The following is a 55,496-nucleotide window of genomic DNA, read 5'->3' on the forward strand; positions in this document are numbered from 1 at the left end:
TTTGAGTATTAATAACTTATTTAATAATCGTCTCGTTTTAACGGGACACTAGTGATGTTTTATATTAAACGATGATGCAAAGATACTACTTTCTTTTGGAAATACAATTTTTATCTGCAACTTTTTAAACGAAAAAACAAACTTTCTTTAATATTCTGATTTAGAACTCACTATCCTTATGAAAGTTTTGAAACAAGTCACGACTCACATTTCACTACACACAAATACAGCATATCCCCCAATCCCAATTCTTAAGAAAGCGGTCAGACAACGCCTGACCGTTTTCTTTTTAGTTCACACTCTCTATCTTTTTGTGCGAACGTAGCTTGCTACTTCAACAAAACCTTTTTGCCATTAACTATATTTACCCCTTTCGTTACATGATTCAAACGATTTCCTTTTAAGTCATAAATCGTCTTATATTTCGTGTCCATAGTTACATTAGGAGCATCTATAGCAGTAGCTATTTCTAATAATTTTACGACTTTTCCGTTTGCATCGGTCTCATAAGACCAATATCTTCTTTTGTACTCAGAATCCAAACTAATCAATACCTTTCTTGCCCAATCCGTATCAGGTAGATTAACATATTCCACTGCATTACAGCTTTCGAACACATAAGTTGTAACATAATAATAATCGTCTGACAGAATATCGATCTCTCTCAGCTCTCGATTACCATAAAATGCATGCATCCCTATTTCTGACACACTATTTCCAAGTACCAAAGACTTCAGTTCTGTACAGCCAGCAAATGCTTGACTTCCTATAGTTGTCACACTGTTCGGAATAACCAATGATGTCATTTCCCATCCATTAAAAGCTTCATCCCCTATTTCTACCAAACCTTCAGGAAGCCTTAAATCATTCATTTTCCAGCAATACCTAAAGGCACTTTTCCCTATACTTGTCACTGTAGATGGTATATTAACTTTCTCCAACTTATAACCATACTCAAACAAGCCTGGAGATATTGCTGTTAGTTTTTCTGGAAGATGTGCTTCCTTTAAGTTATAGCAACGTGAGAATGCACTTTCACCAACAAATTCCACACTATTTGGAACATCTGCCTTTTCAAGCTTTTCACACAAAAAGAAAGCATAGTCATCTATAGAAAGAAGTTTGTCATGAAAAATTACTTCATTCAACTGATTGCTCTCAAAAGCGAACTCTCCTATTTTCTCGACCTTTTCAGGTATAGAATAGCTCTCCACCTGCTTCTTTGCAGGGAAATGTAACAGTTCTGTCTTATCCTTGTTGAACATTATGCCATCTTCTGAAGAATACACAGGATTATCAGGGCTAACCTCATAGGCACTCATACCTCCTTCTGTGAAAGCTTTCGCACTTAAATCGGTTAAAGATGCCGGAATATAAATGTTTGACAAAGACAGACTCTTCCAAAAAGCATACGAACCAACACTTTTTAATGTTGCTGGGAGTTTTACACTTCTCAAATAACGACAGTAATAGAATGCACCCATCTTTATATTCAAGACTCCATCCTCTATTGTCACACTTTGTAACTTATCATTTTTCCAAAATGCTTTTTCCCCGATAGACACTACCGTATACGACTTACCAGCTACAGTAATTGTAGACGGAATTGTCACATAAGAAGACGACCGATCATACCCTACAGCCTCGGCAGTTTTCTTTTCTTCATCTATAGAATAAGAAATACCATTTTGCACGACCTCATTTCCCCACAATAGAGTTGGGAAACACATCATTAACAATAATACTATCTGTTTCATGTTACATTTCATTTAAAAGTTCTTCTAATTGTTTCGCCGTACCAACAAAGGATGTTATATATTTGCCATTTTGAAAATCACAGTTTGTTATATGATATATATTCGCCGCCTTCCATTCTGTGATATGTTCAAAAGTACAATTTTCCAAGTTCACATCAATAGGCTCAGCTGTTTCTATACTTAAAGACCTAGTACAATTCCGTATTATCAAAGAACCGACATATCCACCTTTTTCACAATTAAACTGTAATCCACCACTAAAACCCACATTATCAAGAACCATAGATTGAATTTTTGCGCCAGTACTATATATCCCACCACTACCAGCAATTTCTGATACACCATGAACCCAAACACTACTTAGTACAGAATTTTCTATTACGACATTATCTATTTCACAATCTCCAAATGAAGTAGCTGTAATTTCTTGATTAGGGGTACAATCTTTCATTACAAAAGAGGTAGCTTTTGCACCATTCAGATAGAATCCATTCATTGGAAATGTACAATTAACTATTTTGATTTCACCAATATCAAGCATATTATAGTCACCCCATTTTCCTGGTTCCAAAGACACAGTTAAATTACCTTGAAGCGAACATATATTTGAACATTTTTCCACAATAACATCATCTCCATATTGCGGATTTTTTTTTGTTACATCTTTATCAATACAAACTGTAGTTCCATCTTCCTCCTCAAATTTACAGTTCTTTATATAAACACTTTGCAAATTACTTTTCTGAGCGTAAAACGTGACATATCTTGCAGAGACATTGACATTATCCATAGTAATCCACAAATTATTTGCTTTGCCATTTTCCAAAGAGAAACGACCACCCCAAGGAGCAATACTTCCACTTTCAATTTTAAACGATTGCAAAGTATTATTACTCAAATCTATATCGTCAATATTATCAATATTCTTCAATATAGCATCACCAACCAAATTATTATCATTCAGTTTTAGGGATAATTCTGAATTATACATATTCACCCCATACCAATAATCCAAAGGTTTAGTATTATCTAGCCATCCTCCATTTTGCTTCCAATTTGCTCCACCAGTTGACTCATAAAAAAGAGCAAGACCTTCTTTAAGAGAAGTTTCGTCCTTTTCTTTCTTCAATGTCGTAAATGACAAAGTATCGGCATATACGATTTCACCATCAAGTTCTGCTTTAGCCACATAAAGATATTCTGTTTCATCTTTCAAGCCAGAAAGAGTTTGCTCAAAGATACTACTTGGACTACCATTGACTGTTCCACAAGATACATAAGTAGCGTGACCTTGCATGAAATCATCTTTCGTGCCATAAACCAGCCCAATCTTAGGATTTTCAGTATTCTTGTCATAGCCAATGAGTCCACCCGAAATCTTGGCAGAAGATTCGGTCACATCAGTTGCCTCATAAGTACTTAATGTCAATGTCTTTTCCACACCAACAGAAGGATAAGCCTTCAGCTCATGCCCAAAAAGCTTGATGACAGGACTTAATTCATAATATTTTACCGTGCTCATATTTTCCAATGCTACAGAATAATCAGTGTATGAGGTTTTTTCATTCGCAAATTTTTTGCTATAATACTTAGAAGCTACTTTGTTTCCATTAGCATCAAATGCCCCAAAACCAACTTCAACAGGCATCAAGCAATCCCCTTTCACATCAGCCTTTGCAGTAATTGTAGAGAAATCACCATGCTCACGATAAGCATTAGGACTTGCTATTGTTGGAGCCAAACACTTGTCAAATAAAGATTCACCTATATGACCTTCCCATTCTATTTTACCATCAAAATTCAAATTAATAATAGGCAAATCTAACTGATATCCTATTGCTGCCCCCCAATAGAAGTTTGACCAAATTCCACTATTTCTCAAAGTCTCATAAGCCTCTGTATTCTTGATTCCTTCTTTCAGGAACTTACTGTTGACCTCAAGATCTCCTCCCACATGTATACCAACCTCGCCCCTTGCATAGAGCTTAGCGATGTCATTTTTACAAAATCCTATATCATTGACAGCAATACCCATTTCTGTATATACGCCGGCATTCAATTCACCCTTTATGCTACCACCAACATCAAAACTTGTCTCTTGAACTTTAAACGTAAGAGGCTGGTTCCTCAAATTTTCTCTTCTCTTGGTACTCATATTGAGTAGAAAAGCAGAAGATACCTTTTGATTAACAGTTGCATCTACACTTGCAGACAACGAAGCATCCACAAACACGCCAGGGTCTACAAATGCCACTAACAATGGACAATTAGGTATGCATGCTTGCCATCTTTTTTTCCCTGTAAACCTCCAAACTTTATCTACTTTTAAAGAACCATTCAAAGAAAAATTACTCGTTACATCGAAAGTTCCATTACTGGATACACAAACATAAGTACCTTCTTCTGGGGTTACGATCAAAGTTCCACGAAGGGAAACTTTTGGTGAGAGACTAATGGAAGCATCATTATCAACGCTAAAGGCATCATCATCGTCACTTTCTTCTGAAATAAATGGTAAAAGTTCATCCGTTAATGGATAAGTCAAATCTTTTGCCTCCCATATTGCCTCACCGTGACCATATATAGGATTTATCGCACGAGTTTGTACATTATCATTACTCGTACTATAATATCTCACAAAAATATCACTTAAACTCGCAAGGGTGCAATCGACCTTATAACCACTATTCTCTTTTACAACTTCGACAACCTCACCCGCAAAGCCTGCAGGGAACAAATCCGTTTGCCGCAAGTAAACCAATTTATCCTTTTTTCTCGGCAATAAGCCACTTGGAGTGTCTGTCCTAAAAATGATAGTTAGTGAATCATGTGATACTACATAATTCTCCAACCCATCCTCCAACTTTACCACCCCTGGCTGATAAATTGTCGATGGCGTTACAAAACTAACACTGTCAATATCTGCCAGTGCATAATTAAATACCGTGTCATTCATCCACACTTGCTGTGTGACGAAATCATCATGCTCTATACCGTCGAGGTCAACTTTTGATACAGTCATACTATCTACCATATCGGTATAAAACACTTGTATTCCTTTATCATGGAAATGAAAATAATATGCATTCTGAGCTTTTGACACGAAACAAGCCATCAGCATACAACTACATATTATCACTTTATAAAATATCTGTCTCATCATTTTGCAAACTTATAAGAAAACGAACCTATTTTAATCACATATACACCACTTGCGTAGCCATCAAGAGAGAACGACACCCTACCATCAACTCCAACTCGATGTGTATTAACCTCATAACCCTCAGCCTTATACACATGAACTTCTGAGTTTTCAGGAGCATTGGATATCATAATTTTTCCGTTATTTATAGAAACAAATAACTTATTTTGGGCTAATTTACCCACTATCCCAGTTGAAGTATTTACAAAATAATATTTTCGGACATTTGAAAATAAAAGACGCACATTCATCTGCTCATTTGTAGTAATGACAACTTCATTATCAGCAAAAGAAATTCTTGGTTCTTCATTCAACACATAGTTAACCTGTTGTCCATCCAACATTTCAAACACTAATGTTCGACTACTCTTATCATTTGCCAATGATGATAACGGTAGTAGTGATGAAAGCAAAAAGAGTGTAATGCTCCTAACTTTGTTCTTAGATTTTAGAATACTTATCATAATTATCACAAGCAACCACAGGCTTCTATTGGCCGATTTTTAGTTAAAGACTTACATATAAAAAAAGCGTGAAGCCTATCTGTCGCCCGTTCCACGTGTTGAGGCCTTCGCATTGCCCTATAAGTCGAAACGAGCAACGCTGAAAGCCCCACGCAAAAGTGAATATATAGTACACCATATTGCGCCATGCACTTTAGCACACAGCGTCAATTAGGATATATATAATACACCCCTGGGACGTCCTCGTTGCTTTGTTTTTGACTTATAGTTTGAAGTTGCGAAGTTCCAACACGTCAAACACAAAGCGTTCAGTACGCCTTTATGTATATGTATCAATCCCTTAGCCTCCACCCTTAGGGCTTCCAGCATGGATAAGACGCTGCAAATATAATAAAACCTATCGAAACCTCCAAACTTTTATCGAAAAAAGTGAAGAGAAAAATTGCTTTTTCGATATAAAATCGTATCTTTGCACATTGAACAGCTAAAATCAGTAGCATTATGAAAGAACCCGAAAAGAAATATAACGATGAAGACAACATGCTCGTCAACGACTTGCGCTCCATCGTCAGCAAGGCTCGCAGCAAAGCATTTGCTGCCGTCAATTATTCTCTGGTGGAAAGAAACTGGAGAATAGGGCAACGTATTGTGGAAGAAGAACAGAACGGAACATCACGTGCAGAATACGGAAAGCATGTGATAGAGGTCGCTTCGGCTGCTTTGACCAAGGAATTCGGAAAAGGATTCTCATATACGAATATTGCCAACTATAAAAGATTCTATCTGACATTCAGAGACTTACAAATTCTTCAGACAGTGTCTGAAGAATTCAAAAAGCAAAAACATCAGACACTGTCTGATGAATCTTCTTTGCTACCCCAAAAAGATCAGACACAGTCTACCCAATCCGAGTTACGCCTTCTTCCTTGGTCGCATTACGAGCGTCTTATACGAGTAGAAGATAAGAAGGCTCGTGAATGGTATGCAAAGGAGGCATTCGAGCAAGGTTGGAGTTTCAGAACCTTGAACCGCAATATCAACACCCTATATTATGAACGTCTTCTTATGTCAAAGAAGAAGCAGCCAGTCGTTAACGAGATGCAAGACAAGACAAAGGCTTATCAACAAGACAAACTCGAATACATCAAATCACCAGTTGTCTTGGAATTCCTTGGATTACCGGAAGACACATCCCTTGCAGAATCAAAACTAGAGACTGCCATCATCAATAACCTAGAGAAATTCTTGATGGAAATGGGAAAGGGATATGCGCTTGTGGCTCGCCAGCAACATATCCGAACCGAGGAGAATGACTACTATATCGACTTGGTATTTTACAATTACCTCATCAAATCTTTTATCTTGGTCGACTTGAAGGTAAATCGCATCACTTACCAGGATGTAGGACAGATGGATATGTATCTTCAGATGTACGACAAGATGAAAAAAGGACCAGACGACAACCCTACAATCGGCATCATCCTTTGTACCGAGACCGATTCGGATGTGGCACGATACTCTACCCTCGCCAAAAACGACCAGATGTTCGCTGCAAAATACAAGCTTTACCTGCCAGACAAGGAAGACTTGAGAAGAGAAATCGAACGACAGAAGGAACTGTATCTAATGACTCATCCTGAAGAAAACGATAAAGAGTAATTCTTCTGGCAGTATCAAAATAATTAAAAGGAACCATTACAAAAAGGTCAGGCGCTGTCTGACCTTTTTTAATATCATTTTCCGTATAACTATCCATTTATCTATAAAATCATTACTTTTTCTTGCATAAAGTTTGCAATTCCCAATATTTATGCTTACCTTTGCCGTTGTTAAGAGGAAACTCATAACACATTACCAAACATCTTATCATCAAATAAGAAAGGAAATAGCAAATGGAACTGAAAGAGACATTCCAAAGAGTGAAGGCAGCTAGCAAGACTTTGGGCTTGCTCAGCGACGAACAACGTAATGAAATCCTGCAGGCGGTGGCTGATGCTATCATCGCAGAGACTCCTGCGCTCCTTGCAGCAAACGCAGAAGACTTGGCGAAGATGGACAAAACGAACCCGCTCTACGACCGATTGCAACTCACCGAGCAGCGACTTCAGGATATCGCTTCGGATATGCGACACGTCAGTACCCTACCCTCACCACTCGGAAGAGTTCTCAAAGACAAAACACTCGAAAATGGTTTGCACCTGCAGCGGGTTGCCGTTCCATTCGGAGTCATCGGCATGATTTACGAGGCACGTCCTAACGTGACCTACGATGTTTTTTCTCTCTGTTTCAAGAGCGGAAATGCTTGCGTACTGAAAGGCGGAAAGGATGCAAATGCCTCAAACTCAGCGGGTGTCGAACTTATCCACAGGGTGTTGATAACTTTTGGTATTGATCCGAATGTTGTTACACTACTCCCTGCTACCCATGAAGCTACCGGCGAAATGCTGAATGCCGTGGGCTATATTGACCTCTGCATTCCCCGTGGAGGAAAGAAGCTTATCAACTTCGTCCGTGATACTGCCAAAGTGCCGGTTATCGAAACCGGAGCCGGCGTGGTACATTGTTACTTCGACAAGGATGGCGACCTGGAGATGGGCAAGCGCATCATCACCAATGCCAAGTGCCGAAGAGTGAGCGTATGCAATGCGCTCGACTGTCTGCTGATTCACGAAAACAGATTAAGCGACCTCCCTGCCCTCTGTGAAGGACTCGCCGAGAAACAGACCAAGATTCATGCTGATGCCAAAGCTTACGAAGCTTTAAAGGGACACTATCCTGACACCTTATTATATAAGGCAGAGGAAAGCGAAGCGAAGATGGAGGAGGCAGGTTTGCTGACTACGGATTGCAAATCCGCAGACTCAACAGAAGCAGATGCCAACATGAAGAGCATCTGGAACACCGAATGGCTCAGCATGCAGATGGGTATCAAGACCGTGGCTTCGGAAGATGAGGCGCTCGACCATATCGCTACCTACGGAAGCGGACACAGCGAGAGCATCGTTTCCAACAACGAAGCAGCCCAGAAGAAGTTCCAGGCATTGGTAGATGCAGCCTGCGTTTATGTAAACGCCCCTACCAGCTTTACCGATGGCGCACAGTTCGGATTGGGCGCAGAGATTGGCATCAGTACCCAGAAGCTTGGAGCCCGCGGACCTATGGCACTCGAAGAGATTACCACCTACAAGTGGTTGATTACAGGAAATGGACAGACGAGGAAGTGAAGAGTGAAGAACGAAGAGTGAAGAAACAACGTTCGGCGGCCGAAGGGAAAGCCAATTCAATAGCTTTACAGGACCCGCTCCGTACCTGCTCCGTACCCTCTCCGTACCAAGTCTTAGTTTCTGCCATGTTTGCAAGGTTTGCATGCAAATTTTGCAAACATCAAGATTCAAGAAGAAAGATTCAAGAGCAATATATATCAGAAATAACAAATAAAAAACGAAATAACAATGAAGACATTCTTTAATGTTGAAGACCTTGGCGACTTGAAAGCAGCACTCGCCGAGGCACAGGAAGTGAAAGCAAACCGTTTCGGTTATCAGGAGTTGGGCAAGAACAAAACCTTGCTGATGATATTCTTCAATAACAGTCTCCGTACCCGACTGAGTACCCAGAAGGCTGCGATGAACCTGGGCATGAATGTGATCGTGCTCGACGTGAACGCAGGTGCCTGGAAACTGGAGACAGAGCGTGGCGTTATCATGGATGGCGACAAGAGCGAACACCTGCTGGAGGCAATCCCAGTGATGGGTAGCTTCTGCGACCTTATCGGTGTGCGTAGCTTTGCCGGTTTGAAAGATCGTGACTACGATTATGCCGAGACCATCGTGAACCAGTTTGTGAAGTACAGCGGTCGCCCTGTCTTCGCTATGGAGACAGCTACCGTTCACCCACTCCAGGCATTCGCCGACCTCATCACCATTGAGGAGCATAAGAAGGTGGCTCGTCCTAAGGTAGTCTTGACCTGGGCTCCTCATTGCCGTGCCCTGCCACAGGCTGTGCCAAACTCATTCGCCCAGTGGATGAACGCAGCCGATGTTGATTTCGTGGTTACTCACCCAGAGGGCTATGAGCTTGATCCTAAGTTCGTAGGTAATGCCAAGGTGGAGTACGACCAGAAGAAGGCTCTGGAAGGTGCAGACTTCGTTTATGCCAAGAACTGGAGCTGTCCGGGTGTGAAAGACCCAGCACAGTATGGTGAGATTCTGAGCAAGGATATGAGCTGGACCATCGACGAGGAGCACATGAGCTGGACCAATGACGGCTGCTTTATGCACTGCCTGCCTGTTCGCCGCGGACTGATTGTTACCGATGATGTCATCGAGAGCAAGAACAGTCTGGTGATTCCAGAGGCAGCCAACCGTGAGATTTCAGCCGAGGTTGTCATCAAGCGTATGCTCGAATCACTCTAAAGCAGGATATAAGAAAGAGATTGAGGGTGTGTCATAAGTTCATGACGCACCCTCTTTTTCGCTCTACTCAACATAATCCTATCCTCATTTCTCGGTATTTTAATCTTTTCATCCGATTTATATTCTTTTATCTCAGATATTATCCGTACCTTTGCTACCGAAAAAAGAAAAGAACAAGATGGATAAATACATAATATTATCACCGGAAGCCAAGGGTTCGTTCAATGACCGCTTGAACTTTCTGTATCTAAAACTAGGTAATCATCTCGATATAGAGAAGATGGAACATCGCACCTTGCAATATTGTAAGGTGTTTCTCAGCGATTCCCAAAACCAGATAAAAGAACTGCAGGAATCTCTTCTCTATCAAGAATTTCTCAAGGATACGAATCTTACTATCGTGGAACAAACTCCACTGAATGGCAGTAAGATAAGTCTTCTTGTAAAAACCACAGATGTTCATACCCCCATGCTGTTTCATAGTATCCGCCTCACCGAGGAGGAAGCGAAGGATAAGAATTCATACGAACAAACCCGTATGATTTTCGACAGATACCAGCAGGCTATCAGCAAGACTGGTATGACGATGGAGCGCAACCTCGTCCGCACCTGGATATACGTAGCCCATATTGACGTGAACTACCAAGGCGTAGTAGAAGCACGCAACGATGTCTTCGATGAAGAAGGACTTACAGCAGATACCCACTACATAGCCAGCACAGGTATCGGAGGAGCAACTCCCGTTCGCCATGCCACTGTAGCCATCGACTTCCTGACCTATCCTGACATACAGGAATCAGACAAGAAGTATCTGCAGGCACTCGAACATCTGAATCCTACCCACGAATATGGAGTAGCCTTTGAGCGCGGAACCCGTCTTACCCTACCCAGCCAGCAGCAATACTTCATCTCCGGAACTGCCAGTATTGACAAGCACGGACAGGTGGTATACGAAGGCGATGTAGTAAGACAGACCGGCAGACTCCTTGAAAACATAGGAGCCTTACTGAAGGATGGCGATGCCACTATGAACGACATCCAGTACTTTATCATCTATCTGCGCGACATATCTGATTATCATACCGTAGAAATGCTGATGAATCAGTTCTATCCCCAGATACCGCATATCATCGTAGAGGCAAAAGTATGCAGACCAGGCTGGCTGATAGAGATGGAATGTATTGCAGAAAAGCAATAACAGCAATAAATGCAGAAATTTACTTTCAAAGAGTAAGTTTCTGCATTTTTTATGTGTCTTTCTAATATATTTTTGTTACCTTTGCAGAAATAAACTGAAAGACATGAATAAACAAAAAACAAACAAACCTAGCATAGGCATATACACATTATACGTGCTGGGAGCGATAGCATGTTTTGCATTCTTCCAATTCTGCTATCCCTATCACCTGTTCTATCAGGAGCAGAATCAGCTGTTCCTGATGTCGTGGGATCATATAACCACCTACCTTGACAAACCGGGATGGCTGGCTTGTCTGGCAGGCGATTTCCTGACCCAATTCTACTATTTCCGTTATGCAGGTCCTATCATCCTTACCCTCTGTATCCTCCTGACAGGATACAACATCAGATGTGCTGTAGAAATGGCAGACATCAAGGGAAGATGGGTGGCACATTCCGTCGCCTTCATCGTGATGATTCTGCAGATTTGTTTCAGTTTCCATTACGACTACCGTCTGAGCAGCATCCTTGCCGTGGCAGGTGGAGCCAGCGTGTTCCGTGTCAGCACCTCGCTGCTCATCTCTACCCGAATGTTTATCAAGAAGATAGAAAGAAGGAACGAGCAGGGTCTCTTCCTCAATGGTTCAGGAATTGCCAACTGGGTATCCGTCATCAGCATCTTCGTCTCCGTATTCGTTTGCCATTGGTTCTTCGGATACGGTGTATGGGTATATGGCGCCTTGACATTTGCCGGCTGCATTGCCAATATCATGATGGCAGGCACCTACTATCGCCTTGCCGCCCTGATCATCCCTTTCTTCCTCCTCATGCTCACCAAGAGAGTCTACTATTGCGATTTCCAGACCATCTACACTTATCCTGGCATCGGCAAACTGGTTGCCCCACAGATGGATCTGGAAAAGACACTGGCTGTAGACTGCGAATATTATTTCGGCAACTACAACAAGGTGATGCACATCGTAGAGAAAGAAGAGAATCCGAACCAGTACATGAAGTTCTACTATAATCTCGTCATGGCACAAAACCACTGTCTTTCTGCCAACCTTCTCAAATTCCCCGACAACAACCTCGGCACCTTTGAGACCCTTGGTCCCAACACTCCAACACTCACCATCAAGACACTCAATGAGTTGTACTGGGTATTGGGCGACATGACCTTCTGCGAAAGAGCAGCCATGCTGGCAAATGTATGCTCTCCCAACAACCGCAACATCCGCATGATCAAGCGACTGGCAGAAGTCAATCTCGTCAAAGGCGACTACCAGGCAACCCGCAAATATCTGCGCATCCTGCAGAAGACATTCGTATGGCAAAGATGGGCCGACCGCGTTTTTGCATCCCTGGGCATTCATGCCCTGCCCGAAGAGAAAGCCCTCCTTCAGACCTATCTTGACAAGCGCCCGTTTGTCAACACCCAGGATACCCTTCGCCTCAGCGACAACAGCTATATCATCATGAAAGAGCTGGTGGAAAGCAATCCGGCAAACAATAACGCCATCAATTACATGCTATGCAGCGACCTTCTCCTGAAGGACATGGATACCTTCAAGCATGACTACGATGCTTACTATCTCAAGCAGAAGCACGTGCAATACGACGAATTGTATCAGGAAGCGCTCACGATATATCTGGCAGGAACCAAGGCGCCACCAAGCGAATGGGCCAAGTATATCAAGCGACAGGATGTGCTGCAACAGTTCAGCCAATATAATGAACAACGCGGCAACCCTGCCTTCAAAGATACCTACTGGTATTACTTTGACAAGGCAAAGACACCTAAGTTGAACAACAATTAAAGAGCCCGGAAGACTCTATCAGCATCAAAAACAAGAACAATGAAATACAGAAACATTCTATATAGCTCCCTGGCGGGTCTCCTCCTTTTCGCTTCATGTGCCCAGACACATGAGAACGCAGAGCAGGTTAGCCATCTGCCCAACATGTATCCCGACTATGCCGATGTAACCATTCCGGTAAACATCGCCCCACTCAACTTCGAGATACGCGACAAGCATCTTACCAACATCGAGACCGTTCTCACCATAGAAGGAGCAGATGCCAATGATGCAGCCAACACATTGACAGCAACCAGCAACAGTCAGAATCTGAAGTTTGACATAAAAGAGTGGAAAGCCTTTCTCCAGAAGGCTGTAAACAAGAACATCAAGGTACAGATCTATTCCAAGAGCGATGAAGGAGACTGGACCGCATTCAAGCCTTTCACCTGGCAGGTCGTAGGCGACAGCATCGACTCATACCTCACCTACCGACTCATAGAGCCCGATTACGAGGTATGGAATAAAATCCAGATTAAGCAGCGCTGCATCGAGAACTGGGAGGAGAAGATACTCGCCGACCACAATCTGCAGGAGAACCGCTGCATGAACTGTCATGCCTTCGGCAATCAGAACCCGAACCTCAGCATGCTATATGTTAGAGGAGAAGGCGGTGGAGCCATCCTCAACCGCAATGGCAAGTTGCGTAAGCTGAACCTGAAGAACGACAACATGATTTCGTCAAGTGTATATTACGGTTTCAGTCCATCTGGCAAATACGTAACATTCTCTACCAATATCATCATTCCGGCCTTCCATGCCGATCCCGACAAACGTCTGGAAGTATATGATTCGAAGAGCGATGTCTATGTTGCCGACCTCGACAACAACACCATCATCTCATCGCCCCTGACGAGCGACAGCACGAAGCTGGAGACATTCCCGACCTTCTCGCCTAATGGTGCCTATATATATTATTGTGTAGCCGACCGGAAAGGGTTGAATACGAAGAACCTCAAGGGACTGAAATATTCCCTGGTACGCATTCCTTTCAATGAAGAAAACGGCAGATTTGGCGAAAAGGTAGATACCCTCTATTCTGCCCGTTCCGTTTGCCATCCTAAGATAAGTCCCGATGGCAGATACTGCCTCTTCACCGTAGCCGATTACGGCACCTTCCCTATCTGGCATCCAGAAGCAGATCTATGCATGTTAGACCTGCAGACGGGTAAGACAGACAGCCTCAGCATCGTGAACAGCAACAAGAGCGATACCTATCACAGCTGGTCGCATACCGGCAGATGGTTTGTCTTTGCCAGCAAGCGCGATGATGGTCTTTACGGCAAGCCTTACTTCTGCTACGTAGACAGCCAGGGCAAGGCTCACAAGCCTTTCGTATTGCCGCAGAAGGAACCAACCTTCTACGATGATTGCCTGAAGAGTTTCAACGTACCGGAGCTGAGCCGCGGTCCCGTTCCATTCAATGCCATCGATGTAGAGAATGTGATGAAGCAAGAAGCAGAACAGTTCAAATAAAAAAAAACAAAAACGCTCCTGTTACCATATTGCAACAGGAGCGTTTTTTATAAACATACACTTGAATTCTTCACTCTTCGTTCTTCACTCTTCACTTCCTTGTTCTTCACTTAATTTTCGTCGGAATCCTCTTGTCACTCATGATTTCATTTCCTGCCGCACGGGCATCCAGCTCTACTGGCTTCGAAGTGAAATCAGGGGTATTATAGGAATCCAGCAACTCGTCGTAGTACTTCTTCGGATTGCGCTGAGGCAAAAGGAACGGCTTGCTTACATTGCCCTTATCATCGATGCAGGCGAGATAAAGACGGGTATAGAGGCCGTCACCACGGCGGGATGTAAAGACAAACCAATGGGAATCCCTGCTCCAGTTGTGCCAACTGTCTGTATTCCTGCTATTGGCAGCCGTCATTGGTCGCGCCTGCCCTGTCTTCAAATCCAGCAACCAGTTATCCGCTTCCTTATGCCAGATAGGGAAACAGCCATAGTCACTCATCGTAAACATGATGTACCTGCCATCATACGAAGGACGAGGATGGGTGGCACTCTTGCCCAGTTCACGGGCATTGAAGATGGTATCCACCTTGTTGCCAAACTTACCCGTAGCCGCATCAAAACCAATCTTGCAGATATTATACTTGATATCCTTGTAACCGCTTGGGATAGGCTCTGCTGTAGAAGAGCAGAAATAGAGCGTCTTGCCATCAGGCGAAAATACCGGATAAGTCTCGTAATGGTCTTTCGTCATCAGGAGTGTATCCAATATCAGTTCATGGGTTGCTGGCTCATAGACAAAAACATCCGATGCCTGGTCGAAGACTTCGATGCGTTCATCCTTTACGGCATGGAAACTCTGATGAGTGGTATTAGTACTGTAGGCGCAATACTTGCCCGATGGATGCCAGTAAGGATAAACCATCGAACCCTTCAGGGAATCATTCTTCGCCTTCAACCACTCCCGCTTGCCGTTCTGCGAAACCAAGGTAGCACCATGGTCACCACGCACATGGAAGGTAAACTGGTCAGGATTGGTTCTGTTTGCCGTATGACAGTTGAGACAGGCACCCGGTGCTGCGGTATTCTCAAGGATTGCCGTTTCCTCAAAGTTACTCAAATTGCGCTGATAGATGCCCAACTTGCCATACACCTCATAACCAGGAGCAATGCGACGGTAAGTAAGTCCCCAGTCGTTCAGCTCGTATGGGCTTACATAGATATTGAAGTCCTTGTACTTCAATTTTTCGCCATTCTTCTCTACAAACACAGAAACTATGAGTTTTTCACCCTTGTTCTTTTTCAAGTAATCATGCCATTCATCCACCTCAAACTCCGCATACTTCTTGTCGTAAGAATATAGCCCCTCTATGGTTTTCGGACCTTGCACACATACATACATATCCTCAATATCCTCGTCCGCCATGTTAAAATCGAGCGGTGCGATATTGGCAGGAACTGTAACCCCAACATAATCGGGGAATATCTTAGGGAATTGATTGATTTCCTTGGCATCTTTCCACGCCGGAGGGTAACAACATGCACTAAGCGAAGCCATCACCACTCCAACCAACAGAGAGCACAATAAAGATTTTATCGTTTTCATATCATTCCAGTATTATCATTCTACATTCTAATAAACCTCTTTCATTCCCTCCTTCTTTCCGGCAGCCTCATCAGCCCCTTGCACCATCACATAGTGCCAGGCATTGGATACATACGGCTGCTGACTGAGTTGAGGATCCTTCGGATTCTGCATATAGAGCTGGATGAAGTTGAGCGTATTGTTCACGTTCTGTGCATCCACACTATATGGGATGGTACGTGGATCACTATGTGTCTTCATCCAGTTGCCGATGAGAATTTCCTGGAAGGAACGTGGAATATGGTCATAATCCACGAATCTACCCAACGGATAGTACTGCATGAACTTCTCCATATCGCGCTGCAGGAGTTCGTAGCAAACCAGATATTCGTATGCCATCTTGTTATGGTTATCATTCAGGAAGAGCAAGCCCAGCATCTGGTCCATCTCCCGGTCGCTGAAGAGGAAGTCCTGCTTCTTCTCACGATACTTTCTCAACTTTCCATAAACAGGATGCTGGTTGATTGCCTTCTCATTACCCAGCAGCGCCATCGTCTGATTCGCCCAGTTGCTATAGAAGAGCGTCTTCTGCAGGCGGCGGAGCAGCTTGGCTGCTACCTTGTAATTACCGTTGATGATTTCGCACTCTATAATCCTGCGGGTCAAGCGGGCACTCTTGCGATAATTCGGTATCGCTTCCTGCGCCTCGAACATATATCTTTCGGCATCATTCACCATTCCCAGACGGAAGAAGATTTCTGCAGTAGATACCGGTGAAATCATATCGCGTGTAAAGGTAGGAAACAAGCCCTCGCCTCCATTCTGATAGAACTCGAAAAGACGGTCGGCAAGTTGTCCTTTCTGGCTCAAGGCAAGATTTACACACGATACACCCAGCGGTGTGGTAGCCGGCTTCTTCTCAGCCTTCTCAATGATCTTATCCCATTGTTCGGTGCGAACCAGAAAATCATAATCTATCAGGTCGTAGGTCATTGCATCAAAAGAAGCCTTGATGCCGAACCATGAAGCCACAATCACCAATACATACGCCAAGACCATGACCACCTTGGATTGCTGCAGCTTCTTAATCCAGGCATGTCCATCAGGAACCATACCAAAGAAAACGACTACGACGGTCCATATCATCACACCCAAAGGCAACGGAGAAACCGTACCCGGATAGCGATAATAATTGAGTCCGCTAAAGATACGGTACAATGGATACTGCAACGATTGCGTGGTCAGCAATATCCAGGCTACGGTGAGTATCAGCAGACAGGCAGAATAACCCAGACTGGAAAGAATGTGTCCATTCTGCTTGCCTTTCATCAGCGTATCTCCAATCATCAGGGCGGCATAAAGGAATACCACTGGTCCCAGGAACCAATAAACCAATGCCGTGCTCACCAGTTCGAACACCACCTTCACTAACCGGTTGTGGAACCGGTTGTGAATCCAGCCCATCAGCAAGGCGCCCGACAGTGCCACAACAAAAGAAAGCAACAGATTCTGGTCGCCCATGGCACACCATAATACAATACTAGGTACAAAGCTCAACAGATATCCCGGGAAAACGGCTTTCATTCCATATTGCTTCATTAGTCCCCACGAGATAGCCTGTATGCTCATCAAGAGCAGGGCGATGATGGTACCGCCCAAGACAGGCATATAATAGAACTGTACCAAAAACTCACTGATATAGTCAGCCAATCCTCCCGGCAGCACAATGCGCTCCAGGAAATAGTTGGTATCAAAGAGAAACATCTGATACTGTTCCTGAAAGCACAAGCCACTCATGTAAGGAACAGACCAGAATATCACTACCGCCACACCGAAGAGCAGCGACAACAGCGGTTTCCAAGATTTTATCATCAAATTCTTCATGATTCTCCAATCTAAATTTTTATTCGTTTATTCTCTCACCGTTACTTTCGGACGTTCATCCGAAAAGATCTGATTGCGGGTTTCCTTCATATCCAGCTCCACCTTGGTCTTGGTGAAATCCGGTACATTATAGGCATCAAACAGCCCATGATAATATTTCCACGGATTGCGCTGCGGAAGAAGGAATGGCTTAGTTGCCTTACCCTGATCATCGATACTCGAAATGTAGAGACGGGTATAGTTTCCGTTTCCTCGCTTGCTGACGAAGACAAACCAATGCGAGTTGCTACTCCAGTTGTGATAGCTCTCGCTCATCTTACTGTTCACCGCAGTCAGCGGATAGGTCTGGCGAGTCTTCAGGTTCATCATCCAGAGATCAGCATCAGGTTGCACAATAGGAAAATTGCTTCTGCTGCACCGTGTATACATCAGCCATTTTCCATCATACGACGGACGAGCCAAGACGTAACTCATATTCGTCTTCGGACCATTCAGCAGCGTATCCACCTTTTCTCCAAACTTCCCCGTTTTGGCATCGAAAGGAATACTTACCAGCGAGCACTTCACTTTCAGATACTCAGCCGGTACACGGCAAGCCTTCGAAGTACTATAATATAAGGTATTGCCATCTGCACTGAAAGCAGGGAATATCTCCAGCCAGTCGGGAGTCATCAGTTTCTGGTCTGTTACCAGCTGATTGTTACGTGTATCCAGTACCACGATGTTGCTGAAGTCGTGATAAACTTCTATCGGCTTGTAAGTTCCCACGAAGAAACACTGGTGCACGGCATTGGCAGCATAAGCCACATAGTTGCCTTCCGGATGCCAGTAGGCATAGCTTCCGGCAGCCTTGGTAGAATCGGTCTTGGTATCAATCCATTGCTGCTTGCCATTCTTCATAATCAAGGTACCTCCACCCTCGCCACGTATCTGGCAGGTCAATTGCCGGGCATCTGTACGATTGGCTGTATGGCAATTGAAACATCTTCCCGGCAGGGCGGTCTCAGTCATGATAGCCGTTTCATCAAAGGTATGGATATCGCGCTGATAGATGCCGATGTTGCCACCCACTTCGTAGCCGGGAGCGATACGGCGATAGGTCAAACCGTAATCATCCAGCCGATAAGGACTCACCATCATCTGGAAATCCTGATATTGCTTCCACTTGCCATCCTTACGGGTACTGACGGTAAAAGAGATGCTTCCACCGATATTCTGCTCAGTAAGCTGATGCCAGTCTTCCACATCGAAGTCAGCCCATTCACCACAGACATGCAGTTCTCCGCCCTTGCTTCCTTTTGCCACGACATCCACCACATCAACGGTATCACCTTTGATATTGAAGTTCATCGGAGCAATATCAGCCGGAATGGTCACCCCGATATAGTCGGGATAGATGCTAGGCTTACGGTTCACCATGGTAGGATTCTCAACCGACGGAGTACAGGCGGTCATCCCCATCCATACTATCATCAAAGTATAAATAATCTTTTTCATTCTTCGCCTCCTTTCTGTTTACTCATCATTCGTTTCACGTATTCTGCGTATGGCGAACCCGGTACATTCCCCTGATTCTGTATGCACTTCACGGCATCCTGATAACCCACAGGCATCTGCATATAGCCACCATATTGCTGTACCCAACTGCCATAACGCATGAATCCCTGGATATCTCCCTTCAACAGCATCTGCCCCATGAAGTAGTCGAGCGCCATTTTGTTATCCGGATTGTTGATGAAGAGCAGTCCCATCATCTTGTCAATCTCATCATAGCTATAGATCATTTCCGTCTTGAAGCGCATTCTTCTAGCCCTTCCCAAATCAGGATCATGACTGATAGCCGTATCATTGCCCAGCATCGCCTCCATCTTCACAGCCCAGTCATGATAGAAGAGCGACTGCTTCAAGAGATCGATATTCTTACGGGCTACAGCATACTTGCCATTTACAATCTGACATTCGGTAATGCGCTTCATCAATCTGCCACTCATCTTTCCATTCAGGATGGAAGCCTGCAAATCGCTGGCATAGCGAAGAGAAGAGTTCACGAGACCCAGACGCCAAAAGGCTTCCATCGTAGGATACATCGACATGTTATCACGGGAACGGGGAGCCAGCAAGGCATTTTCTCCACTCTGATAGAAAGAAAACATGCGGTCGGCAAGCTGACGGGTCTGAGCCAGGGCAAGATTCACGCAGTTGCTGGTATAGAACACCTGCACCTGATTCTCCTGCGCATCATGGATGATATCTTCCCACTTCCCGTTACGCACCTGTTCGTTCAGCTTGAGTAAAGCATAGAGGTCCTTGTCGTATCCCCATTTCTGACCCGGATATTGCATAGGCACGCGATAATAGTTGATACCTGTCATCACAGACATCAATGGATATTGAACCAGAAGGGTACTATAGCAAACCAGCTGTATAGCCCAGAGATAGAGTATAGACAAAGGATAGGCAATCGCAACGGAAGGAAGCTTGCCTTTCTTCACCTGCATCAGGAAAAAAGCCAGACGGAGGAAGACATAAAGCCAGGTTGCACCGCCTCCAATCAGCCAGAACAGAATGGGTATCAGAAGCACATCTGCCCACGCAATCCTTGCTCCCCATCTCCGGGTAGCAAGATTCATGAGCCATGTTGACTGCAGGGCCAAGGTCAGAGCTATCGGGAAAGACAGGAGCACTTCGATATCTCCCATCACTTCCAGCAACAGGATAGAAGGAAGAAGAGCTATGAGCATCCCATACCACTTCAACGGCTTGGCTGTATAACTCCTGATTACCTGATAGGTAAGCGACAGGAAAGCCATGAAGAGAAAAGCCAGGATGGCGGCACCCAAAACTGGAACATAATAGAACTGTACCAGAAACTCGCTGATATAATCAGCCAAACCACCTGCCACACTCAGGTCATGCCAAAAGTAGTCGGCAGACCAAAGAAAGAGCTGGTTCTGCTCTTGGTAACATAAGGCTTGTGGATAACCACAATACCAAAAAAGGAAGATGCATAAGCCGAACAATGCGACCAGAGTCATTTTCCCATATCTAGAAATGAACTTTTTCATGTACTCAATAGATTAGTCCGGATACCCATATTTATCAACATTCCCTACAGCAAATATTTTACTTTGCTGAAGGATACATGGTCTGAAGAAAACTCTTAAACACTCCGGCAGGCTGACGCTTGAGGAAGGCGATGTTATATTCCTTCAACTGGTTCTGAATCTTCTTACCTTTGGTCATCAGCAACTGGTCAGAGCCTTCCTGACGGGCCTGCATACGAAGCTGGTTGTAGGCACTGTTAAACTTCATGATCTGATCTTTCCATACCTGGAGAGAATCGTTCTGAGGAGTTCCCCCGGAAATACTGTTGGCACCGACCGTAACATTGATGTCGCCCGGTTCGGAAACAACCAGCAAGTCCTGCACACCATCACGATAGTGATAATCTATACGAATCACCTTCATCTCAGTAGTATCGGCAACAAATTCAAACTTGCCGTCCTTGATGACAACAGAGTCTACATGGGCAGCATCCTGCAGTCCGAACATAGGCACAAGGAAAATCTTCTTGCCATCCCAACGGTTCGACTCCATCGTACCATGGATACGGCAATTTCCCTTTTCGGCAGACTTGCAACCTGCCATTACTACCATACTCGTAACGGTCATCAGAGCGATAACCATCAATAACATCATTTTTTTCATTGTTCTCTTTAGGTTTAATCTGTTTATTTATTCAGTTCTTTTTCAGCCAGGAAATAGATAGGAGCATTGCTTGCGCCCTTCTTTACGAGAAGCCCTTTCTCCGTAAAATGCTTCAACCATTTCAAGGCTGTCTGCTGGCGCAAGGAAAAATGGAATTCCATGTCACGTCGGCAAATATATTCATTCTCTTTCAGGAAATTTACCATCTTGTTCCACAACTGTTCTTCGGTATATTGCCGTGACCTTGTTGTGAATTTGGAACGTTCAAACTTGACATGCCGTGAAACCTCATTCAGCAGTTCGGCAGTAGGCTTGAAGTTTATATTACGCAGACGGATGTCATTACCTGTCACCTTTTCCATCGTCTTGCCTTCCGGCAACTCTGTTGTAACAGCCAGGGAGAGATAGCCCACTTGCGGAAGATAGAAGCGGGCTCCTTGCGACAGTTCGGTCACGATCAACCCATGCAGCGCAGTCATCACAGCCTGCACATCAGCTCTGGTAAGCGAACAGACCTGCTCTATATGCTCTTCTATCTGCTTACTGGTCATCGGTTCATGGTCTCGCAACCGGACAAATTTCTGTTCTCCACCTTCGCCCTTCGAGTTATGGATGGAATGGATTTCATACTTTATTGCCATAGCTTAGTATTGTTAGTTGTTCATACAAGTACGTTATAACCAGTTAAGTACGTAAGCCATACGCTTCAAGTCCTAGAACTGTGCGACGTGCATCGAACGGTGCACGAGCTCACTTCGAACGCAGCACGCTCTTACTTCGTCCGATGCATGCGCTTACACCGTTCGGTGTGAGTCATGGAGTTGGGGAAGTATAAGCTTCTGGTTGTACAAGTAACCCCGTATAAATGTACTTGTTTTACTGCATACAAAAGTACAATAAAAACTCGTAAACACCAAATCTTTTCAGCAATTATACAAGAAAGTACAGAAGAAAAGCAAAAAAGGTCAATTTCTGTTTACTAAAAGGTATGAAAAAGCCCCGACTGTAATCACTACAGCCGAAGCCTAACCTAATCGTTATACTTACTTGTTTTTATCTAACTGCTTCAACAAGAAATCCTCCAATGTTTTCTTGTCGGGCAAATGAAGCATATAAGTGGAAACAAACAATTGGTTATCCATACCAGCCAAGGCATACTCCACCATTTTCTTACCCTTTCTCGTACAGAGCAAAATACCAATTGGAGGATTGTCCCCAGGCTGCATCTCATTTTCTCGAAAATAAGAAACATAAACATTCAGCTGCCCGAGGTTCTCATGCGAGAACTCCGAAGTTTTCAATTGGTCTAACACTGTCGGACTTTTTGGAATACCCTCGCAATTAGATAATGGAACATTCAAAAAGACAAAATTATCCTCCATCTGTGGATAAAGCAGATAAAAGTTGCGAGCATTTTTAAACAGTGTAACATTTAATCCCTTTCGATTTACCCGTTCCTCCAATTTCTTTAGAAGTTGCGAACCATACTCAGCACGGTCTTTACCATGCTGTTCAAACTCCACGATATAGTAGCCGATGAGCCAATTGCGCATCGTCTGCATACGATTGATTCTATTTAAGCGTACTTGAGATTTTTCATACATTACATAAAAAAATCGAAAGAAGAGCGTGTATTTCAAGAAAAAAGCGTATCTTTGCACTCGATATTATTCATACATTACATTAAAAAATCGAATATGGAAATAAAGCGCGACATACATCTCAATCGAATTATTGCCCGAAAAGGCAATGGAATGATAAAAGTCATCACCGGAATACGCCGATGCGGAAAGTCATATTTATTGTTTACCTTATTCACAAATTATCTCAAAAGCCAAGGAGTAGATGAGCAGCATATTATCAAGGTAGACCTGGAAGACCGCCGAAATGCATTCCTAAGAAATCCTGATGCGCTCCTCAAACATATAGACTCTAAGTTTGTAGATAGCCAAATGCACTATATACTGTTAGACGAAGTACAGCTAGTGCCAGAATTCGAGGATGTCTTAAATAGCTATCTCAAAATCACCAACGCAGACGTATATGTTACAGGAAGTAATGCAAAATTCCTCTCTAAAGATGTAATAACACAATTTAGAGGCAGAGGAGATGAAATCAAGATTACACCTCTCAGTTTCCAAGAGTTTACATCAGTAAAAGAAGGAAACCGAGAAGACCTTCTGAACGAATACCTAACATATGGTGGGCTGCCACAAGTAGTTACGATGAACGAAACCAACAGAAAGGTAGAGTACCTCAAGAATCTGTTTACCCACACATATCTACGTGATATCAAAGAAAGATATACTATTTTAAAAGACGACGACTTGGAAGAACTCATTACGCTTGTGGCCTCCAACATTGGCAGTTTAACAAACCCTGCGAAACTGGCCAATAGTTTTAAGTCTATCAAGCAGAGCAACTTAAGCCAAGATACCATCAAAAGTTATCTTGATTTGTTGCAAGATGCGTTTCTGATAGAGAAATCTGTAAGATATGACATCAAAGGCAAAAAGTATATTAGCACACCCTCCAAATATTATTTCTCAGACTTAGGACTGCGAAATGCACGGCTCAATTTTCGACAAACAGAATTTACGCACCTATTGGAGAACGCCATCTACAATGAGTTAAGACTCAGAGGTCTATCTGTAGATGTTGGTCAAGTTCCAATCAGCAAGACAGATGCAGATGGCAAACGCAAGCAATCTATGCTCGAAGTAGATTTCGTATGCAACCAAGGATTCAAGAGGTACTATATTCAAGTTGCATATGCTTTGCCCACCCAAGACAAAATAGACCAAGAAATGAACTCTCTTCTGAAAATTAAAGATGGATTTACTAAATATGTCATTGTTGGAACTCCAACACCAACATATCAAAATGACGACGGAATCATTATTATGAACGTCTATGATTTCTTGATGAATTCAAATAGTCTCAATATATTATAATTGCTGTGACAGAGCAAAGAAAAGCCCCGACTGTAGAACGACAGCCGAGGCTTTACCTTATAGTTGTTCACCAAGTTGCTTTAGCAGAAAGTCTTCAAGAGTTTTCTTATCTGGCAATTGAAGCATGTAGGTAGAGACGAAGAGCTGGCTATCCATTCCAGCCAATGCATACTCCACCATTTTCTTGCCTTTTCGTGTACAAAGCAAGATGCCGATTGGCGGATTATCTCCTGGTTGCATCTCATTCTCACGATAATAAGAAACATAAGCATTCAGCTGACCAAGGTTCTCATGTGAGAACTCTGAATCTTTCAATTCCAGAATGACACTACAGTGAAGGTATCTGTTGTAGAACACCAAGTCTGGATAATAATACTCATCATCTATTACTATTCGCTTTTGGCGAGACTCAAAGCAGAAGCCTTTGCCTAGTTCCAATATAAACTCTTGAAGATGAGTAATCAGAGCATCCTCGATGTCTTGCTCTGTAACGACCTCTTTAGCCTTCAGCCCCAAGAACTCGAATGTGAAAGGCTCACGAATCTGCAGTTCATTAGAATCATGCCCTTTCATACTTGGGAGAGACAACATCTTTTCGGGATTAGTACTAATACCAGCTCGAACATAGAGATTGGTACTTATCTGTCGACGCAACTCACGAACAGACCAAGTACACTTGATGCACTCCTGTTCGTAGAAGTAACGAGCAAGGGGATCGTCTATCGCCATAATCTCACGTATATGACTATAGGATAGCCTTGAAATCAAAATAGCTCCCGGGGTCATAAAATTATGAGACGCTGTCGCACTTTTTCTAGCTATAAACTTGATTCCCTCAGATTTATGCGACGCTGTCGCACAAATTCCTTTATCCTTAATAAAATTCATAGGAACTAGATTATCTGCCATCTGAGGATAAAGATTATAAAACTTTCGTGCCCATTGGAACAAAGTCACATTTAGACCTTTACGTTCCACCTTTTCCTCCAACTTCTTAAGAAGACGCGAACCATACTCAGCACGGTCTTTACCATGCTGTTCAAACTCCACGATATAATAGCCAATGAGCCAATTGCGCATCGTCTGCATACGATTGATAGCTTTGACGGCACAAGTTTGTGCTGCATCATGAGTACTTTGAATCACATGCGTCAACTCCACGAAAGAGTGTTCTCCATGCTTCCAATCATCAACAGGAAGTTCCATCCCATCATGATTATAAATAATAGAATCTTTTGCCATAGCAGCCAACATTTAAACCATTCCGCAAATGTACGACAAATAATTGAATATACCAAACATTTCGGATAAAATTTCAGCATAGGGCAAAAAGAAAAGCCCCGACTGTAATCACTACAGCCGAGGCCTAACCTTATTTATATTATAATCACAACGATTATCATTTTTTGCATTTCTATTTACTAAAGGCAACAGAACCACTATCTAAAAAAGTAACCTTAAAACCTTGATAAGCAGTGAATCCATTAATCTTAGTCTTATAGTCGGAGCCTACACTCACAACTTGGTAATCACCTTTTGGTATAAAATAATACCATTGCTGATAATAAGTGGCACTACCTGAAATCTTATACAAATTACCATCAGAAAGGCGCTTCAAAGAAACGACACCATTTATATAATCTTTACTAGAGTCTACTATAATCTTTGAATAACCAAAAGGTATTGCCTGTTCATAATGCATTGGATAAGGTCCATACGTTTTTACTTGTTCTACAACAGGAGCATCAAACTTTGACTCCAAAGTAAAATATCCAACGGAAGGAACATCGAAAGAATCTCCATTTTTCAATTCTCCTTTTGCTGTATTACAACGCTTAACATTACTCATTGATACCACAGTATACTTTCCATTCGGAATAAAATACATATAAGGAGCTCCATTAGATTCCTTGGCTACCAGCACAAAAGTTTCACCTGATGCATCCTTTATCACCATAGAAGGTATTGCAGCACATGAAGTTCCATTAACAAACACAACCTTTGTGCATCCTTCAGGAGTTGGAGTAGAAGTATCAGAGGCTAATATTCTCTGTAATTCACCAGCATTAACGGAAAGTAAATTGCATAACAAGAATAGAAATAAAAATATCTTCTTCATAAAACCTTATATTTAAAGGTGTTGGAATTGGAAAACAACTCCAACACCCATATAATTACTTATTAGGAATCTTCTTGAATGACAAGAACCAACCTTCAGTACCAGATGATGACTGGGCTGCGAGGATAAGTTTATCTCCCGTTGCCTTGATAATCTGATACTTGTAACAACGTGCATTACCATCGTTTGGAAGTACACCCAGCAAAGGAACAGTACCAGAGAATGTCATAGTACCAATATCCCAACCTTGCTTAGAAGGTTCATCGTTAACGGTTACAGTACCTGTTTCACCACGACTCGTCTTGACACCTTCGCTCAAGCTAAGAGAGAACCAAGCATCAGGTAAGCCATCACCTGCTAAGCCCTTACCACTGGCCTGACCTTCCAAATCGGCTCCAGCATTGAAGCCCCACCAAGAAGGACCCTGGTCGCTTCCCCAGCCACCATTGCCCCAGCACTTATCGGATGAATCATCCCAAGTCCATGTAGAGGTAAGATAATTACCATTAGCATCCTTTCCAAATACTTGGTCAAAGATAGCAGGTAACTTAGTATAGTTATTAACTGTTACGCCTTTACTTGAAGACTTCACTATAGAACCATCTGGGTTAATTGCCTCAACATAGTAATTTGCAGAAGTAACAGGAGGAACCACCTGAGTAGTCAAAGAACCAGTACCTTGAGCAACAAGACCATTATTGTCGGCATTATAAATCTTCACATATCTTGCAGGAGAAATATTGAAAGTAAGGTTATTATTACCTTCACTCTCCTGAGTTATAGTAAAGCCATTACTAAGTTCCTCTGCACTTATATTTGCACCAGGTCCATTATCTTCGCTTATTGGGTCACATGCAGTGAACAATAAAGCCAATAATGGTATCATAAACAATATCTTTTTCATAATTCCATTGTCTTTAAAACATTAAACGAACAAATATTACTCCTTCCAACCATTATACTCACCAGATGCATCAGTATAACCAGCATTCTGCTGAAGCATACCATGATTCAAAATGATTTGGTTCTCTGGAATCTTAGCAAAGCCGGCAGTTGCATTATAACGAGTAGTATAGCCACCATTCTGAGCTACATTCTTCGATTCTGCACCTCCAGTATAAATTGGCTGATTCGTCTGCTTCTCAAGAGCTGCAGCTGCGATGTGCCAACGACGGATATCATTCCAACGGGTTCCCTCGAAAGCCAACTCCCAACGACGTTCTTTCTGAAGATCAGCCAAAGAATAAGAAGTATAATAGTTTGCTACTCCTGTTGCACGCTTATGAACTTCATTCATACCAGCCACATTTTCTTCCAGCTCCGACTGCATCAAAAGTACATCGGCATAACGAATCAATACCAGGTCATGGATGTTACCAGTCTGCATATAGTCATTATTCTGCCAACCATCCAATCCATACATAGCCAACTCAAAGACCTCCATATAATCTTTCTTATAGGCAGAGCCCACAGGTGTCTTACAAGAGACTGGTCCTATCTTCATCTGATAGTAATCAGTTTCCTGGATAAAATCAGCCCAACTTGCACCACCATGCTTATAAGCAGGCATATCGTTGACATTTTCTACAGATGCGTCCTCTCGAACATCCTTATTCTCAGGGTTAGCCACCTTCCAGTCATTAACAAGATTAGGAGCTACAGGACCTGCGCCCCAACCCTGACCGAATGGGAATGTATCAGCATAAGGCTGGCCACCACGAACACCGAAGTGAAGAGCATAACCATTACAAGTTCCAATACCCCAACCTTTATTCCAGCTGGCAGTCTTGTTGAACTTAATAGCAAACATAGACTCAGGATTAGCCTGATTATCATCCTCTGCCCACTTTAAGTTCTGTCCCTTTGTATAAGGGAAGTCCTCAACTGTATATTTATTGGTATAAGCCCATAACTCACGGAAGTCTGGAACCAAAGCATAACCAGCAGACTTGCCATTATTGACACAGTCATCAATCAAATCGCTAACCATCTTCTTTGTCAGAGTGGTACCATTAGGTAAAGCGACCTCTGTCATTGGAGAATAATTTGTACTGGTCAAATCCTTGATTTCTTCACCATTGCAATAGAAACCTGTATAGAACAACCAAGCACGACCCAACATAGCCTCTGCAGCATACTTGTCAACATGACCATTGGTCAAACGCTGAGCAGGCATTGTTGTTGATGCTTCATAAAGATCCTGAAGAATCTGACCCCAAATCTCGGCTGCAGATGGAGGAGTTGTATTGTCTGGAGCCGTAGATGTAAGGTTCAATGGAACACGACCATACATAGATGCCAACTCATAATAATAGAAGGCGCGCAAGAACTTAGCCTCACCCAAAGCCTGAGCTTTAGCCGTAGCCTCCATCTCCACATTTTCCAAAGCCTCAATCAAAGTATTGGCACGGTTGATACCCTGATATCTAGCCTTCCAGAAGTTCTCGGTCATATTGATACCATAGTTGCAAAGCAAGTCACAAGCCTGCATCAACTTATCATTGAAACCACCACCACCCAGCATATCATCACTGGCAAGAAGAGACCAATACAAGTATGATTCTTGTGGATTCTTGGATATCTCATTCAAATTCTGATATACACCAGCCAAAGTCTGGTTAATCTGCTCAGTAGTCTTAGGGAAGTTGGTTGTATCAGCCTCCTTCATGCTCACTGAGTCTAAGTCGCAAGACGACATGCTCAAGGCAACAATCGCCGCACTTATATATAATGATATTTTTTTCATTGCAATTTCGCTTTTAGAATTTAACATTAACACCCACCATATAAGTACGTGGCTGTGGATAGTTACCTACATCTACACCAGTAACCCATGCCTCATTACCATTAAGGGACATACCATTTTCTGGATCCATACCCTTATAACCTGTTATTGTAAAGAGGTTCTGAGCAGTGAAGTAGAGACGAAGCTGCTGGAATGGACAATTCTTCCAGATATTCTTGAAGTCATAACCGACTGTCAGGTTCTGCAAACGGAAGTAACTTGCATTCTCAACATAAATATCAGAAATCTGCTGCCAGTTTACACCCGTATTACCTGGGGCAAGAAGTGGATACTTATTAGAAGTACCTTCACCATGCCAGTAGTCATAAACCTCTGTGGTATAGTTTTCGTACTGACCATCGGTAAACTTACGCCAAGAACGAGCTACCTGCTGACCAAAAGCGCCATAAGTAGTAGCACTCAAGTCGAAGCCCTTATAGCCGATATTGAAAGAGAAGCCCATTGTGACATCAGGATGAGGATCGCCAATATCGGTCTTATCATCTGCATTGACAACACCATCACCATTGACATCAACAAACTTCAAGTCACCAGGCTTGATACCTGTACCCTGAAGAGAGTTAGCGGCATTGCCCTTGCAGTTCTTGTCAAGGTAAGCCTGAACGTCTGCCCCATTCTGCATAACACCTTCTGTCTTGTAACCATAGAAACATCCAATAGCATGTCCCTTCCACATACGAGCCATATTACCAGTATTCTGAGCCAAGAGATCCTTACCACCCTCAATGAAGTCGGCATCACCCTTAATCTCTGTCACCTCATTCTTATTGATAGCCATATTCCAGTTCAAGCCATAAGTGAAGTCCTTACCCACTTTATCATTCCAATTAAGTGCAAGCTCCACACCCTTGTTCTCTACAGTACCTCCGTTTACCCACTGAGTACTGAAACCAGAAACAGCATTAGCCTGGACATTAATCAAGAGGTCTTTGGTCTTCTTACTATACCAGTCTGCAGTAAAGCCCAAGCGACCATGCAAGAAACGGGTATCGATACCAATGTTCAACTGCTCTGAAGTCTCCCAAGACAAATCTGGGTTTGAAAGGCGGTTTGGATAAGCACCTGTAGTATTGCTTGTCTTGTCGTTGAAAGGATAAACACCATACTCACCAAACTCAAAACCAGCACGCCACTGGCTACTTGGCAAATTACAGTTACCATTCTGTCCCCAACCTGCACGAAGTTTCAAGAAGTCCAACCAAGAGGCAGTACTTTCCATAAACTTTTCATTAGAGATTACCCAACCAGCAGATACAGAAGGGAAGTAGCCCCAACGCTTATCTGGAGAGAAGTTAGAAGAACCATCAGCACGGATAATTGCAGTCAACATATACTTCTCATCAAAGTCGTAGTTTACACGAGCAAAGTAAGACAACTTGCTCTCATAACCAGCAGGTTCTCCTGTAACGACAGATGCCACTGCATTGCCATCAGCCAAGCTAGGATAAGCATGTGCAAAATCCTTAAAGATAGAACCATTAACTGTCGCATTAACAGACTCTCCATAGTCTGGTCTAGACTTGTAATACTCCATACCTACCAAAGTATCGAAGTGGTGTAACTTGGCTATATTGAACTTATAATTCAATGTGTTAGTCAACGTCCAATTCCATCCCAAGCCAACATTGTTAGACAACTGATCCTTATCACGGCTAGCCCCCTGGTCATTCAAACGATATTCAGCCAAATAGCATCTCCATGAATTAGACCACTGCTTATAAGCAATCTGGCCACGATAGGTCAGACCTTCAATAGGTGAAATCTCTGTATAACCTACAGCATTCAAGTTAAAAGACTTGCCCTTATTTGCACCAGACTGGTTATTAACCATTGAAGCAATAGGGTTGCTTGTATATGAATTGAAAGCAAACCAACCGGCAGAACCAGAGTTCTTCAAATCGTCATACATAAAATAATTACCATCCTTGTTATAAATAGGTACACAAGGATTAGCGCGAAGCATGTCAGAGAGAACATTTGAATATTGGTTACCAATCTGAACACCCTGATTCTGCTTGTGCTGATAGTAAACATTCTCACCGATCTTAATTACATCACGCTTACCTACACGGTAAACAACATGCTCAGAGTTCAAGCGGAAAGTGAAACGGCGGAAATCAGACTTAACGACATTGCCGAGAACACCATCCTGATACTGATAACCTACACCCATAGAGAATTTAGACAAGTCGTTACCACCTGTCACATTCAAAGAATGGTTGGTTACGATGGCATTCTTATTGCGAATTGCATCAATCCAATCTGTACCTGCATTAGAACCATCCTGGTATGCATTCAACAAATCTGCATCAATATACTTAGACCAATCATAAGCAGAGCCACCATTATTGTAAGATACCTGGTCTTGAACAGCCATATACTGCTTTGCTGTCAACAACTGAGGCTTCTTATACATATTCTGCCAACCCACGTTAGCATCATAAGTAACCTGAACCTTGCCCATCTTACCTTGTTTGGTAGTTACAAGGATTACACCATTGGCTGCGGCAGAACCGTAGATGGCACAAGATGCGGCATCCTTCAATACGTCGATACGCTCGATGTCGGCAGGGTTCAAAGCATTGATGTCACCACCAGAAACTCCATCAATTACATAAAGAGGAGCGGTAGAGCTGTTGGTACCGGCACCACGGATTGAAATCTTAAAGCCATCACCAGGCTGACCGGAAGCCGCCTGAATGTTAACACCAGGAGTCTGGCTCTGCAAGGCACCCAACACCTGAGTGGTATTCATCTTCTGAATATCATCACCCTTCACCTCAATGGTAGAACCGGTAACGAGCTTCTTCTTCTGCACACCATAACCTACGACAACAACTTCATCGAGAGTCTTGTCGTCAGTCTTCATTGTGATTTTGTAACTAGACTGGTTACCTACAGCAATTTCCTGCTTCTGATAACCAATATAGGTAACTACAATAGTAGCGCCCGGCTTCACATTCAATGTAAAGTTACCATCCAAGTCGGTAACTGCACCATTGCTAGGATTGCCCTTTTCTACTACACTTGCACCGATGATAGGACCTTCTGCGTCACTTACATTACCGGTAACCTTCTTAGACTGCTGTACTGAGTTAACAGCAAAATTTGGAGATGTTGCCAAAGCTTCAGTTGTGTAACTCAAGCCTAAGGATGCCAACGCTCCAACAAGCAGCACTGATTTTCTTAAGTTTAGATTCATATCTTATTGTACTTTCTAGGTTTAATAGAATTAAATCTTTGTGATTGACTAGTAAATAGCCACTCTCTATGCTTCCTTACAACTACCAGCTGCAGGGAAACGATTTTTAACTTTCAAGTTGAATTCATGTTCATAGGTCAAAATATTTTTATTTGTTAGTTTTGTTATTTTAGCTCTTTGTTTGTGACACATTGTAAGTAGATATCATTCAGTGGTAACAGTTGCAATCGTATCACGGCTGCAAATGTACAACTCTTTTTTGAAAAAAGCTGATACTATTTTGCTCAATTTATGTATTTTTCGTTACTAAGGTTATTTTTTTTAAGAAATGACGATAAACACGAAAGGTTTGTTAACCTTCAGTGTTTATCGTACACTTAACATTTTAGCAGTTTTTGTGGTACATTTTCGCATAAAGAGCAAAAAAGTATCACCCTATTTGATTCTTCTCGTTACTTTGTAGCAAGAAAATTGCGAACCGGGTTGGCATACATCGTTAAAATCTTCTCTTTCAAGAAGGCTTCATCCTTGTTTGGAAGCTGAATCTTCGCCAACTGTCCTACGATATATTTCTCGAATCGTGCCTTGTCTTCTGCAGTATATTCCGCTACATGTGCCTCGGTATTCTCCAAAAGATCAAGTGCCACATAATTGCCTGGATAGAGGCGATAGTTACTATGAACCTCATGGTCGATATGCGAAGCGATGGTAGTGAAGAGTTCCTGCTTCGGCATCTCCGGGTCGAGGGAATCAAGATATTCGTCTAGGCATGGGGCTGCATGATAATGTACATGTCCCTTATAACCGAAGATACCGGTCTGCATGCTTACGAGATCATCCATAGGTCCCTTCTTCCAGCCTTCCACATCACGCTTGAGCTGATACTCCTGAGCTTTGAGAAAATCGCAAGGATCATACTCATAGCTGATAGACAGCGGAACGAGATGAAGCTGCTTCAGGCGGTCGATAACGCTGCCTTCTCCGCCCATCGCCATCATCTGCAGGATGCTCTTCTGTGTGCGGTCGTCGCTATCCTTGGCTCTACCCTCTCGCTGGGCAATCCAGATATTCTCGTTCTTCTCCTTGATGGCGAAGTGCATATAGTCGGAAAGACGCTTGCTCGACATCAGCATCTGGCGCATGCTCAAGGCACGTTCCACGATAAAAGCCTTGTTGACACGTACCAGGTCCTTGACCCAAGGAAGAGACAGGAGATTATCTCCGATGGCTATCTCGCAGGTGGTCTTGAAGCCATTGTCGATAAGCATTACATCGAGGATGGCTGAATCGAGCACGATGTCGCGGTGGTTGCTGATGAAAGAATAGTTGCGGGTATTATCGATGGCAGCGCAATCCATCTCACAACCCGTCGCTGCCTTCTTCAGGATGCCCTGAACAAAATCGTAGGCAAAAGCTTTCTGGAACTCCAGATTGGTCTTGCAGGCCTTCAACTTCTGGGCAATCGTCTCGAAAGGAACTTGTGGATAGAGATAAGCAAGTACTTGCTTGAACTGATCGTTTGAAAGCAAACGGTCGAACACCTCAGGAAGGTCTTCCGGTTCCCAAGGTCGAATGGTATCAAATTCTTGAGGGATCTTCATAATATATACCTTATTATATATATGGCTCTGCGAGAATGTCGCAGAACCACATATGATGTTTGATGTTTAGAACTGATTCTCCACAATGTCGCTGAGCACATCCTTAATGTCAAGGCCTGCAGCGCGCACCTGCTGAGGAATGAAGCTGGTAACGGTCATTCCTGGAGTGGTATTGATCTCCAGCATATTCACCTTGTCCTTACCGTCCTTATCCTTAGAGATGATGTAGTCGATACGGATGATACCGTTGGCATGGAGGATATCGTAGATGCGGGATGTGGTCTTTGCCACCTCTTTAGCAGTCTCAGGAGAGAGACGGGCTGGAGTGATTTCCTGTACCTGACCGTTATACTTGGCATCGTAATCGAAGAACTCATTGCTGGTTACCACCTCGGTAGCTGGCAAGACAACGGTCTTCTCTGCTGTCTTGTAAATACCCTGGGAAATCTCGGTACCATCGAGGAAGCCTTCAATCATTACCTCGTTGCTCTCCATGAATGCCACACGGAGGGCTGGAGCCAACTGGTCGGCATTCTTCACCTTGCTCACACCGAAGCTACTGCCGTCAGCAGCTGGTTTTACGAAGCAAGGCATACCGATGCGCTCGGCAATCTCGTCCTCATCATACTGATCACCACGACGGAGCAAGATACTGTCTGCCACGTTCACGCCGAAACCGCGCAGGTAATTGTTGAGCACATACTTGTCGAAGGTCATTGCCTCTACCAGCACACCACTTGTAGAGTATGGCAGGTGGATAAGGTCGAAGTATCCCTGCATCACACCATTCTCACCAGGCTGTCCATGGATGGTAATATAAGCATAATCGAAGTATACATGCTTGCCATCCTTTACGAAAGAAAAGTCGTTCTTGTCGATTTCGGCTGTCTCGCCATTATCGAAAGCCACGTGCCAGTCGGTACCCTTTACATCGACCAGGTAAATATTGTAACGCTCTTTGTCGAAGAATGAGTACAACCCCTGACCTGAGCGCAATGAAACGTCGTGCTCAGAAGAATCACCACCGCATACGATGGCTATCGTTCTCTTGCTATTTTCCATAATTACTAAATATTTTTGAATGTATCTTTTGTGGTGCCAGCGATGAAGCCGCGCCACTTTTCTATTAATTGTCTAAAATCTTCCGGCCACTCACTGTCGAAGTCCATCTGCGCCTTTGTTGTAGGATGAACAAAACCGAGGGTCTTGGCATGGAGTGCCTGACGTGGACAGAGTTTGAAGCAATTCTGGATGAATGCCTTGTAACCGCTGCTGCGCTGACCTCTCAGAATCTCAGCACCTCCATAAGTCTCGTCCATAAAGAGTGGATGACCTATCTGCTTCATGTGGGCACGGATCTGATGGGTACGACCCGTTTCCAGGATGCACTGCACCAAGGTGGTATAGCCGAAACGCTCCAACACCTTATAATGAGTAACCGCACTCTTGCCGATACCGCTATCCGGGTCGAAGACCTTCATGCGGAGACGGTTCTTCGGGTCACGTCCGATATTACCCTCGATGCGTCCCTCATCTTCAACGATGTTTCCCCAAACCAGGGCGTTGTAGCTGCGATGGGTAGTCTTGTTGAAGAACTGCTTGCCCAATGCCGTCTTGGCAGTAGGTGTCTTGGCAACAACGAGCAATCCGCTGGTATCCTTGTCAATGCGATGCACCAATCCCACTTCCGGGTCGTTGGCATCAAACTCCGGCATATCTCTCAGATGCCAGGCTACTGCCTGAATCAAGGTACCATGGAAGTTGCCGGCTCCCGGATGAACCACCATTCCAGCCTCTTTGTTCACCACCATCAACTGGTCGTCTTCATATACCACATTGATGTCGATTTCCTCCGGCTTGATACTGGTCTCATGACGGGGACGGTCGAGCATCAGCGTAACGATGTCGTTCGGACGCACCTTGTAATTACTCTTCACCGGTTTGCCGTTTACATGGATAAAACCAGCATCGGCAGCCTGCTGAATGCGGTTGCGGCTCTGGTAAGCCATCTTGTCAGCCAGATACTTGTCGATGCGGACAGGATCCTGATTGGCGTCCACCTGCACCTTCCAGTGCTCATAGAGATCATCGCCTCCTTCGCCAGCCGGCACAGCTCCACCTTCCTCCATCTGGAGTTCGCCATCCAGTTCATCGATATCTCCCGCATCATCAAAACCGAAGTCTTCCTCTACAGGAGCATATACCTTATTATATATATAATCTAAAAATATCATTCGTATTACTATTGAATTCTTCACTCTTCGTTCTTCACTCTTCACTTTTCATTTCTCCTACTCCACAACCTCATTCTGCTGATGTTCGTGTGTCGGTTCAGCAGGTTCAGTACCAGGAACCACCTCGAAATTATCCGTCTCGCTTTCTCCGGTACCCTCCCCTTCAATGACATCCTCTTCACTATGCGAGATAGGATCAACGATATCAAAAGAATCGGAAGCATCGCGTCGGCCGTTACCCACCTGGATAATCAAGGTATCATCAATAGACACCTTGTCGCCAGCCACCACATGCTTTCCTTTCACGAGGATACCGTATACCCAATCCTCTTCACCCGGAATATATTCAGGCGAGCCCAGCTTGAATCCCATAGCCGTCAGCTTTGCCATTGCTTCACGCAGGGAGCAGTTGTCAATGACATCAGGAACGGTGATGCGTGGAGAATGATCGGAATTGATGGTCACATAGATGACATGCCCCGATTTTACCAATTCTCCGAATACAGGCGTCTGCTCCAGGATGCAGTCAGCAGGCAGGGAACGTACATATCCCGTATCCGTAACCACAATCTGCAATCCGGCATCATCCAGGATGCGGGTAGCATCCTCAATTTTCTTGTATCTGATATCAGGTACCCTGATGGCTTCACCGTGATGGGTATAGATATCGATGCCAAACTTGACACCGACACAGAGCAAAATAAAGACCAGGAACATGGCTATGAGATTGCCCCAAAGATACTTACTCTTAAACTTATTTATAAACTCAGATAAAGTCATTCTTACTTTTTTGGTGCAAAGATAGGAATAATCGAAGACAATACAAAATAAAACACAAAGTTTTTGCGCATCACAAGTGCATAAAAAAACAAAAAGCAGCAAAGAATCTCTCCTTGCTGCTTTTAATGTCATCGTCGTCCGACGAATTTTCCTACAGGAAATTACTTTCCGTGGTGCTCGTCAGATACAGTTAACTTCTTACGGCCATGAGCACGGCGAGAAGCCAATACGCGACGACCATTCTTTGTTGCCATACGCTCGCGGAAACCATGCTTGTTCACGCGACGACGATTGTGAGGCTGAAATGTTCTTTTCATTTTTCTTATTTATTTTTTAATTAATATTCTTCACAAAAGAGCAAAATACGCCCTTTTTGGGCTGCAAAATTACGCATATTTTCTGAAATAACCAAGAAAACTACCAAATTTAGCTTAAATATTTATGTTTTTTTCGATTTTCCCTTTGTTTTTTCATGTTTTTGCCGTAACTTTGCACCCGATTTTGAGATTATTATAATAACATTCAAGATAAACAAGAAATGATTAATTCACAGGAAATTAAGATTGGTACTTGCATCCGCATGGATGGCAAAGTATGGGTTTGCATCGACTTTCAGCACAGAAAGCCAGGTAAAGGTAACACCGTAATGAACACAAAATTGAAGAATGTTGCCGACGGTCGTGTATTGGAACGTACATTCCAGGTAGGTTTCAAATTGGAGGATGTTCGCGTTGAGCGCCGTCCTTACCAGTACCTCTACGAGGACGCTACTGGCTGTATCTTCATGAACCAGGAGACTTTCGAGCAGGTGCCTATCGCTAAGGAGAACGTTACTGGTGGCCAGTACATGAAGGAGGGTGACGTTGTTGAGGTGGTTACTGATACAACTGATGGTACTATCCTCTTGGCTGAAATGCCAGTGAAGACTACTTTGAAGATTACTCACTCTGAGCCAGGTGTAAAGGGTAATACTGCTACCAACGCTACAAAGCCTGCTACATTGGAGACTGGTGCTGAGGTTCGTGTTCCTTTGTTCGTCAACGAAGGCGAGACTATTCAGATCGACACCCGTGACGGTAGCTACCTCGGTCGTGTAAGCGAGTAATCTGTTTCTGATTCAAAAGATTACGCTCTCATCGAGCAAAACTTAACCCTTAATAGTAAGAAGAATGAAATATTCCATCATAGTACCTGTTTTCAATCGTCCGGACGAAGTGGACGAACTCTTGGAAAGTCTAACCCATCAAACGGAGAAGGACTTCGAGGTAGTCATCGTAGAGGATGGCTCACAGACTCCTTGCGAGGATGTGTGCAACCGGTACGATAACCTGATGGATATACATTATTACTATAAGGAGAACTCTGGTCCGGGCCAGAGTCGCAACTATGGTGCCGAGCGTGCCAAGGGCGAGTATCTCCTGATACTCGACAGCGACGTGGTCTTGCCAGAGGGTTATCTGAAGGCTGTAAGTGATGAGTTGAGCCGCGAACCTGCCGATGCATTCGGCGGTCCCGACAAGGCGCACTCATCATTTACAGATACTCAGAAAGCCATTTCTTATTCCATGACTTCTTTCTTTACCACCGGTGGTATCCGTGGCGGAAAGAAGAAGATGGATAAGTTCTACCCCCGTTCATTCAACATGGGCATCCGCAGGGATGTTTATCTCAAGTTGAATGGCTTTTCTAACATGCGTTTTGGTGAGGACATCGATTTCTCTATCCGTATCTTCAAGGCAGGCTGCCGTTGCCGTCTGTTCCCTGAAGCATGGGTATGGCATAAGCGCCGCACCGACTTCCGCAAATTCTGGCGACAGGTTTACAACAGCGGTATCGCCCGCATCAACCTTTACAAGAAGTATCCAGAGAGTCTCAAGCTCGTACATCTCCTGCCGATGGTCTTCACCGTGGGCGTGATAGGTACGCTCCTGCTGCTTTTCTTCGGATTTCTGCCGTATATGCTGGGCACCGTCCACGTATTCCCAACCCTGGGCAATGCACTGGCAGCATTGGGCTGCATCGGTCTGCTGGGCATCATTCTCTATATCATTGCGCTGTTCATTGACAGCAGCAGGGAGAATCACAGCGTGAAGATTGGCTTGTTGAGCATCCGTGCCGCCTTCACCCAACTGATGGGTTACGGTTGCGGATTCCTTTCAGCCTGGTGGAAGAGATGCCTGCTCGGACAGAGCGAATTCAGCGCATACAACAAGACTTTCTATAAATAGATTACACTATGAGTGAGAAGCTTTCTATTTCGCAATGGGCAGAGGAAGACAAACCTCGTGAAAAACTGGAGCGACTAGGAGCATCAGCACTATCCAATGCCGAACTGCTAGCCATATTAATAGGTTCCGGCTCAAGAGACGAGAGTGCAGTAGATCTGATGAAACACATCATGAAAGACTGCGACAACAATCTCAATACTCTCGGCAAGATGACCATCAAGGAACTCACCCACTACAAAGGAATGGGACCCGCCAAGGCTATCACCGTCCTTGCAGCCTGTGAGCTAGGGAAGCGTCGTGCCCTTGACAAAATAGGAAGTCGCCCGGATTTGGGTTCATCTCTCGCCATCTACAACTACATGCTTCCCAAGATGCAGGATCTTGATACCGAAGAAGCATGGGTATTGATGATGAACCAGAACTTCAAGCTCATCAAAGCAACCTGTATCTCTCATGGCGGCATCACCGAAACTGCCGTAGACATCCGATTGCTCATCAAGGAAGCCGTACTCAACAATGCCACCATCATCGCCTTCTGTCACAATCATCCTAGTCACAGTCCATTACCCAGCAAGGCCGACGACCAGCTCACCCTACAGATAAAGAAGGCGTGCGAAATCATGCGTCTCTTCTTTATGGACCATGTCATCATCACCGATGGCGCCTTTTATTCCTATCACGACAAAGGAAAGTTGTAAAAGCCAAAGTTCCATATTCATCATAAATTCAAGAATTTTTCATGTCTTTGTGCGCAAACAAGAAAAATAAATCACCATTTGTTTTGCATTGTCTATAATTATTGTTACCTTTGCAGAAAACAATATAAAATTATGACACAAGAAGAAAAGACAAAGATAGAAGAAAGAATCGTTGATGTTCTCAAAACCGTTTACGACCCAGAGATTCCCGTAAACATCTGGGACCTCGGTATGATTTACAAGATTGACGTAAAGGACGATGCCACTGTAGAGCTGGACATGACCTTTACAGCCCCATCCTGCCCTGCTGCCGACTTTATCCTGGAGGATGTACGCAGCAAGGTAGATAGCGTGGAAGGCGTGAAATCAGCCAATGTAAACCTCGTTTTCGAACCAGCTTGGGACCAGAGCATGATGAGCGAAGAAGCCCGCGTAGAACTCGGCTTTGAATAAAGACAAAGCCGTTGAATTCTTCACTCTTCATCCTTCACTCTTCACTTAAAAAGAACCGCTTATGAAAAATGTATATTTCCTCTCAGATGCGCATCTTGGCTCATTAGCCATTCCGCATGCCCGCATGCAGGAGCGCCGTCTCGTCCGCTTCCTTGACAGTATCAAGAACAAGGCTGCAGCCATCTATCTGCTGGGCGACATGTTTGATTTCTGGAACGAATACAAGAATGTAGTTCCAAAAGGATACACCCGTTTCCTGGGAAAAATCTCAGAGTTGACCGATATGGGAGTGGAAGTACATTTCTTCACCGGTAACCATGACCTATGGACTTATGGCTATCTGGAAGAAGAGTGCGGCATGATTGTGCACTATAAACCACAGACCGTTGAGATTTACGACAAGGTATTTTTCCTTGCCCATGGCGACGGATTGGGCGACCCAGACAAGAAGTTCAAGCTTCTGAAGGCAATGTTCCACAACCGCACCTGCCAGCGCCTTCTGAATGCCATCCATCCTCGCTGGGGACTGGCGCTGGGATTGAACTGGGCGAAGCACAGCCGACTGAAGCGTGCCGATGGCAAGGAAGAGCCTTATATGGGCGAAAAGAAGGAATTTCTGGTACGCTTTGCCAAACAGTATATGCAAAGCCATAAGGATATAGATTACTTCATGTTCGGTCATCGCCACATCGAACTGGACCTGATGCTGAGCAAGAAGACCCGCCTGATGATTCTGGGTGACTGGATATGGCAGTTCACCTACGCCGTGTTTGATGGCGAACACATGTTTATGGAAGAATATGTGGAAGGCGAAAGCCAACCGTAAAAGCAAAAAAACAAGAACAAAACAAACGATAATAATAAAGGGCAGCCCAAACAGGTTGCCCTTTATTATTGGCAAGTACTCTTATTACTTATTCTTAACGCTGGATTCTTCCTCCCGAAGAAGTCATGTTCGAGATGATTTCCTCTTCACTTACCAGGTTCTGATCGCCCGGAATCGTATTCTTGATGGCACTAGCCGACAGCGAGAAATCCAGGCAATACTGGTTCTTGTCGCCCCACTTCTGATGTGCGTGAATATAGGCAGCGACGAAGGCATCGCCTACACCCATCGGATCAACAATCGGCTCTATATCATATATTCTTGTTGTATAGAGCTGATCTTCCACAGCATCATAGAGCAGACCACTCAGTGTATGATGACTGCTGGCAATCTGGTTTCTTACTGCCATCACCATCTTCTTGCACTTAGGGAAGAGATGGTGCATCTTACGGAAATACTCCAGATAAGCCTCCTTGTCTATCACATAGTTCTCATCCAAAGCCTCAAAAGGAATATGAGGCACACCACTGGCTATTTCCCACTCGTTCTGGTCACCGAAGATGATGTCGCTATACTGCATCATCTGGAATAGAACGTCATGAGGTTCCAAACCATATCCCCAGAGATTCTTGCGATAGTTGATGTCGCAGGCAATGGTCAGGCCATCGGCTACAGCCAGCTTGATGGCATCCATCGTAGATTCCATCGCATCACGACTGATAGCACAGGTGATGCCCGAACAATGGAACACGGCAGCATCAGCCAACACCTGATTCCATTTCACCATACCTCGCTTCAAGGTATAGAAAGAAGAATTCTTGCGGTCATAGACTACACGAGAATTGCGCATCGCCACAGCCTCCTCGAAATAATAAGTTCCAAGACGGTCGCCACCACGCACCACATGAGAAACATTCAGACCATACTCCCTGAGGTGCATCAATGCAGCCTCACCCATCTCACCGTATGGCACACGGGTAACATACTCGACATTATCACCCAAATAAGCCAAAGAAATAGCTGCATTTGCCTCACTGCCACCATAGTTGCCAAACATACGATGCCCCTGGAATAAACGTTGATAACCAGGCTTAGAAATTCTAAGCAATATTTCTCCGAAAGTTACAATCTTTGTTTTCATCATTCTCAAAAATCTCAAAAAATTAAAAAGGTGAAGACCTATCACATTTGTTTTAGTCTTCACCTTATTATATTATATCTTTGTGCTGGATTACTTCTTAGCAACCAACTCCATTGTATCGCGAGCGATAACGATCTCCTCGTCGGTAGGAACTACTACAACCTTCACCTTACTGTCGTCAGTAGAGATGATAGCTTCCTCACCACGAACCTTGTCATTCACTTCCTTGTTGATCTTGATGCCAAGATACTCCAGGTTCTTGCAAGCTTCCTCGCGGAGGTCGGTCTGGTTCTCACCAACACCAGCTGTAAATACGATAGCGTCAACGCCACCCATAGCTGCTGTGTAAGCACCGATGTACTTCTTGATGCGATACTCGTACATACGGAGAGCCAGCTGAGCCTTCTCGTTACCCTCGTTGGCAGCGTTCTCGATGTCGCGCATATCAGAAGAAATACCTGTAATACCGAGCACACCACTCTTCTTGTTCAGGAAGTCAGCCATCTCCTGTGGCTTCATGTTCAACTTCTCCATCAAGTAGGTAACGGCAGAAGCATCGATGTCACCACAACGTGAACCCATCATCAAACCAGCCAATGGAGTCAAGCCCATTGAGGTATCCAATACCTTACCGTTCAATACAGCAGCTACAGAGCCACCGTTACCGATGTGGCAAGTAATGATCTTAGAGTTATTCTGGTCGAGACCGAGAATCTCGCAAACACGCTTAGAAACATAGCGGTGAGATGTTCCGTGGAAACCATAACGGCGTACGTGATACTTCTCGTACAACTCGTAAGGAATTGCATAGAGGTAAGCGTAGTCTGGCATTGTGCTGTGGAACGCGTTGTCGAATACGCAAACCTGAGGAGTGCCAGGCATCAAAGAGTCAACGGCACGGATACCCTTCAGGTGACCTGCGTTGTGAACAGGAGCGAGGTCGCAAAGTTCCTCGATACCATCCTCTACGCTCTTGTCAACGATAACGCTCTCCTTGAACTTGTCACCACCCTGTACGACACGGTGTCCTACAGCGTCGATTTCCTTCAAGTCCTTGATAGCGCCGATTTCTGGGTCGAGCAGGCACTTGAACACGAAGTTCACACCTTCCTTGTGGTCAGGCATGTCGTGCATGATCTGCTTCTTCTCGCCGTTAGGCAATTTCACCTTGATGAAAGCGTTATCAAGACCGATACGCTCTACACCACCCTGTGCCAATACAGACTCATCGTCCATATTATATAACTTGTACTTGATAGATGAACTACCACAGTTCAGAACCAATACTTTCATAATGTTAATTTTTGTAATGTTATTGATTGAATAAAGTTAGTTTACGCCTTCTTAGCATCCTGTGCCTGGCAAGCTGTAATAGCTACCATGTAGTAGATGTCGTCTACAGAGCAACCACGAGAGAGGTCGTTAACAGGACGGGCAATACCCTGGAGGATAGGACCGATAGCGATGGCACCACCCAAACGCTGAACGAGCTTGTAGCCGATGTTACCAACCTCAAGGTTAGGAACTACCAATACGTTAGCCTTACCAGCAACGTCAGAACCAGGAGCCTTCTTGGCAGCAACCTCAGGAACGAGGGCTGCGTCAGCCTGAAGTTCACCATCGAGGTGAAGCTCTGGGAACTTCTCCTTAGCGATAGCTACGGCATCCTTTACCTTATCGATGATATAAACACTCTTACCTGTCTCCTTGTTGATAGCATCCTTAGCGCTACCCTTTGTAGAGAAGCTCAACATGGCTACAGTAGGCTCTACGACACCTGCTACAGAGTGAGCAGTCTGAGCTGTTGTGTAAGCAATCTGAGCAAGCTGATCAGCTGTAGGGTTTGGAGTTACAGCAACGTCACCCATTACCACTACGCCATCCTGACCATACTGCTTCTGGTCTGTGATGAGCAACATAGCACCACTTACGCAAGTGATACCTGGAGTACACTTGATGATCTGAAGAGCTGGACGAAGTGTGTCGCCAGTTGTGCTCAAAGCACCAGAAATCTGACCGTCTGCACCCTCAGTCTTGATAATCATACAACCGAGGTAGAGGTTGTTCTTTGTAACGAGTTCACGAGCCTGTTCTACGGTCATGCCCTTCTTCTTGCGAAGTTCTGCGAGCTTCTCTGCATACTCCTCAGTCTTAGGGTTGTTTTGTGGATCAACGATAGTAGCCTTGTCGATGTTGTTAAGACCCCACTGTGCAGCGAGTTTCTTAATGTTGGCAGGGTTACCGATGAGGATGATGTCTGCGAGATCATCAGCCAAAACTTTATCGGCTGCTTTCAATGTACGCTCCTCTTCTGCTTCAGGGAGCACGATGCGCTGCTTGTCAGCTTTAGCGCGAGCTACGATTTGCTGTAATAAATCCATTTTACTTTATTGTTTTATATATTTTTGTTGTCTCCAAAGTAAGTTTGTCAAAGTGTAAAGCCTCTTCGCATAGATTTTAGCTTTTTTGCCACATCGACTTTGCAAAAGTACATATTTATTTTGAAATAATACCTACTAAAATGTGTAAAAAAAGCTAAAATGGTAGATAATAATCATCGTAAAGGTTTACGTTCCAAGAAAAGTGAAGAACGAAGAGTGAAAAAGGAAAAATTTAAGAGTGAAAAGAGAAGAACGAAAGCACATGAATTCTTCACTCTTCGTTCTTCACTCTTCACTTAACTTATAGCATTTCCTGGGTGAGGATGCTTTCCAGTTCCTCTGCCGAGAGTCGGAGTTTGAACTCTCCCTTGATGGCAACGCTGATTCGTCCCGTCTCTTCCGAAACGATGACGGCGATGGCATCACTGCTCTGCGAGATACCCAAGGCTGCACGGTGACGGAGTCCCAGTTCCTTCGGGATATCGAGATTATGGCTCACCGGTAAGATACAGCCGGCAGCCATGATTCGCTTGTTGCTTACCACCATGGCACCATCATGCAGAGGCGAGTTCTTGAAGAAGATGTTCTCTATCAGACGCTGATTGATTTTTGCATCTATCTCTTCGCCCGTATCCATGATATCCTTCAAAGGTACACCCCGTTCGATGACGATGAGCGCACCCACGTATTTCTTCGCCATACTCATGCACGCCATTACGATAGGGATGACAGTCTCCTTGTTTGCCTCCTTCTGGCTCTCCTTGCTGGAATGGAAGAAGCGGACTAGTCGGCGCATACCTTTCTGGGAACCTATCTCGTAAAGGAATCTTCGGATGTCTTCCTGGAAGATGACGATGAGGGCGATGACTCCCACACTCACCAGTTTATCCAGGATAGACCCCAGCAGACGCATCTCCAATACCTGACTCACGAAAAGCCAGATAAGCACGAAGAGCATGATGCCCACGAAGATGTTGAGTGAGCGGGATTCCTTCATCAGGCGATAGACGTAGAATAGCAGAGAGGCTACCAACAGGATATCGATGACGTCTTTAATTCCAAATTCTATCATGTGCGTCCCTCCTTCATTGCTTCTACAATCTTGATTGCCTCAGCAGCTTCCTTCACATCATGAACTCTGAGGATGCTAGCGCCCTTCATCAGAGCGATGGTGTCGAGAACGGAAGTTCCATTGAGCGATGTAGTGGCATCTCCACCCAGCAGCTTATATATCATACTCTTGCGGGAGATACCTACAAGTACCGGAAGTTCCATCACGTTCAACTTCTCCATCTCGTTATAGATCTGATAATTCTGGATGAGATTCTTGCCGAAGCCGAAGCCCGGATCGAGGATGATATCCTTGGCACCCAGGTCACGCAACTGCTGTACCTCTCTGGCAAAGCCCTTCATCATCGTTTCGAGCGTAGGCTGCACTGACATTAATATATAAGGTACCTTCAGCTCGCCCACCACCCGGAACATTTCAGGATATTCCTCCTGTCTCTGCTCCAGCGGCACATTGGCGATGCCTGTGATTCCACCTTCTGATACATCGTTGATGATATCGGCTCCCCACTCCTCGATACACTTGCGTGCCAAGGTAGGGCGATAGGTATCTACGGAGACGGCAGCATCCGGTTGCTCCTTGCGAACGATGTCGAGAGCAAACTTCAGGCGTCTTCCCTCCTCCTCTTCCGATACTTCATCGGCACCGGGACGGGTGGAGAAAGCGCCCACATCAATGATGCTTCCACCTTCTTCTATAATCTGATTAGCTCTCTGAGCTATCTCCATTTCTGTCTGTTTTCTACTGCCAGAGTAGAAACTGTCGGGCGTAACATTCAGGATGCCCATCACCTGAGGGGTACTCAAATCCATCAAGCGCCCCTTAATATTAATCGTATATTCCATTGGGTTATAACTCTTTCAACCACTTTTCGTCTGGCTTGGCGTAAGTCCAGGCGATAAAACTTAGGCTAAAAATTGAGCAAACTAAAAAGAACAATGCCAAATAGCTCATAACTATAAACTTTTTAGCCATTTCTTCCCAGATTCAGTATATGTCCAAAGCAAAATACCACCACCTATTAAAGTGCCTATTCCAAATATCAAAATCATTGTTTCCATTTTCTTAATATTTTAAAATTCGATTACCTACTATTGCAAACATAATTGTCATGCACACACCAAATAAAACGTACAGAAGATTCATATAATCGAATTCTCCTGTTATCATTGGCGTAAGCCCACCCAAAACCATCGCTCCAAAACTTAGTTTGGAGATATCGAAGAAATAACCAGCTAGCTTGTCTTTCCTCGTTTTTAATTTATCTCTTTCTATGTTTGCGCCCATTCCGACCTCACTTTTCAAAGATTACTTGAATATTTCTGCAAAAATAGAAAGAATATTCGAGATTACCATCATTTTTTGGGAAAATTGTTTGTTATGTCCACAATTTAGATTACTTTTGCACCCAAAATAACAGTTATAGACTATGGATATTTCAGAACTCTATCAGATTTACCAAGCGCACCCAGTGATTACCACTGACAGCCGCGACTGCCCAAAGGGCAGTATCTTCCTGGCTTTGAAGGGCGCATCGTTTGATGGCAACAAGTTTGCCGACATGGCTTTGGAGAAAGGCTGTGCCTATGTGATTGTTGATGAAAAAGAGTATGCCAAGGAGGGCGACGAGCGCTACATCCTCGTAGAGGACTGCCTCACCACCTTCAAGGAATTAGCCCGTGAGCATCGCCGCCATTTCGATATTCCTGTAGTAGGAATTACCGGAACCAACGGCAAGACCACCACCAAGGAACTCGTCTCTGCCGTTCTCGGCGAGAAGTTCAACGTGATGTTCACCCAGGGTAACTTCAATAATGATGTAGGCGTGCCAAAGACGCTCTTCCGTCTGGCACCAGAGAATGAGATTGCCGTTGTAGAGATGGGCGCTTCCCATCCAGACGACATCCGGAAACTCGTGGAATACGTGGAGCCTACATGCGGTATGATTACCAATGTGGGCCGTGCCCACCTGCAGGGATTCGGAAGCTTCGAAGGCGTGAAGAAGACCAAGGGAGAGCTCTATGATTACCTCGCAGCCAACGATGCCCTCGTCTTCATCAATGCAGACAACGAGCACCTGATGCAGATGGCTGAGCAGCGCAACATCAACCGCCTCATCACCTACGGCAAGGACGAAAACTGCGATGTGTGGGGAGAAGTCATCTCCTGCGCTCCATTCCTGAAGTTCCGCTGGCGCACAGAGAGTTTCGACTGGCATGAGGTTCAGACTCATCTCATCGGCTCTTACAACATCGACAACATGCTTGCCGCCATCACCATCGGTCTTCATTTCGACGTGAAGCCTCAGCAGATAGACCATGCCCTGGAAAACTACATCCCAAGCAACAACCGTTCGCAGTTGGAAGAGACGGCGCACAATAAGCTGGTGGTAGATGCCTACAATGCCAACCCATCGAGCATGGCAGCTGCCATCGAGAACTTCCGCGTGATGGATGTACCTCATAAGATGGCGATCCTCGGACAGATGGGCGAGCTCGGCGAAGTGAGCCACGAGGAGCACCAGAAGGTAGTAGATCAGTTGCAGGCAGCCGGTCTGGAGAATGTATGGCTGGTAGGCGATGAGTTCAAGGATATTCCATGCAGCTACCGCAAGTTCCAGAATGTAGAGGAAGTGAAGGAAGCGCTCAAGGCGAACCAGCCTCACGACCATTACATCCTCATCAAGGGCAGCAACAGCGTGAAGCTCTTCCAGCTTCCGGAGTTGTTATAAGAAATTTGAATGCACCCTGAAAAATTGATTTCAAGGATATAAAGAAGAACAAAAAAGTATCTTAGGATACTTGCTCATGTATCTTAAGATACTTGGCAATGTATCCTAAGATACTTTGCTATGTAGCTTCATGTGCCCATGAAGCCTATTCCATCGGTCAACGAAGTAAGCTCCAATATAGGATGAAGCCTACTTCCTGCACATCCCCAGAAAATACTTATGAATCTCAAGACTTTCGTTCAATTCAGGATGGAAGGCAGTAACCAGCTGATTACCCTGACGGGCTGCCACAATCTTGCCATCTACCTCTGCCAGAACCTCAGCATCTCCCCACACCTCTTTAATATAAGGGGCACGGATGAAAGTCATTGGGATGTTGCCCTCGATGCCCTTCATCGGAGCCTCGATATAGAAACTGCCCAACTGGCGACCGTAGGCATTTCTCAAAGCCGTGATATCCATGGAAGCAATGCGATGACTAGGCTCACCCTCTATTTTCTTGGCAAGAAGAATCAAACCGGCACAGGTTCCATAAACAGGCAAGCCGGCAGCAATCGCCTCCTTCACTGGCTCCATCAATCCCAGTTCATTCAAGAGCTTCGCCTGGGTGGTACTCTCACCGCCCGGAATAATCAAGCCATCCTTAGGCTGGTCCCAATCCTTCAACTGGCGAACCTCGAAACTATCCACGCCCAGCTGAGCCAACTTCTGTCTGTGCTCAGCAAAAGCGCCTTGTAAAGCTAAAACTGCTATTCTCATAACATACTTATCTAATATAAAAGCCCCTTCTTTTGCAGGAGGGGCTCTTATCCGTTATCTCATTTATTACTTACCTCTTTCAGCCATGAGCAAAGCAATTTCCTGCTCATTGATACCTACCATTGCCTCGCCGAGGTCCTCGCTCAACTCAGCCAGCATCTTAGGGTCGTTGTAGTTGGTAACAGCCTTCACGATAGCCTGTGCACGCTTAGCTGGGTTACCGCTCTTGAAGATTCCAGAACCTACGAATACACCCTCGGCACCGAGCTGCATCATCAGGGCAGCATCAGCTGGAGTAGCCACACCACCTGCTGCGAAGTTAACCACTGGCAACTTACCATTCTCGTGAACATACTTCACCAGGTCGTAAGGAGCCTGCAACAGCTTGGCAGCCTCATAAAGTTCATCCTCGCTCATAGAAACCAGGCGGCGGATTTCGCTCTGCATCATACGCATGTGGGTAACAGCCTGAACCACATCACCTGTTCCTGGCTCACCCTTGGTACGGATCATGGTAGCACCCTCAGCAATACGGCGGAGCGCCTCGCCCAGGTTCTTGGCACCACAAACGAATGGTACGTCAAACTGAGTCTTGTCAATGTGATAAACATTATCTGCTGGAGAGAGCACCTCGCTCTCGTCGATATAGTCGATTTCTATAGCCTGAAGAATCTGAGCCTCAGCGAAGTGACCGATACGGCACTTAGCCATTACAGGGATAGAAACAGCCTCCTGAATACCCTTGATCATCTTAGGGTCGCTCATACGTGAAACACCACCTGCTGCACGGATATCAGCTGGAATACGTTCCAAAGCCATTACTGCGCATGCACCTGCAGCCTCTGCGATTTTTGCCTGTTCTGGAGTTGTTACGTCCATAATCACACCACCCTTGAGCATCTGAGCCAAGTTGCGGTTCAATTCTTGTCTATTTTCTGCCATATTTTTTTTAATTTTATCTATTTACGGCTGCAAAGGAAACACTTTTCAACGAAACAGCAGAAAAATGTTCCAAATTCTGCAAACATTGAGTCATTTTGTATAAAGGATGATTCGCAAAAGTATAAGCTATATTCCGAAATATGCAAAGCACAGATGGTGCTGCTAAGATAAACCGACAGGAAGTTTTCCTTTAAATTACGCATAAACAATTACAATACTGACGTTTTTGTCGTTCCGTTAAATCTCAAATTGCTCCCATGATTAATCTTCTTGCCATAATCTAAAGTATAACTTGCAGATAATGACACATAGCGTCTATCCCATGGACGGCTTTGATAAGAATAACTATCAATATAATCAGAGATAAGCCAACTCTTCGTATTACCATTTTTAAGTATAAGGGAATTAACCTGTAATTTAACAAATAAATTTCCCTTGGTATATTGTAATCCTAACTTCAAATTATCTGAGAAGCGAGTAAGGTTGGAACTTCCACGCATATATCCTTCTCCAGAACTATAAGCGTAATTGAGATTTACAGCCCAGAATTTTCCTAGTCTGCAATACAAGGTAGGATATAGTCCCCAATAACCGTTGTTTATATGAAACAGACCGGAATGCCATTCATGCACATACGAAATTTTAGAACTCAAACGAATCTTACCATGCGCAAGGTTCAAAGATGGAGTCACATTGATATATATTGGATTGAACGAGCCACTATTAATCATCTCCTTTACCATCAGTCCATTTATTTCATGCCAATAAGGTACAATATCATTGATGATATTATCCCAACTAAAGGATGAATTAAGAGAGAACAAATTAGAAGGCATCCATGTATATGACAAAAGGGCATAGGCCTGGCGTACAGTTTTCAAATCAGCATTACCCTTACTGCCTGTCACCTCATCGTCCTGGCGCACTACTGTATTGTAGTAAGTAGGATTAATAGAACTTTGAGTGATGTTAGCCTGTACATAAACGGAATGCTTCTCATCAAATCGTCCACTAAGCGTCATGCCTCCATTAATATAAGCCTTTGTCATCGTTGTTTCATCTTGAACCTTATAACTCTGTACAGGTATGGACATTTTCAAACTGCCACTCCACTTGTTAGAGAACTTATGATTATAATTTAAGTCAAAGGAATAGTAAGAGTTCACTAATTTCTGATAAGTATCGGCGGTTCCATAATAGTTCGTGCGATAAATCTCAGAGTTGAGTTGAGCAGTAAACACCAAATAATTTTGTTTATAAACAGGCAATCCATAACCTAGCCATAAGCTTGGCAAATAAGCATTTTCCCTTGTTCCATTGATGATGCTTTGACCTTCCGATTCCATTAATTGATAATCCTCGCTACCCTTGTTGTGGTTATAAGAGAAAGAAAGTCCACCATATACATAAGCACGATGAGGCAGTCCCTCCAGATAGAATTGTGAGCTCACATAGGGTGTAAGAGATTGTGAGGTAGCATCAGAAACAGAAGAAGTCTCTTCAGACTCATTGTATCTAATGTCCTGTCGGGTATAAATATCAGGAGTTTTGTTATATTTCACACCAGCTTGAACCAACCAAATCAGATTATTGGAATCATATCTGGCACTGATACCTGTAGAATAAATTCGCTGTTTTTCAACTTGCTCATAGTCAACCTTTTTATTAAGCGTAGAAGCATCATTATAAGTATAAGTGATATTTCTGTTACCTCTTATTTCATGAGCATTTTTATAATATGCTCCCACAATTGCCTGATAAGTCATATGTCCCTTCTTCAGCTTTCCTGCGACATCATAATCACCACTATCATAGTTACCAAAGCTTTGGTTAGCCTCGGCCATTACATAACCTCCATATTTGTATTCACGCAATACAAAGTTGACTACAGCCTGATAGTTTTTATATTTTGCCTCAGATGGTGATTGTAAGAATTCCACACGGGCCACCTCTTTTGGTCGAAGAGTTTTCACCTCCCAATCGCTAGCCTCAAAACCATTGATAAAGAAATGAACTTCCTTGCCCCAATTTGTCTCAACTTTATTTGTAAATTCATCTACACGCAATCCTGCCACCATCATACGAGCCAGCAATGCAGAATAATTAGATGAAGACTTGCGTTCTTCAGGAGTTGGAGTGTATGAAACACCATCTTTGATTGCAACGTGATTCTTAGCAGTGACCACTACCTCTTTGATATGCTGAGTTTTCACAGAATCTACCTCTTGAGCAGAAACTGTAGCCGAAGATGCCAACAAAGTCAACAACAACAATTCTTTCATACTATTTTCTCTTTATATTAATTAAAATATCTAGGTGCAAAATTACGGCAAATTACTCAAACCGCCAAACCTTTTACATCATTTCTCACATAATATTTATCCAAAAAATATTATGTAAAAATGACGTTAAGAAGTACGCTACTTGAAAAAATATTTGTATTTTTGCATTTTTGAAGTTAAATGAGTAAAAATACAAAGCATGAAAAAGTATTATTGTATAACGATTTTAGCACTTTTAGTTGTTACTTTGTTACAAGGATATAATGTGTCTTTGCAATACAAGGAATATACCTATAAGGAAATAGATAAGATAAATTCTGCACTGAAAGTTTCTGTTGATGAAGAATATGCTATCCGAGCACATCAGAATTACAATCCACATAAAGATGGAAAGCAACGACTCTACACAAAAATAATGACGGACGAAGACTTTCTCAAGGCAAAGCCAAAGAAAGAAGATGTCATTCGCTTTGACGAAATAAACATTCAAGACCTTAGAGATAGAGGTATTGCAGAGACAGAAGCAGAAGCTATGGGATTATTAACAAAAGACATACTTACTAACAAGGGTAATCCCATTAATTTAGCCAAACTCTCCCAAATATTCAAGAAAAATCTAAATGAGGGCTTTACCAATACCTTATTAATATTAGATGAGAACAAAAAGGTCATCAAGAGTTATGGACAAACAAAGGACATTGAGACTTGGCAGGCTAGCAAGCCTATCGGCATCGGGCTCAAACCTATCCGTTTCGTACAGGCAAGGGTGGATATAACTCCATCTTCTTTCATCATAAATTCTATAGAGACTCTAATCTCTACCATACTGCTTGCTCTTATCATCGTCTTTTGCGTAGGATACCAGATGACTGCCATCAGATACAAGGAAGACCTTCTGAGGAATCGTGAGGTAAGCCTTCATGGAACTGTACACGACTTGAAAGCTCCATTGGCAAGCATCTTGCTAAAGTTGGGATTCATCAAAGACTGCATCAAGGATGCTGACTTGCAGGAGATGATTAGTTCTTCTGAAAGACAAATCAAGAATCTTGCCAATACCATCAAGACAATACTTATCACCTCTAAGGCCAGTGAAAGCAAGTTGGTTATCAACAAAGAACAAATTGACATCATCGAACTGACGCAACAAGCGCAAGAACAAATAGACATCAACTATGCCAGCAAGCCACATGCCATCGGCATCCACGACCATCGTGAAGAGAATGCTCTGGTGTATGCAGATAAGTACCTGATAGAAAATGTGATGCACAATCTGATGGAGAATGCCGTTAAATACTCTGACAAGGAGGCAAACGTTGAAGTCAATATCAAACAGGATGAACATTTCACCATCATCAGCGTGTCTGACCATGGCGTAGGCATCGACAAGAAATATCAGAAGAAGATATTCGAGCAGTTCTATCGCATACCAGCCACACACCATAAGAGCGGATATGGCATAGGCCTTGCCATGGTAAAATATGCCATCAAGGCACATGGCGGAACCATCAAGGTGGTGAGCGAGCCAGGCAAGGGCAGCACCTTTACGTTCACATTGCCGCTCAAATAAAAGCAACAAATCGTAATGGACAAGGAACAAGATAAAACATTATAAAATAAGAAATATGGAAAAGATAAAAGTACTATTGGTCGATGATGACCTGGATTTCGGCAACACAGCAGTCTTGCTGCTAAAAAAAGCAGGCTATGAGGTCTATTTTCAAAACACGCTGTTTGGAGTGGAAAGCCTTATCATGAAGCTGTCTCCCAACCTCATCATCCTCGATGTGATGATAGGAGAAGAGAACAGTCTGGAAAGAATCAACGACATCCGACTTGCCGCAGAAGACATCCCTATCATGTGTGTATCTTCGTTACATGATCCAGAACTCAAAACTGAGGCTGCCAATAATGGTGCAATGATTTACATCGAGAAGCCTTTCGCCAGCCGTGAGTTCCTGGGATGGGTAAACCGCTATGCCAAGCGCAAAGACTTCAGCAATTCCCGTATGATAAACATGGGTGCCTACACTGTAGATACAGAGACTCATGTGCTCAGTTTCCGTGGCTGCAACGAGAAGACACTGGGCAATACCGAGTTTGCCACACTCAAGCTATTATGGATCAATAAGGGCGAAGTCGTGCCACGCCAAGACCTCAAGGATACAGTTTGGAGAGGTGTAAAGTGTAGCGAAGAAAGCCTCAATAATGTGATGTACAACTTGCGCCGATATTTCGCCAAAGATGCCTCCATCCACCTGGAAACCCTTCGTGGCGAAGGATTCAAGATGTGGATGGATGACTAGTTTAATGACGGCTCAATCCCATCAGAGGAAAATAGGGAGTGCTTTCCATTCTTTTGTTACAGATGGTCTTCTGTCCTTTCTCTTATTCGCCTTTGGCTGCTTGCTTTAGAACCTTATGTTATAATTGATAACTCGCTCTAAATTGGACTTTGATTGAAAATCAAGAAGTTGGGCGTTTGCCTATATTATACAGGTAACAATATGGAAACGAGCGGACTTCTGCTCGTTTCTGTATTTTGCAATATGCAAAGAACGCCTCAATTCGGGGACAAAGATACGATATTTTTCTAAATCTCGCATAGCTTACAAGGAGAAAAACTTGGAAATTAGAACTTTTTACGTTAAAATCCATATTTGACAAGCAGATTTTGAAGAAAATATTTGGAGTTTCCAATAAAAAAGAGTATTGTTTGCAGCAACAAATCCCACCACGCCTCTCAACAATGCGTACCACGGTGGGACTT

At 43.9% G+C, this 55,496-nt stretch carries 44 protein-coding genes; 15 read left to right on the forward strand and 29 right to left on the reverse strand.

Annotated features, from left to right (window positions below; translation table 11 throughout):
* Nucleotides 1-329: 329 nt before the first annotated feature.
* From F7D73_RS03630 to F7D73_RS03640, 3 genes are all read right to left on the reverse strand, one after another.
* Entirely contained in the window at nucleotides 330-1,757 is a 1,428-nt protein-coding gene (locus F7D73_RS03630) for a leucine-rich repeat domain-containing protein (RefSeq protein WP_194256839.1), read from the reverse strand.
* A gap of 1 nt (nucleotide 1,758) precedes the next feature.
* Nucleotides 1,759-4,791: a hypothetical protein gene (locus tag F7D73_RS03635; protein ID WP_153122330.1), complete on the reverse strand. Its 3,033-nt coding sequence runs from the start codon at nucleotides 4,789-4,791 to the stop codon at nucleotides 1,759-1,761.
* A 125-nt stretch (nucleotides 4,792-4,916) separates the two neighbouring features.
* Complete coding sequence (locus F7D73_RS03640; RefSeq protein WP_153122331.1) at nucleotides 4,917-5,423, reverse strand: hypothetical protein; 507 nt, start codon at nucleotides 5,421-5,423, stop codon at nucleotides 4,917-4,919.
* Between the two features lie 501 nt (nucleotides 5,424-5,924).
* Between F7D73_RS03640 and F7D73_RS03645 the strand changes: the two genes are divergently transcribed.
* The 6 genes from F7D73_RS03645 (at nucleotide 5,925) to F7D73_RS03670 (ending at nucleotide 14,349) form a co-directional block, all read left to right on the forward strand.
* A complete protein-coding gene (locus F7D73_RS03645) occupies nucleotides 5,925-7,082 on the forward strand; it encodes a PDDEXK nuclease domain-containing protein (protein WP_153122332.1) in 1,158 nt (385 codons plus the stop codon).
* A 233-nt stretch (nucleotides 7,083-7,315) separates the two neighbouring features.
* On the forward strand, nucleotides 7,316-8,647 hold the full coding sequence (locus F7D73_RS03650) for a glutamate-5-semialdehyde dehydrogenase (RefSeq protein WP_153122333.1): 1,332 nt from the start codon (nucleotides 7,316-7,318) through the stop codon (nucleotides 8,645-8,647).
* A 228-nt stretch (nucleotides 8,648-8,875) separates the two neighbouring features.
* Nucleotides 8,876-9,838, forward strand: a complete 963-nt coding sequence (locus tag F7D73_RS03655; protein ID WP_089544463.1) for an acetylornithine carbamoyltransferase — start codon at nucleotides 8,876-8,878, stop codon at nucleotides 9,836-9,838.
* Between the two features lie 178 nt (nucleotides 9,839-10,016).
* Nucleotides 10,017-11,036 carry a Rid family hydrolase gene (locus F7D73_RS03660; RefSeq protein ID WP_153122334.1) on the forward strand — a complete coding sequence of 340 codons (1,020 nt, stop codon included), beginning with the start codon at nucleotides 10,017-10,019 and terminating at the stop codon, nucleotides 11,034-11,036.
* 103 nt (nucleotides 11,037-11,139) lie between these two features.
* On the forward strand, nucleotides 11,140-12,834 hold the full coding sequence (locus tag F7D73_RS03665; protein WP_153122335.1) for a DUF6057 family protein: 1,695 nt from the start codon (nucleotides 11,140-11,142) through the stop codon (nucleotides 12,832-12,834).
* A 39-nt stretch (nucleotides 12,835-12,873) separates the two neighbouring features.
* Nucleotides 12,874-14,349, forward strand: coding sequence for a TolB family protein (locus tag F7D73_RS03670; RefSeq protein WP_153122336.1), 1,476 nt, complete (start codon nucleotides 12,874-12,876; stop codon nucleotides 14,347-14,349).
* 106 nt (nucleotides 14,350-14,455) lie between these two features.
* On the opposite strand, the gene F7D73_RS03675 is transcribed toward F7D73_RS03670, so the two are convergent.
* The 7 genes from F7D73_RS03675 to F7D73_RS03705 all read right to left on the reverse strand — a co-directional run bounded on the left by F7D73_RS03675 (nucleotide 14,456) and on the right by F7D73_RS03705 (nucleotide 23,124).
* Nucleotides 14,456-15,949, reverse strand: a complete 1,494-nt coding sequence (locus F7D73_RS03675; protein ID WP_153122337.1) for a TolB family protein — start codon at nucleotides 15,947-15,949, stop codon at nucleotides 14,456-14,458.
* 27 nt (nucleotides 15,950-15,976) lie between these two features.
* Complete coding sequence (locus tag F7D73_RS03680) at nucleotides 15,977-17,812, reverse strand: DUF6057 family protein (RefSeq protein ID WP_153122338.1); 1,836 nt, start codon at nucleotides 17,810-17,812, stop codon at nucleotides 15,977-15,979.
* Between the two features lie 27 nt (nucleotides 17,813-17,839).
* Complete coding sequence (locus F7D73_RS03685) at nucleotides 17,840-19,309, reverse strand: TolB family protein (protein WP_153122339.1); 1,470 nt, start codon at nucleotides 19,307-19,309, stop codon at nucleotides 17,840-17,842.
* Nucleotides 19,306-20,847: a DUF6057 family protein gene (locus F7D73_RS03690; RefSeq protein ID WP_194256840.1), complete on the reverse strand. Its 1,542-nt coding sequence runs from the start codon at nucleotides 20,845-20,847 to the stop codon at nucleotides 19,306-19,308. The genes F7D73_RS03685 and F7D73_RS03690 overlap by 4 nt, the downstream gene beginning before the upstream one ends.
* Before the next feature lie 88 nt (nucleotides 20,848-20,935).
* The gene (locus F7D73_RS03695; protein WP_153122341.1) at nucleotides 20,936-21,520 is read right to left on the reverse strand and encodes a DUF4369 domain-containing protein; all 585 of its coding nucleotides are present in this window, start codon (nucleotides 21,518-21,520) and stop codon (nucleotides 20,936-20,938) included.
* 23 nt (nucleotides 21,521-21,543) lie between these two features.
* Nucleotides 21,544-22,161: a hypothetical protein gene (locus F7D73_RS03700; protein WP_153122342.1), complete on the reverse strand. Its 618-nt coding sequence runs from the start codon at nucleotides 22,159-22,161 to the stop codon at nucleotides 21,544-21,546.
* Between the two features lie 402 nt (nucleotides 22,162-22,563).
* The gene (locus tag F7D73_RS03705; protein WP_153122343.1) at nucleotides 22,564-23,124 is read right to left on the reverse strand and encodes a PDDEXK nuclease domain-containing protein; all 561 of its coding nucleotides are present in this window, start codon (nucleotides 23,122-23,124) and stop codon (nucleotides 22,564-22,566) included.
* Between the two features lie 93 nt (nucleotides 23,125-23,217).
* Between F7D73_RS03705 and F7D73_RS03710 the strand changes: the two genes are divergently transcribed.
* On the forward strand, nucleotides 23,218-24,474 hold the full coding sequence (locus tag F7D73_RS03710) for an ATP-binding protein (protein WP_153122344.1): 1,257 nt from the start codon (nucleotides 23,218-23,220) through the stop codon (nucleotides 24,472-24,474).
* A gap of 57 nt (nucleotides 24,475-24,531) precedes the next feature.
* Here F7D73_RS03710 and F7D73_RS03715 read toward each other — a convergent pair whose 3' ends face one another.
* From F7D73_RS03715 to rpmH, 10 genes are all read right to left on the reverse strand, one after another.
* Nucleotides 24,532-25,680 carry a PDDEXK nuclease domain-containing protein gene (locus F7D73_RS03715; RefSeq protein WP_228117620.1) on the reverse strand — a complete coding sequence of 383 codons (1,149 nt, stop codon included), beginning with the start codon at nucleotides 25,678-25,680 and terminating at the stop codon, nucleotides 24,532-24,534.
* Between the two features lie 208 nt (nucleotides 25,681-25,888).
* On the reverse strand, nucleotides 25,889-26,593 hold the full coding sequence (locus F7D73_RS03720) for a hypothetical protein (RefSeq protein ID WP_153122346.1): 705 nt from the start codon (nucleotides 26,591-26,593) through the stop codon (nucleotides 25,889-25,891).
* 55 nt (nucleotides 26,594-26,648) lie between these two features.
* The gene (locus F7D73_RS03725; protein ID WP_153122347.1) at nucleotides 26,649-27,497 is read right to left on the reverse strand and encodes a hypothetical protein; all 849 of its coding nucleotides are present in this window, start codon (nucleotides 27,495-27,497) and stop codon (nucleotides 26,649-26,651) included.
* A gap of 36 nt (nucleotides 27,498-27,533) precedes the next feature.
* Nucleotides 27,534-29,339, reverse strand: a complete 1,806-nt coding sequence (locus F7D73_RS03730; RefSeq protein WP_153122348.1) for a RagB/SusD family nutrient uptake outer membrane protein — start codon at nucleotides 29,337-29,339, stop codon at nucleotides 27,534-27,536.
* Nucleotides 29,340-29,352: 13 nt separating this feature from the next.
* Nucleotides 29,353-32,601: a SusC/RagA family TonB-linked outer membrane protein gene (locus tag F7D73_RS03735; RefSeq protein WP_153122349.1), complete on the reverse strand. Its 3,249-nt coding sequence runs from the start codon at nucleotides 32,599-32,601 to the stop codon at nucleotides 29,353-29,355.
* 452 nt (nucleotides 32,602-33,053) lie between these two features.
* Complete coding sequence (locus F7D73_RS03740; protein ID WP_153122350.1) at nucleotides 33,054-34,202, reverse strand: 1-acyl-sn-glycerol-3-phosphate acyltransferase; 1,149 nt, start codon at nucleotides 34,200-34,202, stop codon at nucleotides 33,054-33,056.
* Between the two features lie 66 nt (nucleotides 34,203-34,268).
* Nucleotides 34,269-35,264, reverse strand: coding sequence for a D-alanine--D-alanine ligase (locus F7D73_RS03745; protein ID WP_153122351.1), 996 nt, complete (start codon nucleotides 35,262-35,264; stop codon nucleotides 34,269-34,271).
* Nucleotides 35,265-35,269: 5 nt separating this feature from the next.
* On the reverse strand, nucleotides 35,270-36,331 hold the full coding sequence (locus F7D73_RS03750) for an RluA family pseudouridine synthase (RefSeq protein WP_153122367.1): 1,062 nt from the start codon (nucleotides 36,329-36,331) through the stop codon (nucleotides 35,270-35,272).
* Nucleotides 36,332-36,493: 162 nt separating this feature from the next.
* Nucleotides 36,494-37,216, reverse strand: coding sequence for a PASTA domain-containing protein (locus F7D73_RS03755; RefSeq protein ID WP_153122352.1), 723 nt, complete (start codon nucleotides 37,214-37,216; stop codon nucleotides 36,494-36,496).
* Nucleotides 37,217-37,377: 161 nt separating this feature from the next.
* Entirely contained in the window at nucleotides 37,378-37,533 is a 156-nt protein-coding gene (gene rpmH / locus F7D73_RS03760; RefSeq protein WP_004351099.1) for a 50S ribosomal protein L34, read from the reverse strand.
* A gap of 221 nt (nucleotides 37,534-37,754) precedes the next feature.
* Here rpmH and efp point away from each other — a divergent pair, with 221 nt between their 5' ends.
* From efp to F7D73_RS03785, 5 genes are all read left to right on the forward strand, one after another.
* Nucleotides 37,755-38,321 (forward strand): elongation factor P, encoded by a 567-nt coding sequence (efp, locus tag F7D73_RS03765; RefSeq protein ID WP_022121096.1) that lies wholly within the window; start codon nucleotides 37,755-37,757, stop codon nucleotides 38,319-38,321.
* Between the two features lie 64 nt (nucleotides 38,322-38,385).
* Nucleotides 38,386-39,444, forward strand: coding sequence for a glycosyltransferase (locus tag F7D73_RS03770; RefSeq protein ID WP_153122353.1), 1,059 nt, complete (start codon nucleotides 38,386-38,388; stop codon nucleotides 39,442-39,444).
* Nucleotides 39,445-39,452: 8 nt separating this feature from the next.
* A complete protein-coding gene (gene radC / locus F7D73_RS03775) occupies nucleotides 39,453-40,142 on the forward strand; it encodes a RadC family protein (RefSeq protein WP_153122354.1) in 690 nt (229 codons plus the stop codon).
* A 132-nt stretch (nucleotides 40,143-40,274) separates the two neighbouring features.
* Nucleotides 40,275-40,595 carry a metal-sulfur cluster assembly factor gene (locus F7D73_RS03780; RefSeq protein ID WP_153122355.1) on the forward strand — a complete coding sequence of 107 codons (321 nt, stop codon included), beginning with the start codon at nucleotides 40,275-40,277 and terminating at the stop codon, nucleotides 40,593-40,595.
* 61 nt (nucleotides 40,596-40,656) lie between these two features.
* A complete protein-coding gene (locus F7D73_RS03785; RefSeq protein WP_153122356.1) occupies nucleotides 40,657-41,421 on the forward strand; it encodes a UDP-2,3-diacylglucosamine diphosphatase in 765 nt (254 codons plus the stop codon).
* 94 nt (nucleotides 41,422-41,515) lie between these two features.
* On the opposite strand, the gene F7D73_RS03790 is transcribed toward F7D73_RS03785, so the two are convergent.
* The 6 genes from F7D73_RS03790 to F7D73_RS03815 form a co-directional block, all read right to left on the reverse strand.
* Complete coding sequence (locus F7D73_RS03790) at nucleotides 41,516-42,562, reverse strand: sugar kinase (protein WP_153122368.1); 1,047 nt, start codon at nucleotides 42,560-42,562, stop codon at nucleotides 41,516-41,518.
* Between the two features lie 90 nt (nucleotides 42,563-42,652).
* A complete protein-coding gene (locus tag F7D73_RS03795) occupies nucleotides 42,653-43,855 on the reverse strand; it encodes an acetate kinase (RefSeq protein ID WP_153122357.1) in 1,203 nt (400 codons plus the stop codon).
* Nucleotides 43,856-43,896: 41 nt separating this feature from the next.
* Entirely contained in the window at nucleotides 43,897-44,943 is a 1,047-nt protein-coding gene (gene pta, locus F7D73_RS03800) for a phosphate acetyltransferase (RefSeq protein ID WP_153122358.1), read from the reverse strand.
* A 301-nt stretch (nucleotides 44,944-45,244) separates the two neighbouring features.
* Nucleotides 45,245-46,015, reverse strand: coding sequence for a diadenylate cyclase CdaA (cdaA, locus tag F7D73_RS03805; RefSeq protein ID WP_153122359.1), 771 nt, complete (start codon nucleotides 46,013-46,015; stop codon nucleotides 45,245-45,247).
* Nucleotides 46,012-46,857, reverse strand: coding sequence for a dihydropteroate synthase (gene folP / locus F7D73_RS03810; RefSeq protein WP_153122360.1), 846 nt, complete (start codon nucleotides 46,855-46,857; stop codon nucleotides 46,012-46,014). The genes cdaA and folP overlap by 4 nt, the downstream gene beginning before the upstream one ends.
* A 220-nt stretch (nucleotides 46,858-47,077) precedes the next feature.
* The gene (locus F7D73_RS03815; protein ID WP_022121087.1) at nucleotides 47,078-47,299 is read right to left on the reverse strand and encodes a hypothetical protein; all 222 of its coding nucleotides are present in this window, start codon (nucleotides 47,297-47,299) and stop codon (nucleotides 47,078-47,080) included.
* 142 nt (nucleotides 47,300-47,441) lie between these two features.
* Between F7D73_RS03815 and F7D73_RS03820 the strand changes: the two genes are divergently transcribed.
* A complete protein-coding gene (locus F7D73_RS03820) occupies nucleotides 47,442-48,743 on the forward strand; it encodes a UDP-N-acetylmuramoyl-tripeptide--D-alanyl-D-alanine ligase (protein ID WP_153122361.1) in 1,302 nt (433 codons plus the stop codon).
* Between the two features lie 189 nt (nucleotides 48,744-48,932).
* On the opposite strand, the gene pdxT is transcribed toward F7D73_RS03820, so the two are convergent.
* The 3 genes from pdxT to F7D73_RS03835 all read right to left on the reverse strand — a co-directional run bounded on the left by pdxT (nucleotide 48,933) and on the right by F7D73_RS03835 (nucleotide 52,726).
* Nucleotides 48,933-49,502 (reverse strand): pyridoxal 5'-phosphate synthase glutaminase subunit PdxT, encoded by a 570-nt coding sequence (gene pdxT, locus F7D73_RS03825; RefSeq protein WP_153122362.1) that lies wholly within the window; start codon nucleotides 49,500-49,502, stop codon nucleotides 48,933-48,935.
* Nucleotides 49,503-49,568: 66 nt separating this feature from the next.
* Complete coding sequence (gene pdxS / locus F7D73_RS03830) at nucleotides 49,569-50,444, reverse strand: pyridoxal 5'-phosphate synthase lyase subunit PdxS (RefSeq protein WP_153122363.1); 876 nt, start codon at nucleotides 50,442-50,444, stop codon at nucleotides 49,569-49,571.
* 209 nt (nucleotides 50,445-50,653) lie between these two features.
* Complete coding sequence (locus F7D73_RS03835) at nucleotides 50,654-52,726, reverse strand: hypothetical protein (RefSeq protein WP_153122364.1); 2,073 nt, start codon at nucleotides 52,724-52,726, stop codon at nucleotides 50,654-50,656.
* Between the two features lie 199 nt (nucleotides 52,727-52,925).
* On the opposite strand from F7D73_RS03835, the gene F7D73_RS03840 reads away from it, so the two are divergent.
* Complete coding sequence (locus tag F7D73_RS03840; protein ID WP_153122365.1) at nucleotides 52,926-54,296, forward strand: sensor histidine kinase; 1,371 nt, start codon at nucleotides 52,926-52,928, stop codon at nucleotides 54,294-54,296.
* A gap of 55 nt (nucleotides 54,297-54,351) precedes the next feature.
* Nucleotides 54,352-55,032 (forward strand): response regulator transcription factor, encoded by a 681-nt coding sequence (locus F7D73_RS03845; protein WP_153122366.1) that lies wholly within the window; start codon nucleotides 54,352-54,354, stop codon nucleotides 55,030-55,032.
* Nucleotides 55,033-55,496 lie beyond the last annotated feature (464 nt).

This window comes from Segatella copri (genome assembly GCF_009494395.1).
GTDB lineage: Bacteria > Bacteroidota > Bacteroidia > Bacteroidales > Bacteroidaceae > Prevotella.

Bases quoted from the DNA above. Each gene is read 5' to 3' on its own strand.
- F7D73_RS03750 (WP_153122367.1), bottom strand. From the start codon at position 36,331: ATGGAGGAAGGTGGAGCTGTGCCGGCTGGCGAAGGAGGCGATGATCTC.
- F7D73_RS03655 (WP_089544463.1), top strand. From the start codon at position 8,876: ATGAAGACATTCTTTAATGTTGAAGACCTTGGCGACTTGAAAGCAGCA.
- F7D73_RS03690 (WP_194256840.1), bottom strand. From the start codon at position 20,847: ATGACTCTGGTCGCATTGTTCGGCTTATGCATCTTCCTTTTTTGGTAT.
- F7D73_RS03665 (WP_153122335.1), top strand. From the start codon at position 11,140: ATGAATAAACAAAAAACAAACAAACCTAGCATAGGCATATACACATTA.
- F7D73_RS03670 (WP_153122336.1), top strand. From the start codon at position 12,874: ATGAAATACAGAAACATTCTATATAGCTCCCTGGCGGGTCTCCTCCTT.
- F7D73_RS03840 (WP_153122365.1), top strand. From the start codon at position 52,926: ATGAAAAAGTATTATTGTATAACGATTTTAGCACTTTTAGTTGTTACT.
- F7D73_RS03650 (WP_153122333.1), top strand. From the start codon at position 7,316: ATGGAACTGAAAGAGACATTCCAAAGAGTGAAGGCAGCTAGCAAGACT.
- F7D73_RS03720 (WP_153122346.1), bottom strand. From the start codon at position 26,593: ATGAAGAAGATATTTTTATTTCTATTCTTGTTATGCAATTTACTTTCC.
- F7D73_RS03755 (WP_153122352.1), bottom strand. From the start codon at position 37,216: ATGACTTTATCTGAGTTTATAAATAAGTTTAAGAGTAAGTATCTTTGG.
- rpmH (WP_004351099.1), bottom strand. From the start codon at position 37,533: ATGAAAAGAACATTTCAGCCTCACAATCGTCGTCGCGTGAACAAGCAT.
- F7D73_RS03660 (WP_153122334.1), top strand. From the start codon at position 10,017: ATGGATAAATACATAATATTATCACCGGAAGCCAAGGGTTCGTTCAAT.
- F7D73_RS03790 (WP_153122368.1), bottom strand. From the start codon at position 42,562: ATGAAAACAAAGATTGTAACTTTCGGAGAAATATTGCTTAGAATTTCT.
- pta (WP_153122358.1), bottom strand. From the start codon at position 44,943: ATGGATTTATTACAGCAAATCGTAGCTCGCGCTAAAGCTGACAAGCAG.
- F7D73_RS03705 (WP_153122343.1), bottom strand. From the start codon at position 23,124: ATGTATGAAAAATCTCAAGTACGCTTAAATAGAATCAATCGTATGCAG.
- F7D73_RS03685 (WP_153122339.1), bottom strand. From the start codon at position 19,309: ATGAAAAAGATTATTTATACTTTGATGATAGTATGGATGGGGATGACC.
- F7D73_RS03795 (WP_153122357.1), bottom strand. From the start codon at position 43,855: ATGAAAGTATTGGTTCTGAACTGTGGTAGTTCATCTATCAAGTACAAG.
- F7D73_RS03735 (WP_153122349.1), bottom strand. From the start codon at position 32,601: ATGAATCTAAACTTAAGAAAATCAGTGCTGCTTGTTGGAGCGTTGGCA.
- F7D73_RS03645 (WP_153122332.1), top strand. From the start codon at position 5,925: ATGAAAGAACCCGAAAAGAAATATAACGATGAAGACAACATGCTCGTC.
- F7D73_RS03700 (WP_153122342.1), bottom strand. From the start codon at position 22,161: ATGGCAATAAAGTATGAAATCCATTCCATCCATAACTCGAAGGGCGAA.
- pdxS (WP_153122363.1), bottom strand. From the start codon at position 50,444: ATGGCAGAAAATAGACAAGAATTGAACCGCAACTTGGCTCAGATGCTC.
- F7D73_RS03715 (WP_228117620.1), bottom strand. From the start codon at position 25,680: ATGGAACTTCCTGTTGATGATTGGAAGCATGGAGAACACTCTTTCGTG.
- F7D73_RS03820 (WP_153122361.1), top strand. From the start codon at position 47,442: ATGGATATTTCAGAACTCTATCAGATTTACCAAGCGCACCCAGTGATT.
- cdaA (WP_153122359.1), bottom strand. From the start codon at position 46,015: ATGATAGAATTTGGAATTAAAGACGTCATCGATATCCTGTTGGTAGCC.
- F7D73_RS03710 (WP_153122344.1), top strand. From the start codon at position 23,218: ATGGAAATAAAGCGCGACATACATCTCAATCGAATTATTGCCCGAAAA.
- radC (WP_153122354.1), top strand. From the start codon at position 39,453: ATGAGTGAGAAGCTTTCTATTTCGCAATGGGCAGAGGAAGACAAACCT.
- F7D73_RS03680 (WP_153122338.1), bottom strand. From the start codon at position 17,812: ATGAAGAATTTGATGATAAAATCTTGGAAACCGCTGTTGTCGCTGCTC.
- F7D73_RS03675 (WP_153122337.1), bottom strand. From the start codon at position 15,949: ATGAAAACGATAAAATCTTTATTGTGCTCTCTGTTGGTTGGAGTGGTG.
- folP (WP_153122360.1), bottom strand. From the start codon at position 46,857: ATGGAATATACGATTAATATTAAGGGGCGCTTGATGGATTTGAGTACC.
- F7D73_RS03780 (WP_153122355.1), top strand. From the start codon at position 40,275: ATGACACAAGAAGAAAAGACAAAGATAGAAGAAAGAATCGTTGATGTT.
- pdxT (WP_153122362.1), bottom strand. From the start codon at position 49,502: ATGAGAATAGCAGTTTTAGCTTTACAAGGCGCTTTTGCTGAGCACAGA.
- F7D73_RS03740 (WP_153122350.1), bottom strand. From the start codon at position 34,202: ATGAAGATCCCTCAAGAATTTGATACCATTCGACCTTGGGAACCGGAA.
- F7D73_RS03640 (WP_153122331.1), bottom strand. From the start codon at position 5,423: ATGATAAGTATTCTAAAATCTAAGAACAAAGTTAGGAGCATTACACTC.
- efp (WP_022121096.1), top strand. From the start codon at position 37,755: ATGATTAATTCACAGGAAATTAAGATTGGTACTTGCATCCGCATGGAT.
- F7D73_RS03785 (WP_153122356.1), top strand. From the start codon at position 40,657: ATGAAAAATGTATATTTCCTCTCAGATGCGCATCTTGGCTCATTAGCC.
- F7D73_RS03745 (WP_153122351.1), bottom strand. From the start codon at position 35,264: ATGGAAAATAGCAAGAGAACGATAGCCATCGTATGCGGTGGTGATTCT.
- F7D73_RS03835 (WP_153122364.1), bottom strand. From the start codon at position 52,726: ATGAAAGAATTGTTGTTGTTGACTTTGTTGGCATCTTCGGCTACAGTT.
- F7D73_RS03635 (WP_153122330.1), bottom strand. From the start codon at position 4,791: ATGGTAGATAGTATGACTGTATCAAAAGTTGACCTCGACGGTATAGAG.
- F7D73_RS03730 (WP_153122348.1), bottom strand. From the start codon at position 29,339: ATGAAAAAAATATCATTATATATAAGTGCGGCGATTGTTGCCTTGAGC.
- F7D73_RS03725 (WP_153122347.1), bottom strand. From the start codon at position 27,497: ATGAAAAAGATATTGTTTATGATACCATTATTGGCTTTATTGTTCACT.
- F7D73_RS03695 (WP_153122341.1), bottom strand. From the start codon at position 21,520: ATGAAAAAAATGATGTTATTGATGGTTATCGCTCTGATGACCGTTACG.
- F7D73_RS03770 (WP_153122353.1), top strand. From the start codon at position 38,386: ATGAAATATTCCATCATAGTACCTGTTTTCAATCGTCCGGACGAAGTG.
- F7D73_RS03845 (WP_153122366.1), top strand. From the start codon at position 54,352: ATGGAAAAGATAAAAGTACTATTGGTCGATGATGACCTGGATTTCGGC.
- F7D73_RS03630 (WP_194256839.1), bottom strand. From the start codon at position 1,757: ATGAAACAGATAGTATTATTGTTAATGATGTGTTTCCCAACTCTATTG.
- F7D73_RS03815 (WP_022121087.1), bottom strand. From the start codon at position 47,299: ATGGGCGCAAACATAGAAAGAGATAAATTAAAAACGAGGAAAGACAAG.